The sequence below is a fragment of the Dyadobacter sp. HNCC25DJ184 genome (assembly GCF_056895215.1).
Window position 1 is genome coordinate 115344 of record NZ_JBXHAQ010000016.1, and the last position, 42170, is coordinate 157513.

Annotated in this window: 25 protein-coding genes (1 of these 25 only partly in view); 19 read left to right on the forward strand and 6 right to left on the reverse strand. The window is 43.2% G+C overall.

Annotated features, from left to right (window positions below):
* On the reverse strand, positions 1-641 hold the 5' portion of the coding sequence (locus AC1XUD_RS21710; RefSeq protein WP_483363123.1) for a cupin-like domain-containing protein. 211 nt of this gene lie to the left of the window's left edge; the window shows 641 of its 852 coding nt (coding positions 1-641); the start codon lies at positions 639-641; its stop codon lies off the left edge, out of view.
* A gap of 507 nt (positions 642-1148) precedes the next feature.
* Between AC1XUD_RS21710 and AC1XUD_RS21715 the strand changes: the two genes are divergently transcribed.
* The 5 genes from AC1XUD_RS21715 to AC1XUD_RS21735 all read left to right on the forward strand — a co-directional run bounded on the left by AC1XUD_RS21715 (position 1149) and on the right by AC1XUD_RS21735 (position 6721).
* Complete coding sequence (locus tag AC1XUD_RS21715) at positions 1149-1718, forward strand: DUF1003 domain-containing protein (RefSeq protein ID WP_483363124.1); 570 nt, start codon at positions 1149-1151, stop codon at positions 1716-1718.
* Between the two features lie 14 nt (positions 1719-1732).
* Positions 1733-2077 (forward strand): avidin-fold protein, encoded by a 345-nt coding sequence (locus AC1XUD_RS21720; protein ID WP_483363125.1) that lies wholly within the window; start codon positions 1733-1735, stop codon positions 2075-2077.
* Positions 2078-2343: 266 nt separating this feature from the next.
* Complete coding sequence (locus AC1XUD_RS21725; protein ID WP_483363126.1) at positions 2344-4605, forward strand: TonB-dependent receptor; 2262 nt, start codon at positions 2344-2346, stop codon at positions 4603-4605.
* A gap of 40 nt (positions 4606-4645) precedes the next feature.
* Entirely contained in the window at positions 4646-6043 is a 1398-nt protein-coding gene (locus AC1XUD_RS21730) for an HmuY family protein (RefSeq protein WP_483363127.1), read from the forward strand.
* 78 nt (positions 6044-6121) lie between these two features.
* Positions 6122-6721 carry an HmuY family protein gene (locus AC1XUD_RS21735; protein WP_483363128.1) on the forward strand — a complete coding sequence of 200 codons (600 nt, stop codon included), beginning with the start codon at positions 6122-6124 and terminating at the stop codon, positions 6719-6721.
* 60 nt (positions 6722-6781) lie between these two features.
* On the opposite strand, the gene AC1XUD_RS21740 is transcribed toward AC1XUD_RS21735, so the two are convergent.
* Complete coding sequence (locus tag AC1XUD_RS21740; RefSeq protein ID WP_483363129.1) at positions 6782-7825, reverse strand: GNAT family N-acetyltransferase; 1044 nt, start codon at positions 7823-7825, stop codon at positions 6782-6784.
* 409 nt (positions 7826-8234) lie between these two features.
* Between AC1XUD_RS21740 and AC1XUD_RS21745 the strand changes: the two genes are divergently transcribed.
* The 5 genes from AC1XUD_RS21745 (at position 8235) to AC1XUD_RS21765 (ending at position 15231) form a co-directional block, all read left to right on the forward strand.
* Positions 8235-8654 carry a hypothetical protein gene (locus tag AC1XUD_RS21745; protein ID WP_483363130.1) on the forward strand — a complete coding sequence of 140 codons (420 nt, stop codon included), beginning with the start codon at positions 8235-8237 and terminating at the stop codon, positions 8652-8654.
* 161 nt (positions 8655-8815) lie between these two features.
* Complete coding sequence (locus tag AC1XUD_RS21750; protein ID WP_483363131.1) at positions 8816-9970, forward strand: efflux RND transporter periplasmic adaptor subunit; 1155 nt, start codon at positions 8816-8818, stop codon at positions 9968-9970.
* A gap of 34 nt (positions 9971-10004) precedes the next feature.
* Complete coding sequence (locus tag AC1XUD_RS21755) at positions 10005-13157, forward strand: efflux RND transporter permease subunit (RefSeq protein WP_483363132.1); 3153 nt, start codon at positions 10005-10007, stop codon at positions 13155-13157.
* 65 nt (positions 13158-13222) lie between these two features.
* On the forward strand, positions 13223-14665 hold the full coding sequence (locus AC1XUD_RS21760; RefSeq protein ID WP_483363133.1) for a TolC family protein: 1443 nt from the start codon (positions 13223-13225) through the stop codon (positions 14663-14665).
* A 125-nt stretch (positions 14666-14790) separates the two neighbouring features.
* A complete protein-coding gene (locus AC1XUD_RS21765; protein WP_483363134.1) occupies positions 14791-15231 on the forward strand; it encodes a hypothetical protein in 441 nt (146 codons plus the stop codon).
* Positions 15232-15315: 84 nt separating this feature from the next.
* Here AC1XUD_RS21765 and AC1XUD_RS21770 read toward each other — a convergent pair whose 3' ends face one another.
* Both AC1XUD_RS21770 and bamJ read right to left on the reverse strand, forming a co-directional pair.
* On the reverse strand, positions 15316-17451 hold the full coding sequence (locus AC1XUD_RS21770) for a carboxy terminal-processing peptidase (RefSeq protein WP_483363135.1): 2136 nt from the start codon (positions 17449-17451) through the stop codon (positions 15316-15318).
* 183 nt (positions 17452-17634) lie between these two features.
* Complete coding sequence (gene bamJ / locus AC1XUD_RS21775; RefSeq protein WP_483363136.1) at positions 17635-18393, reverse strand: BamJ family beta-barrel-assembly machinery protein; 759 nt, start codon at positions 18391-18393, stop codon at positions 17635-17637.
* 286 nt (positions 18394-18679) lie between these two features.
* On the opposite strand from bamJ, the gene atpA reads away from it, so the two are divergent.
* Complete coding sequence (atpA, locus tag AC1XUD_RS21780) at positions 18680-20254, forward strand: F0F1 ATP synthase subunit alpha (protein ID WP_483363137.1); 1575 nt, start codon at positions 18680-18682, stop codon at positions 20252-20254.
* A gap of 82 nt (positions 20255-20336) precedes the next feature.
* Entirely contained in the window at positions 20337-21221 is an 885-nt protein-coding gene (gene atpG / locus AC1XUD_RS21785; protein WP_483363138.1) for an ATP synthase F1 subunit gamma, read from the forward strand.
* A gap of 772 nt (positions 21222-21993) precedes the next feature.
* Here the strand turns inward: atpG and AC1XUD_RS21790 are convergent.
* Entirely contained in the window at positions 21994-23337 is a 1344-nt protein-coding gene (locus AC1XUD_RS21790) for a vanadium-dependent haloperoxidase (protein ID WP_483363139.1), read from the reverse strand.
* Positions 23338-24409: 1072 nt separating this feature from the next.
* On the opposite strand from AC1XUD_RS21790, the gene AC1XUD_RS21795 reads away from it, so the two are divergent.
* From AC1XUD_RS21795 to AC1XUD_RS21825, 7 genes are all read left to right on the forward strand, one after another.
* Positions 24410-27562: a SusC/RagA family TonB-linked outer membrane protein gene (locus AC1XUD_RS21795; protein ID WP_483363147.1), complete on the forward strand. Its 3153-nt coding sequence runs from the start codon at positions 24410-24412 to the stop codon at positions 27560-27562.
* Positions 27563-27575: 13 nt separating this feature from the next.
* On the forward strand, positions 27576-29459 hold the full coding sequence (locus tag AC1XUD_RS21800) for a RagB/SusD family nutrient uptake outer membrane protein (RefSeq protein ID WP_483363140.1): 1884 nt from the start codon (positions 27576-27578) through the stop codon (positions 29457-29459).
* 645 nt (positions 29460-30104) lie between these two features.
* Positions 30105-33266, forward strand: a complete 3162-nt coding sequence (locus AC1XUD_RS21805; RefSeq protein ID WP_483363148.1) for a SusC/RagA family TonB-linked outer membrane protein — start codon at positions 30105-30107, stop codon at positions 33264-33266.
* Positions 33267-33277: 11 nt separating this feature from the next.
* Entirely contained in the window at positions 33278-35164 is a 1887-nt protein-coding gene (locus AC1XUD_RS21810) for a RagB/SusD family nutrient uptake outer membrane protein (protein ID WP_483363141.1), read from the forward strand.
* Positions 35165-35344: 180 nt separating this feature from the next.
* Positions 35345-36415, forward strand: coding sequence for a M57 family metalloprotease (locus tag AC1XUD_RS21815; protein WP_483363142.1), 1071 nt, complete (start codon positions 35345-35347; stop codon positions 36413-36415).
* A 147-nt stretch (positions 36416-36562) separates the two neighbouring features.
* Positions 36563-39949 (forward strand): VCBS repeat-containing protein, encoded by a 3387-nt coding sequence (locus AC1XUD_RS21820; protein ID WP_483363143.1) that lies wholly within the window; start codon positions 36563-36565, stop codon positions 39947-39949.
* 18 nt (positions 39950-39967) lie between these two features.
* Positions 39968-41284 carry a vanadium-dependent haloperoxidase gene (locus AC1XUD_RS21825; RefSeq protein ID WP_483363144.1) on the forward strand — a complete coding sequence of 439 codons (1317 nt, stop codon included), beginning with the start codon at positions 39968-39970 and terminating at the stop codon, positions 41282-41284.
* A gap of 2 nt (positions 41285-41286) precedes the next feature.
* Here AC1XUD_RS21825 and AC1XUD_RS21830 read toward each other — a convergent pair whose 3' ends face one another.
* The gene (locus tag AC1XUD_RS21830; protein WP_483363145.1) at positions 41287-42066 is read right to left on the reverse strand and encodes a patatin-like phospholipase family protein; all 780 of its coding nucleotides are present in this window, start codon (positions 42064-42066) and stop codon (positions 41287-41289) included.
* Between the last annotated feature and the right edge of the window lie 104 nt (positions 42067-42170).

Here is a 42170-nt window from a genome sequence, read left to right on the forward strand (position 1 = left end):
CAAAGTGAAGGGATAAAGATGGTTTCACCATGAAGTAAGGTGGTTTCGTAACCAGTGGCCCCTTTCAAAGCCGGAAATTTTTCGTAATCCGGGTTGATTGGGTCAACCTTACTCATCACAGTAAATGGGTGATGGTACAGGCGCGCACTTTCTTCGGGAGAAAATAAAATAACCTGCTTACGCGTGTGGAATTGCGTTAAAAATACATTTGAGCAGTCCATATCATAGTGTAAGTTGGTAATGGAGCCCTCTCCCCCAAAGAACACAAATTTGTAAGACTTCAAAAACCCATCCATAATATCCGGGAAAACGATATCGTCAGCCAGAGACGGAGCTTTTTTGAATATATCAAATAAGAAAAGACGCAGATCAGTGGGGCCTTTTTCGATGAGCGACAGATAGTCTCCAAACTTCATCGTTTTGGCAATCTGAAAGTATTTGTCGGCATCGTGCATATGGTTGTCTACCAACGGGACATCGATATTGCCGTGGTTTTCGCGCAGCCAATCGAAAGTCCATTTTTCAATTGCCGGCCATTTCATCAAATCTGTAAAAACAACGGGACGACTTGGTTTCAGATAGTTTTCGATGAACTCTTCACGCGTCAATCCTGATCGCTTTTCTATGGGCACTAACTTCATGATAGAACTGATATTTGTATTGTAATTAGCTGAATATTAACTAAGTAGTAAAAGATAAGGCGACAGCTGTTCGATTTTAAATCTGATTTGTCCCTTCTTAAACGAAACAAGAAAGGTTGGCTTACTGAACAAATCATTCTATCGAAATAGTTCTTATCAACTGCTTCTTTCTGTTTGAGGCAGTAAATGTATTAAAGAGAATTGTAAAATAATATAATGAGAATATTTATAAATAAGTTTTATCGCCTGATAAACAGTGCTTATATAGTCACAATTTTGTGCGGCTGACTAAGGAATAGAGGCGAAAAGGAAAATAATTTTCATTGTGTTTCCGAGGTCGGGCCGACTTCCATTTTCTGCGTTTTTAGTGCATTCTTTGGTTCAAATCAGAAAGTAGAGATTAGTTTTTAGATTTTAGTTTAAATACATTGAATATTCAATTTGGAATCTAGCTACTGCAAGCCATAGTTTTCGAAAGAATCCGCATATAACCTTTTTAAGCACATAATGGGAACAAATTCAAAAGACGCAAACAAATTACTGACCACCAGAGAGGATCAACTCAGAAAGCTGCATGATATCGTTGTAGAGTCGATTAAGGAGGAAGATTCTATTGTTCTGGGACTTGGCGAGAGCTCCAAAGAAAAACTGACTATCGGACAAAAGATTTCTGATAGAGTTGCCAGATTCGGCGGGAGCTGGACCTTTATTATAAGTTTCCTGATCCTGCTTTTTGGCTGGATCGTCTACAACGAGCTTTTGCCTAAAAATGAGCAATTTGATCCATACCCGTTTATATTAATGAATTTGATCCTGTCTTGTATTGCAGCAATGCAGGCGCCGATTATCATGATGAGCCAGAACAGGCAAGAGGAAAAAGACCGCGAGCGTGCGGAAAATGATTACATGGTCAATTTGAAAGCGGAGTTGGAATTGCGGGGCCTTCATCAAAAGGTTGATTTGTTACAGGAAGAACAGCTGAAAACACTTTTTGATATACAGGCAAAGCAGATGGAATTGCTGACCGCGCTAGACAAAAAGATCAGGAAAATCGAATCACATTTCCCTAAATCGTAACATCATTTTTATTCATGATTGATTATAACAACAAGACTTTCAGGGCGGTATCGAATTCAGAGAATGGTGAAGTGGATAGTCAGACGTACTTTAAATACCAACAGGCTGGAAATATTGTTACCTGCACATATTCAGCAAGTAGAATTCAGACAGGCCACTTAATCGCACTGGTTGATGAGGAAGGCCGGCTGGATATGCGGTATCATCAGGTCAACAATCTGGGCCAAATTGTAACCGGCTTATGTCACTCAACTCCCGAAATTCTGCCAGACGGAAGAATCAGATTACACGAGAAGTGGCAATGGACGAGCGGAGATCGATCATCAGGCGAGTCCTTGCTGGAAGAAGTACTTTATTGATTTTCCTGAAACGCAGCCCTAAAAAGTAATACCGGGTAAATTTTGTGTACTCCTCTGCTGAAGTGTTATAAAGCGAGGGGCGATTGACTGCGCGCGAAAAGAGCGCGACGCACGCTTTTCTAATATCCCAGCCTGGTAAGTTTGATCACCTAAGCAATACTAGGTTCAATTTCTGGGAGATAAAAGATTTTCTTGACTTATATTTTGTAATTAGTCTAAATAATATCTTTATTTGTGCTTTTAATTAGTCTAAATAATAACTAAGCATGCGTGCGCTCTCCATCCTCATCCTTTGGTCTGTAACTTTGTTTGCATACGGTCGGCAAAAGGGATATGTATCTGGGAAAATAATTGACAAGAATTCAGTGCCTATTTCGGAAGTGCATCTGGTGATGTCGAATGCGCGGACCGGTACTTTATCTGATCAGAATGGTTTGTTTGTGGTCAATTCAAATGCAGGACCTGCCAAATTGAAGATAAGCACCCTGTCGGAAGCAAGGACACTTGACGTGGATATTCCGCAAGGCGATACCCTAAAACTGGGCAATATTCGCCTGGATGGAAAAGCAATTGATCTCTTCGATGTTGTTATAACGGGCCAAAATGAGCCGCAGTCGTTGAAACAGTCTGTATATCAGGTTCGTACAATTGATAGTGAACGCATCAAAGCGCGCGGGGCGACTAGTCTGCAAAGTATTTTAAATACCGAACTGGGTATTCGGTTTTCCAACGATATGACATTGGGGACGTCAGATATTCAGCTAATGGGTATGAGCGGTCAGAATGTAAAGATATTACTGGACGGTATCCCGATGGTGGATCGGGGTAGTACTCGTGAGAGTTTAGGTCAAATTGACGTCAACACGATTGAACGTATAGAGATTGTCGAAGGCCCGATGTCGGTGATTTACGGTAGCGACGCGCTGGCTGGTGTAATTAATATCATTACCAAAAAAGGTACTCAAGGTGATAATCTGACTGTTTCAGCAAGGCTACAGGAAGAGACGGTCAACAACGAATATGATCCTTTTAAAGATAAAGGAATGCATAACGAAAGCGTTGGCGTAACCTGGCAACATAGCGGACTGCAGCTTTCAGGTAATGTTACCAGAAACAATTTTGGAGGCTGGACAGGAAATTCGACAGGAAGGTCTAAACAGTGGATGCCGAAAGATCAGATGCTGTACTCAGCTTCAACCGGATATCGCAACAATAAATTTAATATGTGGTACCGCTTCAACGGAACCGACGAAACGATCAAATACCTCGGTGACAGAAATGCCATCACGAATATAGCCAGCGACAAAGACTATATCACCAAGCGATGGTTTCATCAGATTCAATCGGAATACAAGGCTTCTGAAAAGCTGAATTTTACAGGAGTTTTATCATATACAGACTATTCCCGCAAAACACTTTCTACTAATGTCGACGCCGACGATCACCGGACTTTGTCACTCGATGCGGGTGCTCAGGACAAATCGATTTTTACTACTACATTTTTTAGAGGAACAGCATTTTACAAGTTCTCAACCAACTTTACGGTTTTGGGTGGAATTGATCTGACGAATAATCAGGCTTCCGGTGCAAGGATATCAGGTTCGCCTACCATTACAGAATCTGCCATTTTTCTTGCTCCCCAAATTTCGATCGGGGAGAGGATCAAGTTAAGTCCAGGACTGAGGTTCCTTCATAATTCAGTCTACGACGCGCCACCAGTAATTCCTTCGCTTAACGGGAAAGTTGTGTTGCTTAAAAATCTGGATCTGCGTTTCGGATATGCACGAGGCTTCCGTTCGCCTGCTTTACGGGAGTTATATTTTGATTTTCATGATGCATCGCACTCAATTAACGGTAATGTTAATCTTAAGGCCGAATACTCCAACAGCTTCAACTCGTTTCTGGTTTGGCAGTCGGTTAAAAAGGAGACGCTGCGAGTAAGTAACACTTTCGGAGGTTTTTACAACGTTTTCCACAACCTGATCGATACCGCAATCGACCCAAACAATACAAGCCAGACTACATATCTGAACGTTCATTTGTTTAAAACCACCGGCTTCATGCTTGACAATAAATTCAACCTGCCCAATATGCAGGCAAGTCTAGGCGGCTCATATATAGGCCGGTATAATGAATTTTCAGAAGAACCTGCAGAATATGGTTCGTTGCCTCAATTTGTCTGGTCACCGGAAATTAATGCCAATCTGCTTTATACTTTCAAGAAGCTGGGTGCCAGCTTCAACCTTTTTTACAAGTATACAGGTCAGCGGACAGCATATGAAACTCAGGGCCAGGTCAATATAAATCTGGCAAAAGTAGAAGCATATCATATGGCCGATTTGACGATATCGAAGACATTGGGACGATATGTAAATCTGCTGGCGGGTGTCAAAAATCTTTTTGACGTAACCAATCTCACAAATACTTCGCAGGATACAGGCGGCGCGCACAGCACTGGCGGCTCGGTGAGCACGATGTATGGCAGGTCCTACTTCGTGGGTCTGAATGTGCAATGGTCGAAAAATTAAACAATACCAATACCCATTTATTAAACAAATCAATTAAATCATGAAGAAAATAGGCAGACTTCTACTAGTTCTGATATTAATGATCAGTGTGAATGCATGCAACGATGACGAGCCACCACTTCCGGACAATTTGGCGTCGTTCGAATCAGCTGAAAAAGGTATTACAGACACAGAGGTCGAAATAAAAATCAATTTGTCGAGGGCGGCGGAAGCAGCAACGGCCATTTCGGTTTCCTTGACTCCGTCCTCGGTAGCATATGATACAGATTTTACAACTACACCTGCCGCAACAAATAATACAATCGCGTTGTCCGTGCCGGCGGGTCAGACTTCCGTTTCTTTCAAAGTGACTAAAAAGGCAGGCGTATTGTTTGATGGTGACGAAAATATTGTTTTCAAGTTGGCATCGGTAGCGACTCCGGTTTTGGTTGGAACTCCTGCTGAGCTAACGCTGAGTTTTGGCGCAATTATCTCAAGCGGAACCACGATCCAGTTGAATGGTATCGCAGCGGGAGAGGCAGGAAGCAGCGCGGCTAATTCGGTATTTTTGGATTTGAGCGCAAATACACAGACCCCTGTGTTGCGTGATAGCTGGGATTTGGGACTATATAGCGGGTCAGATTTCCGTGTAATTATCAACAATACCAATGCTGCTTCTGCATTTATGGTTGACAAAGCTGATATCAATGCTGTTTCAGATAAAGACTTGGATGTGGATACATTGGCGGTCGGTCAAGGTTCTGGCACGTTGGCGCTGGTTGATGACTATACGGGTGATCTAACGAAAACAGTAATTAAAGAGATCTCGGCTACCGACGGAGATAATAAGGTATATGTAGTCAACCGTAAAGGGGGTAACGCAAACGTGCTTCCGGTTGATCAGCTTTATAAAATCAGAGTGCTGAGAAAAGGAAGTGGATATACTTTGCAATATGCCAAGTTGAACGATACAACTTTCAAAACAATAGATATCACAAAGGATGCAACGGGTAACTTCAAATATTTTGCGTTTGAAAAAGAGGCCGAAGTGGTGGTTGAACCGTTGAAAGCAAGATGGGATATTGAATGGGGATACAGCATGTACTATACCAATTTTGGCACAGGCCTGATCCCTTACGGATTCTCTGATCTGGTATTCATTAACAAACATGGCAACGTTCAGGCAGCTGAAGTTTTGACAAGCGTTGTATCATACGATGCGTTTGCGGAAAGCAATATTGCTGCTCTTACTTTGAGTTCTGATCGGGATGTGATTGGTTCGAAATGGAGAACAACAAGCCCGACTGCTAGCGCTGCTGTGAAAACTGACCGTTTTTATGTGATTAAAGATGGCGCAGGAAATATATATAAACTACGTTTCGTAAGCTTCATCGCCGCAGACGGTGGTGAGCGTGGCAAACCGAAAATTGAATATGCGCTCGTAAAGAAAGGAGCTTAATCCATTCGTAAACTAAATGATCCGTTCGGGGGAGTGTTTTTCATTTGTCTGGGCGGGTTATTTTTTTAAATCTAAACCATGAACAGGAAGATATTAGCAATGCTCACGTTGACGTTGAGCTCAGTATATGTGGCCGAGGCAAACTATATTGCACAAAAATCTGAGGGAAACTCAAAAATTGAGCATTCGATGGCGCAGGAAATAAAAGTTGTGAAGGACCTGGACGCCAACACAAAACCATTTGTTTATTATAATCTCGTTAAAGGCGAAATTGTACCAGCAGAAAATGCGAAAACTGCAAAATGGGATATTGCTTTTAGTAAAACGACCATTGCGGTGAATGGCGGCACAAGTGGGCCGGGCCAAGGTGGTGCTACCGTTCTTGAACAACCTTTTGATAAGGTTTCTGAGGCTTCAAAAGGCGAATTTAAAACGGACGGCGAAGCTGGATTCGCCATCCCGGGAGGAAGTGGGAATTCCTGGTACAACTATGATATGCGCGTTCATGCGATAGTGCCAATTGCCGGGAGAACACTTCTGATCAGGACGGCTGAGGGAAAATTGGTGAAGATGCAAATTATAAGCTACTACAAGGGAGCTCCTGAAGATGTTCCAACTGAAGAATCAAGTTTTTTCACCTTCCGCTATTCGGTTGCTGATGCCGACGGAAAGTTTTGAAACGGCGAAGAGCCATATGCGATGATATCATATGGCTCTTCGTTTTTATATATGGATTCCCTATTTCGCCTCCAGCACTCTTTTAAGATTATCCAGACCTTCTTCGTAATCTTTTCCCACCGATTTCTTTAATCCCATGAGCGGAATCATAAGGTTCATCGGTATTGCCATTGTGCTGTTAAATCCCCATTTTACGAGCGTATGCGTGCTGTCCTGACTTTCAGTTACAAGAAATGCGTCGCTTTTAGATTCAAAAGGTTTGATAAACCGAACCTCGGTATCAATTCTTTCGCCTTCGATTATTCGTTTTATTTCCTGTTCTCCAACTCCCACCTCATCGTTTCCCTCCCAACGGTTCATTGACCCCACAGTGCCCGGTGTCCCGGAGTAAGTATTTTTCATATTCGGATCAAGTTTGGCCCATTTAGTCCATTGTGCCTGATTTTCCAATGATTTTAAAAAGTCGAAAACCTGTGTCTTGGGTTTGTTGATCACAATTTCCTTTTCCACAGACAGCTCCTTCGGAATTACGAGTGCCGCTATTAAAATAAGCGCCAACAGGCCAAAGATGAAATACAGTACTTTTTTCATAGGGGAAACGTTTTTGGGTGAATAGACGAATTTGTATTTAATTTCATCAATATCTTCGATGATTCCAACGTTCTGCATACCCACCTTTTCGAGTACGCGTACAGAGGCATGATTGTCGACATTTACATGGGCAATGACGCTGGATATTTTTAACTGTTTGATCGTAAATTGTATAAGCGTTTGGGCAATCTCCGTGGCAATACCTTGTCCCCAATACTCCTCCTGAACACGATATCCGATTTCAACATCCGGACCTTCCAGATCAAGCCTTGCCGCACCAACCAGCGATCGGTCATGTTTGTTTTCGACGAAATAGCGGCCATACCAGGTTTTGCCATTGTCATCCCTGACCATATCTGCGAGCATCAGATCGGACTCTGCACGGGTTAACGCGTGGCCTGTCACAAACCGCATTACATTTTCATTCGTACATAGTTTGTGGTATTTCTCACTGTCGTAAATCGTCATTTTTGTTAAAATGAACCGGTCAGAAGTGATTTTAAATGAATTCATTTGGTGAGTAGCAATGGTGTTCGAAGACATCCTCAAATTACTATGAAAATCGGAAAACCGCGTAATGTCTCAATTAGATCTCAAAATATTGATATAGCTATTATTTTGAGCCAGCTCGATCTCTCATTTCAGGAGCGTTGAAATTGTCATGACGGGTTATACTTTGCTTTCTGTATATCGAATATATATATTAATTTTCAGGTAGTTATACAGTATTGAGCGACGAATGGACTCACTCCTTTTTTTCTGTTAACAGTCATTAACAGGCAATAAAATTTGGTTTCATTATGGGAATTGTTATATTTGGATTGTCGCTACTCCGTAGTATTCGGTCTGCAGCAAATTAAGAGCAGCAATAAATTCATCATCAGACAAGTATTTTTTAACATACTGATAAAAAATCAGCGTCGTGGTAAAAAAAAGTTTTGTATGGTTTCTCATGCTATGCCTTCCAATGCTGGCATCCATTGTTTCCCGATCAGGAAGCATGGTTGTTGTGCAGGAGTGTGCTGAGCCGTGCGAACATCAGGAGACTTTCACGTCGGTTACAGACCTTATTCTTCATGAAATTTGTGAAGAGTCAGAAGGGGAGGCTTTACCCATTGTACGTGCTGATGAATTCGAGTGGCGTGAAAACCTTTCCGACCTTCTAAGGCATCGAGTTTCTTCTTACCGGTTCGTATTTTTTGAATGCGGAATTTCCAGCTACTTTCATTTTTCTCAAAAACAGGTAGTAATCATATGCACGGCAACGCTCAATCGCATGGCCAGCAAAATTTTAACCTTGCCTGATTACTATTGCTTTCTTCACCGGCTCTGCCCGTTTTGATTCTCCTGCCGGTTGGCGGCCACGGGTAAGTTCTTAAGCTTATTCGAATATCCTTTCTTTTCATAACTAATCATTACGACTCGTAAAAACTTGACGGAACACGTCCTATATACGTGTGATCGTCTGCGGAATTATATCATTTTAATTAACCCATTCAATCTATGAATACCTACTTCGGGCCGGTTTTTTCCCTGGCCATGGTCGCATTCTTGTCGGCCTGCTCAACTAAAAGTGAATCAATTTCGGACAGCAAGGACTCGGTACTCACGATTCCGGTGGCGTTGCTACAGCCGCAAAAAACCGAATTGCACAGGGAGTATGTGGGGGATATTCATGCCATGCGCAACGTAGAAATTTACGCAAGGGTGAAGGGATATCTTGAAGAAGTGTATGTGGATGAAGGGAAAGAAGTCAAAAAAGGACAAGTCCTGTTCAGGATAAATAACGAGGAATATTCCGTTGAATTGGCAAAGTCCAAGGCCTATCTTCAAAGTGCTATCGCCCAGGCTAAGGCAGCGGAGCTGGAAGTTAACCGGGTAAAAACGATGGTCGAGAAGAATATCATTTCTAAAACAGAGCTGGAAGTTGCCAAGGCGAACTACGCAGCAATGAAGGCGAAGATTGAAGAAGCCAATTCTGCGGTATCCAATGCCTCAATTCAATTGGCTCATACCCAGATCAAAGCGCCTTTCAGTGGCGTGATTAATCGTATTCCATATAAAATCGGGAGTTTAATCAACGAGGGAACGCTGCTTACTTCCATATCGGACAACAGCGATGTTTTCGTGTATTTCAATGTGTCGGAAAACGAATATCTGGAGTTTGTAAAATCGAGAAAACAATCTGGTCGCAAGGTAGATCTGGTAGAACTGGAATTGGCAGATGGTACTTATTTTCCTCAAAAAGGCAAGATAGAAACCATGGAAGGCGAGTTTGACGAGAGCACAGGTTCCATCGCCTTCAGAGCCAGATTCACGAATCCCAAAAAACTTTTGAAACACGGATCAACTGGTACAATCAGATTGACCAATACTGTTGAGAATGCGATCCTTATCCCGCAAAAGGCAGCTTTCGAAATTCAGGACAAGAACTTCGTATATGTTGTTCAGGCGGATAACAAAGTGAAAACCAGAAGTTTCGTTCCACAGTCCAGGACGTCGGATTACTATGTCGTTCGGTCGGGTCTTGTTGAAGGTGAGAAAATCGTATATGAAGGAATTCAGTCTTTAAAAGACGGCGTTTCCATAATTCCGAAGTTGATTTCGGTTGGAAAAACGAGCCTTGATTCAACGAAAATTGAATTGACCGCAAGGTAAGTACGAGTGTAGTTCCTCATTTTATTCTTTCATTATGTTTCAGACTTTCATTGAAAGGCCAGTGCTTTCTCTGGTCATTTCTATATTTATAACGTTGCTGGGTATATTGGCTTTCTTCGGATTGCCTGTCTCCCAATTTCCCGATATTGTCCCTCCCTCTGTTGTAGTAACAGCTACATATACAGGTGCTAACGCAGAAGTTTGCGCCGATGCGGTTGCCGTACCGCTTGAAAAAGCGATCAACGGTGTACCCGGAATGACATATATGTCAACCATTTCCGGAAACGACGGGGTAACGACTATTACCATATCATTTAATGTAGGAGTCGATCCTGATCTGGCTGCTGTAAACGTGCAAAACCGTGTTCAAACTGTAATTGACGAATTGCCGGAAGAGGTAATTAAAGCGGGTGTTACAACCGAAAAGGAAGTAAACAGTATGTTGATGTATCTGGATATTATGAGTTCGGATACGTCTGTTGCGGAGGATTTTGTTTACAATTTTGCTGATATCAATATCCTCAAGGAATTAAAAAGGATTGATGGAGTTGGTCGTGCCCAGATTATGGGTAGCAAGGATTATTCGATGCGGGTTTGGTTAAAACCTGACCGTATGAATGGATACGATGTGTCTGCTGACGATGTCGTGAAAGCCATTCGTGAATCGAATGTCGCGGCGGCTCCGGGGAAAACAGGTGTCAGTTCCGGGAAAAATGCGCAGGAACTACAATATGTATTGAAATATACAGGCAAGTTCTCAACGCCAGAGCAGTATGGAAACATCGTGCTCCGCGCAAACGCGGACGGCTCAATGCTTAAGCTGAAAGATGTTGCCGATATTGAATTTGGCTCGTTGGAATATGATATGACATCTTTGTCAAATGGTAAGCCCTCTGCATCGATTATGATAAAGCAGCGGCCTGGTTCAAACGCGCAGGATGTGATCGCCAACGTGAAGAAAAGAGTGGCTGAGTTAAAGGAAACCAGCTTCCCCGCTGGTATGGACTATTTTGTTTCCTATGATGTTTCCCGCTTTCTGGACGCATCTATCCATGAGGTAGTCAGAACGTTGATTGAGGCCTTTATACTGGTTATAATTATCGTCTATCTATTTCTTCAGGATTTCCGTTCTACATTGATCCCTGCCCTGGCTGTGCCAGTTGCGCTGGTTGGAACCTTCGCTTTTATGCAGCTTTTCGGGTTTTCGATAAACCTCCTGACTTTATTTGCGCTGGTTCTGGCCATTGGTATTGTGGTTGATAATGCCATTGTCGTCGTGGAGGCCGTGCACGCAAAAATGGCCGAGAAACACCTGGATGCCAAAGAGGCTACGATTGAGGCAATGAAGGAAATGAGCGGCGCGATTGTAGCGATTACTTTGGTAATGTCCGCGGTTTTTGTCCCTGTAGCATTTATGTCAGGGCCCGTAGGGATATTCTACCGACAGTTTTCGATCACGCTGGCCATATCAATCGTAATATCAGGTATCAATGCCTTGACTCTGACTCCGGCGTTGTGCGCACTTATGCTGAAAAACACGCACGGACAGCCGTCCAGGAATACGCCACTTGATCGTTTTTTCAGAGGTTTTAATAATGGATATGACGCGATCGCGGGTAAGTACAGAGTTCTATTGTCTAAAATTGCGAACAGAAGGGTCATTACTGTTGGGTTATTGATTTTCTTTTGCGTGTGTACCTGGGGTGTTAATTCGGTATTACCGACCGGTTTTATTCCAACTGAGGACCAAGGTGTTATCAACGTGAGCGTAACCACTCCGGTGGCTGCCACAGTGGAACGTACAGATAAAGTTCTGGACGAAATCCAGAAAGTTGCGAGAGGCATGGGACAGGTTGAATCCGTTTCCACATTGTCGGGATATAGCGTAATTACCGAATCTGCCGGGTCGTCCTACGGTATGGCGATGATCAACTTAAAGCCTTGGGACCAGCGAAGTGAATCTGTGGATGATATGATCCAGCTATTGCTGGAAAAGACCAAACACATTACCGATGCTGATATTCAATTCTTTTCTCCTCCAACAGTACCCGGCTTCGGTAATTCAAGCGGATTTGAGCTTCGGGTTCAGGATAAAACCGGGAGTGACGATCTTCAGAAAACGGCTAAAATAACAAACGAGTTTGTGGAGGAATTGGCCAAAGCGCCAGAGATAGGACAAGCATTCAGCAGTTTCGATGCAAGCTTTCCACAATATATGATCCATATGGATCCGGAAATTGCTGCCAAAAAGGGAGTGTCGGTGGACAACGCTATGAGTACTTTGCAAACACTCGTGGGAAGTTTATATGCCTCCAATTTTATCCGTTTCGGTCAAATGTATAAAGTAATGGTTCAGGCGCACCCTTCATTCCGGAAAAATCCGGAGGATATCCTGAAGTTATACGTTAAAAACAACCGCGGCGAGATGGTGCCTTTTTCAACTTTTATCAAAATGGAAAGGGTATATGGACCTGAATTGCTGACACGCTATAACATGTTCACGTCGGCGATGATTAACGGGGACGCAGCACCAGGATATAGTAGTGGGGACGCGATCAAGGCCGTGGAACGTGTTGCAAAGGAGAAGCTTCCCAAAGGATTTTCATACGACTGGTCCGGAATGACCCGCGAAGAAATTTTGTCCGGCGATCAGGCGGTCTTCATTTTTGCGGTTTGTCTTATATTCGTATATCTGTTACTGGCAGCTCAGTATGAAAGTTTCCTGCTCCCGCTGCCTGTAATCCTTTCGCTTCCCACTGGGATTTTCGGAGCTTTTCTTTTCCTAAAACTATTGGGATTGCAAAACAATATCTATGCGCAGGTGTCGCTCATTATGCTCATCGGTTTGCTGGGTAAAAACGCCATACTCATTGTTGAATATGCCATTATCCGGAATAAGGAGGGCAGGCCTGTTCTTGAAGCGGCATTGGAAGGAGCTACTGAACGTCTTCGTCCTATTCTGATGACTTCACTGGCATTCATTGCCGGTTTAATTCCATTATGCATTGCAAACGGCGCAGGTGCGATTGGCAACCGTTCAATCGGCACGGCGGCTGCCGGAGGTATGTTCATCGGGACAATTTTTGGAGTAATACTCATTCCCGGACTATATGTACTGTTCGCAGGATTTTCTGAGAAAAAGAAGAAGCAAGCGAGCAAGACTGAAATTCTGGTCGATCAGGAATAAGAAAAAATATAACATAGGTTGTCACCGGGATCGTATCCCGGTGGCGACATATCCCTTCGAGGTTAATGAAAACAAGAAATTATAAATTGGTTCTATTGATAGGAGCCCTAATTTTTACACAAAGCAGTTGTAATTTATTGAAACCGGTGGAAAGGACGCCATCCATATCAACGCCGGCGACTTTCGCTGATCAAAGTGATTCTGTAGGCGTAGGCAGCCAGTCGTGGAAAGTTTTTTTTACAGATAAAAAACTGACTGCATTAATTGATACCGCTTTGCAAAATAATCTGGATCTAAAAATGGCCATGCAACGTATTGAAATGGCCAAGACAAATATCATGTTAAGTAAAGGTGCGATGCTTCCGGTTGTGACTGGCGATGTATCCGGTGGTGGAAGAAAATTTGGAGATTATACAATGGACGGGGTTGGAAATTATGATACCAATTTCTCTGATAACCTTGATCCTGACCGCAAATTGCCTGCTCCCTTTATGCCGGATTACTATGTAGGCTTCCGAAGTGCATGGGAAGTGGATATATGGGGCAAGTTGAAGAGCAAGAAGAAGGCGGCATATGAAAGGTTTCTCGCCACTGAGAAAGCACGACTGGCCATTATGACGTCGCTTGTTGGCCAGGTTGCGAGTATGTATTATGATCTGGTATATCTGGATACCGAACTGGATATCATTCGAAAAAACATACGTTTACAGGAATCGGCAGTCACAACCATAACGATTCAGAAGGAGGGTGGGAGAGCGAATGAACTTGGCGTCCGTCAGTTCACAGCCCAGCTGCTGAATACCAGAGGATTGGAAGTTGAAATTTTGCAGCGAATCATTGAAACTGAAAATAGCCTGAATGCGCTCATAGGTCGTTTTCCACAGCATATTACGAGGAGTACCAGCATTGACCAAATATTACCCGGTGAATTGAATGCCGGGGTTCCAGCTCAAATGTTGAGACGGAGACCGGATATCCAGCAAGCGCAGTTGGAATTGGCGGCGAATTACTCGGATCAGCAAGCGGCGCAACTGGCATTTTTGCCTTCTTTAAATATAACGGCTCTCTTAGGATTTAACGCTTTCAGAGGAAGTCTGCTTTTCTCATCCGGCTCGCTGGCATATGGAGCGATGGGTGGGCTGACAGCTCCTTTGATCAACAGAAAGGCTTTAAAAGCAGATCAGAAGCGGGCTGAAGCTGCTAGCATGGAGGCGTTATTCGCATACAACAAAGCTGTTTTGACAGGCTTTCAGGAAGTAAGTACAAGTCTCAAACGGATCGGCAACAATCAGATAATCAGTGATTTTAAAAAGAATGAAGTAGAGGTTTTACAACAAGCCGTGGCCGCTTCGCAGGATCTGTTTTTGGGCGGTGCCGCTACCTATCTCGAGATCATTATGGCGCAAAAGAGCGTGCTTGAGGCGGAGCTGGCATTGGCTAATATTCAAAAGCAGCAGTTTTTGGCCACTATTGACCTTTACCACTCTTTAGGTGGAGGTTGGGAATAATCGTTGAGGTTGTTGCTGACAAATTGCAACCGATAAGTAACTCATTGTAAATATTTTGGTGCGTTAATTCTGGTCAAAATATTTTATATTAAATTGTCCTATCGTTGCACTACTCCCTAACAATCGTGAGAAAATTTGTTCCAATATTTCTGACAATACTTATTTTCACCCTCGAAGGATGCTCGGATAAAAGCGATGAAGTAAAAAACGATGATGCATATTTCGTTGGTGAATGGACAGCCAATTCGGGGCGCATTCTGGTTGCTACAGGTAGTCAGCTTCCCTCTGTTGGCGGAGAGATGGTATATTCCTTCAAAAAGGGAGGCAAGTTGAATTTGACCTCGCCCTGGTTACAACCGTCAAGCAATGGAGAAGTCAGCGGAGGTATAGAGGGAGCGATAGTATTGAACAGACCTGAGAGTTTGTGGTCGTACGTAGCCAGTAATAAGCAACTACTGTTGTTTATACCTCAAAAAATGGTTTATGATATCATTCAGGTTGACAAAAACAATTTCACCGCTATAGATTCTGAAACTAGTTATCAGCTCAAATTCACCAGAAAATAGATTTTTTAATTGATATAAAAGCAAAAGAGCTAACCGGTCAGGATTAGCTCTTTTGCTTTGATTCTTTTTCAAAAGGTGACTTTCTTACGGAGTCTTCTTCTTCGTTCCAGCCAAGCTTGGCTCTTTCGAAATCTGAATCAGATCGACCAGGATACGACCCGTTTCGGTAAGATATATATCCTTTTTCTTCTTGGCTTCTTTTGGAGCTTCGGCGGATTTGCCATCCAGAACATCGTCCTCTTCTTCGTCGTCCGAGTCTTCGCCCAGTTGCTTCATTGCCAAACGTTTCTTCTCGGCTTCGTCACGTTCCACTTTGCGTTTGCTTTCCTGAAGAGAAACAATTTTGTTTTCCCTAGCCTTCTTGAAATCATCCAGCGCCTTTGATAGCGCTTTCAGATCTGCATCATTATTTAAACGTTGCTTATGTTTGTCCTGAACCTGAGTCAATAGTTTTTCATTGATCATGTTCGTCGACTCATATCGCGACGCAGGAATTTGATCCCACGGCATTGCACTAGGTTGAGATGACTCTCCATACTCATCTTGTTTGAAGGCCGTCGGAAGATCCAGGTCAGGAGAAACACCTTTCATTTGCGTGCTGCTCCCGTTGATACGATAGAATTTCGCAACGGTCAGTTTCACCTCCCCAAGGTTGTCGGTTTCTTTTGGAACCCACTGATTCAGGCTGATCAGCGTCTGTACTGTACCTTTCCCGTACGTTTGTTCTCCTACAATAAGCCCTCTTTTATAATCCTGAATAGCAGCGGCGAAGATTTCTGATGCAGACGCACTGAAACGGTTCACCATGACAGCCATTGGGCCATTATAAGCGACATTCGCATCGTTATCCGATTGTACCTCAATCTCTCCCTGACTTTCTTTCACTTGAACCACCGGACCACGATTGATAAACAAACCTGTCAGCGAAACAGCTTCTGTCAAAGATCCCCCGCCATTGTTTCTCAGGTCTATCACAATACCGTCCACGTTTTTCGCCTGCAACTCTGTAATCAGCTTTTGCACGTCACGCGTGGTACTTGAAAACTCCTTTTCTTTTTGTTGCGCCCCTTCAAAGTCACGATAGAAAAGAGGGATATCAATTACGCCTATATTGTAATTCTTGGTGCCGGAACTGATCGAAACAACTTCACTTTTTGCTCTTTGTTCTTCCAGCTTAATTTTCTCACGAACCAGACGATATTCTTTTGGAGGAGTTCCCGCAAGCGCATCTGCCGATTGAATCTGGAGTCGGACAACGGTTCCTTTTGGACCTTTGATCAACTTCACCGCATCATCTACAAACCAGCCTACGATATCGACCATATTACCTTCATCGCCCTGAGCAACCGCCAGAATCTTATCTTCTTTCTTCAGTTGTTTTCCTTTGAATGCAGGGCCTCCCGGTATTACTTCAACAATTTTAATGTAATTGTCTTCTTCACGAAGTAACGCACCGATACCTTCCAACGACTGGCTCATTTCCTGTTTGAAACGATCAGCGGACGTCGGTGCCATATAGTTCGTATGCGGATCAAGCGACTCGGCATATGCATTCATAAACATCTGGAACACCTGCTCTGTTCTGATTCTGCTCAAAGCGCGATCGCGGTTTTTGTATCTATCTCTCAAAGTTGTGATCACCGCAGTGTCAGCTTTTCCGGAAAGTTTGAGATCCAATGCTTCACTCTTCAGATATTTCCTCCAGGTGTCGTTCAGCTCATCTACGCTCTTTGCCCAGGGTGCTTTATCGCGATCCGTGTTGATCGACTCGTCTTTGGAGAAATCGAATGGAGCTTTTTCAGAAAGAAGTGCCTGAATATATTCGCTTCTTTCCTTATACCTTTTCCGAAATACATTGTACATCGCGAAAGGAGGATCAAGCTCCCGTTTCAAAAGAAAATCATCAAACGAATTACGATACTTTTCGAAATCGGCGAGATCCGAAGCCAGATAATACAAATGGCTGTGGTCTATACCGTCAATAAAGCGGTCGAATATGGCTGATGAAAGCGAATCGTTCAGCGGTATTTTCCGGTAGTGATAATTAGAAAGAATACGCGTGGTAAGTTCTTCTGCCTTATACTGAGCCACCGTCGGCTTGATATCTTCATCGAGAGACGTGCTGGGATCAGACGGCATCAATACCCTGTTTTCCTGAATAGGACCACGTTGCCAGCCTAGCAGCACAACCGGAATGAGTGTAATCAAATACTTTTTCATCTGAATATATTTAATTTAAAGGCAGCTGGGCGTAGTAATAGAATGAGAGGTACTTACCAAACTGATGACGAATATTAATCACAACTTGAGAATCTTTTAAGCGGCAATGCAATGTCAACAAATTAAAAGGTACAATTGATTCAGTACCTTTCGATAACTTCTCGGATATCAGCGATTTTAAGATTATTTAACAATTTCCAGTAACTCAACATCGAAGACCAAAGCTGAATATGCAGGAATCTGAGGTCCTGCAGCTCGCTCTCCGTAGGCCAGATCGTAAGGGATAAACAATCTGAATTTCGATCCTACCGGCATTAACTGAAGAGCTTCTGTCCAGCCTTTAATTACCCCATTCACAGGAAATTCGACAGGTTCACCTCTTTGAACCGAACTATCAAAAACCGTACCATCGATCAAAGTTCCGTGGTAATGGGTTTTCACTTTGTCGGTCGCAGTCGGCATCGGGCCGGTGCCCATTTTGAGTACTTTATACTCTAATCCACTCGCAGTGGTTATCACACTATCTTTTTTCTTGTTTTCTTCCAAAAACTTTTCACCCTGAATTCTCACAGCAGACCCTTTTTCTTCCTGAATTTTTCTGAAATACTCAGATATGAATTTGTTGGCTTCTTCCGCGCCAAAAGCGGCCGGTTTGCCGTTCAGAACCTGGCTTACCGTTTTAGTAAGTATATCAGTGTTCAATCCTTCGATGCCTTGAGAAGTAAGAGAATTTGAAAAACTTACGCCGATTGCTGCAGACAGTGAATCGCCTTGGGTTTTTAATATGATTGGAGCTGGAGCCGCTTTAGGAGCCGCTGTGGCTGTTTTTTTTACTGCACTTGAAGTCGAAGGAGTCTTTTTTGCGGTTTGTGCGAAACTTTGAGAAGCTGCCAGAGAAACGATTGTCAGGGCAGTAAAAGCTAATTTTTTGGATTTGAACATTCTTATTTGAAATAAGCGGTAAATATGTTTGATATTGTGGTTTTAATAAACGAATTCAATTACAGCAAAAACATAATTACTACCTAAAAAAGTTTTTAAAACCTTTTTCAGGGCATTACCGCAAGTCAGTTCGGTATGAAAAAATGGCATAAACGGTAAACTGGGAAAAGTCTTATTTTTAAATCCCAGTTTTTCTTTAAATGCTATTTATTTTAAAAAATAATACCCTACCTTTGCGGCTGATTTCAAAATCTTACTACTATACTCTAAATTAGTCAATTATACTATGGTATCTGTTAGACCGGACGAAGTTTCGGCCATCCTGCGCGAACAACTTGCAGGCGCTAAATCTGAGGCAGAACTCGAAGAAGTAGGAACAGTCCTTCAGATCGGTGATGGTGTAGCCCGTATTTACGGACTTTCTCAAGTTCAGGCAGGAGAGTTGCTTGTATTTGAAAATGGCCTTAAAGCGCTAGCCTTAAACCTTGAAGAGGACAATGTGGGCGCCGTTTTGCTTGGTGATTCAAGCGGAATCAAAGAGGGAGCGACAGTAAAGCGATCGAAAGAGATCGCGTCTGTAAAAGTTGGAGAGGGAATTATTGGCCGTGTTGTCAATACCCTGGCTGAACCAGTCGACGGTAACGGCCCCATTCAAGGAGAGCTTTTTGAGATGCCTCTGGAACGTAAAGCACCCGGTGTAATCTATCGTCAGCCTGTAACTGAGCCTCTTCAAACGGGTATCAAGGCGATCGATGCGATGATTCCAATCGGACGCGGACAACGTGAGTTGATCATTGGTGACCGCCAGACAGGTAAAACTGCTGTGGCTATCGATACCATTATCAGCCAGAAGGAGTATTATGATAAAGGCGAACCTGTTTTCTGTATCTACGTAGCTTGCGGTCAGAAAGCCTCAACTATTAAAGGTATCGAAGGTACACTTCGTCGCTATGGAGCAATGGACTACACGGTAATCGTGGCAGCCGGTGCTTCTGATCCTTCACCAATGCAATTCTATGCGCCGTTCACAGGTGCAGCGATCGGAGAATATTTCCGCGATACTGGCCGTCCTGCTTTGGTTATCTACGATGACCTTTCAAAGCAAGCCGTTGCTTATCGTGAAGTATCACTTCTTCTTCGCCGTCCTCCGGGTCGTGAAGCATATCCAGGTGACGTTTTCTATCTGCATAGCCGTCTTTTGGAGCGTGCAGCGAAAATCATTGCTGATGATGGTATCGCAAAAACAATGAATGACCTTCCGCCATCATTGAAAGATAAAGTAAAAGGAGGCGGTTCTTTGACTGCACTTCCAATCATTGAAACTCAGGCAGGTGACGTTTCAGCTTATATCCCAACCAACGTAATTTCAATTACTGACGGGCAGATATTCCTTGAATCCAACTTGTTTAACTCTGGTATTCGTCCTGCTATCAACGTGGGTATCTCAGTATCCCGTGTGGGAGGTAATGCTCAGATCAAATCCATGAAGAAAGTTTCTGGTACACTTAAACTTGATCAGGCTCAATTCCGTGAACTGGAAGCATTTGCTAAGTTCGGTTCGGATTTGGATGCTGCTACCAAGCTGGCGATTGACCGCGGTCGTCGCAACCAGGAAGTTTTGAAGCAACCACAGTATGCGCCGGTTGCCGTTGAGCAACAAGTTGCAATTGTATATGCTTCTACAAAAGGTCTTTTGGATAAAGTGGACCTGACTCGCGTGAAGGAATTCGAAAAGGATTTCTTGAACGTTCTGAGCACTCAATATAGCGATGCTTTGGCAGGACTACGTGCTGGGAAACTTGACAGCAGCGTAACAGACGTTGTTGAAAGAGTAGCGAGAGAAGTTGCAGCTAAATACTAAGGATATTTAATAGTGTTATACGTTATCTGCAAGGTTCAAGCCTTGAATTTGTGGGTAACGTATAACTTTTAACTTACCAAAAATGGCAAGCTTAAAAGAAGTACGTGGCCGTATCGTATCGGTTAACTCGACACAGCAGATTACCAAAGCCATGAAAATGGTGGCGGCGGCGAAGTTGCGCAGAGCTCAGGATAACATCATGCAGATGCGTCCTTATGCTCAGAAGCTAAACGAAATGCTGGCGACTGTGTCGGCGGGTTCTGAAAATTCTTCAGATAGTCCGTTGAAGGCGGTAAGAGCTATTGAGAAAGTTTTAGTTGTTGTAGTTACTTCGGACCGTGGATTGTGTGGTGCTTTCAACACAAATGTGATTAAGGCGACTTTGCAATTGATCCAGACCAAATATGCACAGCAAGCGGCAAAAGGCAATGTTGAAATATTTGCGATTGGCAAGAAGGGTGCAGAAATGTTCACTCGTCGCGGATTCAAAGTGAATACTGCATATACTGATACATTCACAAGATTGAGTTTTGTAACAGTGAAAAGTGCGGCAGAAGAGATCATGAAACAGTTCTCGGAGGGACGCTACGATGCGGTGGATCTTGTTTTTAACGAGTTTAAAAACGTGGCCACCCAGATCATGCATACCGATCAGTATCTGCCGATTGCTTCTGAAGATTTTTCTAAGAAAGGAAAGAAAACAGAAGTCAATTACATTTTCGAACCAACTGAAGAAGAAATTCTTAAAGAGTTGATTCCGAAATCTCTGAAAATTCAGCTTTATCGGGCTGTGCTTGAATCTAACGCTTCCGAACAAGGAGCAAGGATGACCGCAATGGATAAAGCAACTGAAAATGCTCAGGAGCTTTTGAAAGCGTTGAAGTTGGTTTACAACAGAACCCGTCAGGCAGCTATTACTACCGAAATCCTCGAGATTGTTGGTGGAGCCGAAGCTTTGAAAAACTAAGATATACCAAACCCATTGCGAAAAGCTGTCTCGAAAGGACAGCTTTTTTTATATGGGTCCAAGAAAGAACCATTATCCTGACTGAATCGGCACCCCATTCCCATTCCTCGATGTATAGGTGTATTTGGTTCTCCAAAAAGATTTGCTTGAAATACATCCCATTGAAATTTCAGATAACGTCGGCAGAGGTTATTTGAAGAAGATTTTCTGCACTAGCAATGATGCAGTTAAATTAATTAGGGAGACCGAAAATGTTCTCCATTTAATTTCAAGACAAAATTTTAAAGGCTAATTGACTTTTAATGAGATAAGGTGTTGATATTTAGTAGTTTATGTATATCTTAGCGAAAGTTTACGTAGTAGTAGTTTATTGATTAATTATTTGCGTACAATAATAAGGTGGATTTTTGTCATAGAAATATATCTATATTGCGAAAGTTTATTAAAATGATTATTTGTTAACCACCACTTAATTCGATTTTTGTCAAACTCTACAAGTCTTTAACCTTCCATCGCAGGATAACACGCACTAACGGTCCCTGTTTCATACTGCATCCTGTTTTATACCCCCGAGAAGTGAATATGAGATACTGTACGAGTTTTTTTTAGATGAGCCTCATCCGTTAGAAGGGAGTTGATCGGATATTTAAAGCGGAAAATCGATTTGCCATGAAAACTGATTTTGAATTTAGGTTCTGAATCAAAAAGTACTGTGTTAAAAAAGAAAGGTGACCGTAATTGGCCACCTTTCTCTTTTTTGTCTGTATCCTCCTTAACGTGCGCTCACAGCTTGTTTACGTGTTGAAATTTTTTGAAGCACATACTGGCCAACTTTCTCGCCCAAATGGGTGCCTTCTTCCACTCCGTCACGATAGTGGATTCCGCCATATACACGGCTAATCGACGCATCCCAGTATGCATCTTTGAAAGACTTGAAGGATTTTACTCCGTGACCGTATTTTTTCTCAGTCGTATCGGTAAAAGCAACATTGTCTCCTATCAATTTGGAAAGGACGACTCCGCAGGCGGCTGAAATGGTACTATGACCACTCACATATTCAGGGAATGCCGGGGTTTCCAGAAACGGCCTCCAGGAAGGGTCCCAACCATTGTTAATGACAGTTTCCGGACGGATTCGTACGGAACGGTATTTCTCTTCCCAACAAGAAACAAAACCGTCGTAAAGAGCAAGCGCGCTCAACGTATATGCCTCCGTCGTATGCATGAGATCCAGCTTTTTGTCTTTTGAAACAATACTGACGATCGCCAGCCAGTGTCCTGGAGGTGTCATTTTTTTATTGGCAAACATAGCATGACCTACCACGTTGGTCACAAATGGGTTGTCGTCCCAAAAATATGCCGTTGCTTCCTGTTCCTTGGAGAGATTCTTCCCGATGTTATACACCTCCATAGTCAACTTCATGAACGGGCTGTCTTTGCTCAGGTCATATTTGGCTGGTGGCGGACAGCGGAATTGAGTAACAGAATCCAGAACAAACGTACGCACGGTATTCCATTTGGGTTCGCAGGCATCGGCGTAGGCAGGGGGAGTAGGTACCCAGGTGCCGGGTTCGTTGGTGACTGTGTAACGATATCCTCTGATTTCTTTATAATTATCCTTCCCGGCATATTTCATAATATGCTTCGCAACGGAATCGCCATAAGCGATGGAACGGTCATATACTTCGTCCGGGATCCCCATTTCCCTGTATTTCTTAAAAAGGCCCGGCTCGTATTTATCCCACATGTCGCCTGAAAACGTAAGGGTTCTCGCAACAACAGTAAACGCTTTTATACTCGCAAGCGGAAAGCAATAAGCTACTCCCGGTGTTGGCTGTGGCGGTTTTTGGAATTTCACGAGTTGTCCTCCCAGTGACTGGTATTCCGGTGAACCAGGAGCCAACGCCTCGTAAGCGGCCAGGAACGAATATGCGTAAATCCTGCTGGCAACGGGCGGTTTGAATATATCATGAATGATGACATCCGTAAGCTGCGTACTGGTTTGGTGAAAAAGCTCCGGATCGGAAGCTTTCATATTATATTCTTCAGGAGTTGCCGATTTCTTACAACTTATTATAAATGCAGATGCAACGATTACTAAAAGCGAAAATCTCATGAAACTTAAACGGATTGAGAATAGGATAATATACCGTGAAGATATAAAAAAGAAATGGTCGGTTAGCAAAAATAGCGGGTGACAATGGTCACATCCGAAATCTCAAGATTTACGCTTTATGCTGGACTATTCCTTTATTTTCTGTTACAGGTCATAGGTATAACGCCAGAAAACGTGGGGAAATGTACTTTTTGACAACAAATATGTATGTTTTGGCAACTTTAACAACGTTTTAATCAGGTTATTTGCAACACTGAATCAAGATAAAACTACTTGTCCTTTGGATAGTACCATTTGTCTTAGAGTCTATTCCTAAACCCGTTATATTTTTTTTAAATTAACTCTTAATGTTCAAAAGTTTAATTAAAGAAAATGCTGCTATGCCGGGCGCTCTCACAGCGCCCGGAAATTTTTTTAATCTTTCCCGCATCCCGCTACCGATATCAAAAGCGTGGGTCCGCCGACAGAATCCACTCGCTGAATCCGTGCTCGGGTGACACATGACGCCTTAGCACCAGGTATCCCATTTACCGCCGGATATCTGTACCTGGTTGGCTAAGACATCTCTGATTACCATATTTTCTTATCAAGAACATATTCCAGCTAAGCTGGAGCTTAGTGTGTAATCGACACAATTATTTTACTTTTCTAATATTTTTTATTTTTAATTAAAGAATATGGTCAAATCTTTAAAAAAAGGCATTTTTTAATCCTATTTAACCAAGTATAAATGAGGTATTACGTCTTATGGAAAGAGCTACCAGGTCATGTGACCGGAGGTAATTATACGTTTTAGCTCCATCCAAAGCCTTGTATCCAGTTTTATTATCCACCTAAAATTCAGTTCATGTAGATTACCCCTTCGAGAAGTAAAATCACAAATCCGATCCGGCGTTAGAAACGCCCGATCTCACAAAAATGGTTGCTCTACGGTCCGTTTTCGAACGGTTTTTTAGTCTTAGAACCATATTTCTATCTATTAATTTATTATCAACTTATGAACAATTTTATTTTTAAGAGTCGTGGCAATTTGTCGCGCTGCCTGTTCACCCTTTTACTGCTTGTCGCTTCTATGGCAGCGGTAATGGCTCAGGACGCGATAAAAGGTCATGTTAAGGACCAGCAGGGTGCTGGATTACCGGGCGTAAGTGTCGTTTTAAAAGGAACGACTTCCGGTACTGTTACCGACATTGATGGAGCTTACACGCTCAATGCACCGGCCAACGGAACACTCATATTCTCGTTCATTGGGTATGTTACCCAGGAACTTGCTATCTCCAACAAGACTACAATTGATATCGTTTTGGCTTCAGACGTGAAAGCGCTGAGCGAAGTGGTTGTTGTTGGTTATGGTACTGCAAAGAAGGCTACATTAACAGGAGCAGTAACGGCTGTAAAAGGAACAGAACTTGAAAAAGCGCCTGCTGCTAACCTTTCCAATACGCTTGGTGGTCGTCTTCCGGGTATCTCTACTGTTCAGGCAAGTGGTGAACCAGGTTATGACGGCTCAGCAATCCGTATCCGTGGTACTAACTCTTTGGGTAACAGCAATGCGCTAATCGTTGTGGATGGTGTTCCTAACCGTTCGGGTGGTTTGGATCGTATCAATCCTGCTGATATCGAAAGTATTTCTGTATTGAAAGATGCGGCTGCGGCCATTTACGGATCACGTGCTGGTAACGGGGTAATTTTGATCACTACCAAAAGAGGTAAATCAGGCAAACCAAAATTGTCTTATGACTTCAATATAGGTATGGGCCGCCCAACGTTCGTGCCAAAAATGTCTAATTCATCTGAGTATGCAACGATTCGTAACGAATTGCAGATTTATGACAATTTGAACGTTGGCGAGTGGGGTGCTGCTAATCAGGCATTCAACAGTGCTGGTGTATATACTAAAAATGACGGAGGCGTTATCAATGCGATCTACACGCCAGACGACATGAAGAAGTTTGCTGACGGATCAGATCCATTGCTTCACCCAAATACTGACTGGTATGGAGCCGTAATTCGTAACTGGTCTCCACAGCAGCGTCATAATGTTCAGCTGACAGGTGGCAGCGAAAATATTAAATATTTGGCTTCGCTTGGATACCTTAATCAGGATGGTAACTACGTAAACTCGGCAACAGGTTACAAGCAATATAACATGCGCGTAAATCTGGATACGAAAATCAACAAATATGTAAGCGCTAATTTGGGCGTTTCGATGCGTGAAGAATTCCGTCACTTCCCGAATGGTGGTGGAGCGGGAGATATCTTCCGTATGTTGATGCGTGGAAAACCAACTGAAATCGCTATCTGGCCAGACGGTCGTCCTGGTCCGGATATTGAAAATGGTCAAAATCCTGCCGTTATTACAACCAACCAAACTGGTTACAACAATGACAAGAGAGACTACGTGCAGACTAACGGTACTATTGAGATACTTATTCCTGGTGTAACAGGACTCAAAGTAACTGGTACTGCTGCGATCGATAAAATGATGCGTCGTCAGAAATCATGGGCGAAACCTTGGACTTTGTATTTCTGGGACAAGAAAACTTACGAAGCAGATGGAGTATCTCCCTACTTGACCGGAACTGTTAGATCTACCTTCAGTGATCCTCGTCTTACAGAAAGTGCTTCTCAGGAGCTATCAGTTTTGCTTACAGGACAGGTGTCATATGAAAAAACCGTCGGAGGCCACAGTTTCAACGTAATGGGTGGTGTTCAGAGAGAAAATGTGGATGCTGACGGATTTTATGCATATCGTCGTTACTTCATTTCTCCTGTGGTTGATCAACTTTTTGCAGGTGGTAACGCTGAGCAGAATATTGACAACTTCGATCTTTACAGAAGAGCTCGTTTGAGCTACTATGGTCGTGCGGGATACAACTTTAAAGAAAAATATCTTGCTGAATTCCTTTGGCGTGTGGATGGTTCCTATGTATTCCCTAAACAAGGGCGTTTCGGATTCTTCCCTGGGGTATCTGCCGGATGGCGTATATCAGAGGAGGATTTCTGGAAAAACAACGTGCATTTCATGAACAATGTTAAGATTCGTGGATCGTGGGGTCAAATGGGTGCTGAGCCTTATTTCCTTGGAACTGAGAACTTGGCGGAATACCAATACTTGTCTACCATGGGCTTTGGCAGCTACGTAATCAATGATCAGGTTGCAAAAACTTTGTCAGAAACTCGTGTTGCTAACCAAAGCTTTACTTGGGAGGTTGCCAATAACAGCAATTTTGGTATTGAAGGTACATTCCTTAACGACAAACTTTCTTTCGAGTTTGACTACTTTGTGAACAACCGTTCGAACATCCTGATTCCTAAGACGGGTACTACGCCTTCTTCGGCTGGTATGGACGGAAAACTTCCACCTCAAAACTTGGGTAAACTACAGAACAAGGGATGGGAATTTAAAGTTAGCTACGACAACAACATAGGCGATTTCACTTACTCTGTAAGCGTGAACGGTGGATATGCGAAAAACAAAATCAAATACTGGGATGAAGTTCCTGGTGCGCCATCTTACCAAAGAACAACTGGCAAACCATATGGAGCATATCTTTTGTATGAATATGACGGTGTTTTCAAAAACCAGGCGGAAATCGATGCTAATACACTGGACTACTCAGGAATTACCGGAACACTTCGTCCGGGTGATATGAAGTTCAAGGACATTGGCGGTGGAGCAAACGAACAACCAGATGGAAAAATCAATGGTGATGACCGTATCAGAAGTGATAAAGTTCAAAGACCATGGTTTACAGGAGGTGCTTCGATCAATCTGGGTTACAAGTCGTTTGATTTGTCCGTATTGTTCCAAGGTGCTTTGGGTGGTTTGCAATTAGTAGGTTTAACAGAATCGGGTGATATTGGTAACTACCTCAAATATGACTACGATCACCGTTGGACTATCGAGAACGAATCAAGCGTGTATCCTCGTCTGACGAACCGTAACAATGCCTACTATACTAACACTGGAACAGCAGGATTCAACAGCTACTTCCTGAAAAACAACGATTACCTACGCCTTAAGAACATCGAGCTAGGATATAACCTGCCTGCTGAGTTTGGATCGAAAGTTGGATTCGGAAGCTTCCGTGTGTATGTAAATGCATTGAACCTTGCAACTTTCAGCAAAATCAAAGTTTGGGATCCGGAATCCACCAGCACAAGCGGTCAGTACTACCCGCAATCGAAGATTATTAACGCGGGTGTTCGTGTGTCATTTTAACTAAGAAGAAATTATGAAATTCAATATAAAGAATCTAGTTGTTTTAGCGATGTTGGCAGGAGCCATTTCTTCCTGCGATACAGACTTTCTCGACGTAACTCCGCCAAGCGAAATCCCGGCAGATGCAGTATGGGGCGATGGCCCGCTATCTGAAGCGTTTGTCACTGGTATATATGCGGGTTTACAGCAAGGAGGTTTCAGCGAGCAAATGCTGGCATCTCTTACTGATGAGGCCGTATTTACTCACACAGGCCGGAACATCAATACTGTAAATGAAGGGAGTTTGAGTCCATCAAACCTTGGTTGGGTAGATGATACTTATGGCTGGAGTCCGATGTACACCAGAATCAGGGCTACTAACCTGGCTTTGACAAACCTGCCGACGGCAACTTTCACAGACGAAACCCTGAAGTCACGTCTGAGAGGAGAAGCTTACTTTTTGAGAGCATATTACTACCAGCAGTTGGTGAGATATTATGGTGGAGTACCTATTATCAAAAAAGTATATGCTTTGAACGAGGACTACTCGGTACCACGTAATACTTACGAGGAGTGCGTTAACCAGATCGTTAGTGACTGCGACAGTGCTGCCCTCTTGCTTGATGGCAAAGCTGAAACAAAAGGACGTGCCAGCAAACTGGCTGCTCTTGCACTAAAATCCAGAGTTTTGCTTTACGCAGCGAGTGACTTACACGACGTACCAACTGCAAAAGCTAAGTCTGCATTGCTTGCAGCATATGGTCACCCTGAATTTCTTGGGTACTTATCTGGAGACAGGAAGGCACGTTGGGAAGCAGCGCGTGTTGCAGCCAAAGCGGTGATAGATCAAAGTAACGGTGGTTACAAATTGAATCTGACTGCTCAGGCGACTCCTGCCGAAGGAACAGCTAACTACATTGCAATGTCAATGGGTGGTGCAAGTACGGATAAGTCCATCGATGCAGGAGGTGCGAGCGAGATTATCTTTGGTCGTTATTTTACTGCAAGTTTGAGCGAAGGCGCTCGTCAGACAGGTCTGAACAACGGTCCGAACGGATACCACAACTGGGCTGGAAATACACCGATCGGTTTGCTGGTTGATGATTATGAAATGATGGATGGTACTTCTTTCAGTTGGACTAACCCTGTTCACAAGGCAAGTCCATATGTAAATCGTGACCCGCGTTTCTATGCAACAGTTATGTATGATGGTGCTCCTTGGAAACCACGTCCTTCTGATGCAAAAGATCCCGCTAATCAAATACAGACTGGTGCTTACGATTTGCTTGATGGAGATGGGAAATTATTTAACCGTAAAGGTTTGGATACCCGCTCAAGCTCAATCGAAGACTGGAACGGTAGCCGTACCGGTTATTACATGCGTAAGTTCATCGATCCAAATCCTACGCTTTATGATAACACAGACCGTCAGAATATCCCATGGCCATTCTTCCGTGTCACTGAGGCAGTCTTTAATTTCATCGAAGCAAGTATCGAGGTTGGAAACGAAGCGGATGCGTTGCTTTGGTTAAACAAAATTCGCTTCCGTGCAGGTATGCCAGCTATTAAAGCAAGTGGAACCGCATTGAGAGATGCATATCGTCACGAAAAGAGAATTGAAATGGCATATGAAGAGCAACGTTACAGTGATGCAAGACGTTGGATGATCGCTAAAGAGACGCTTGGACGCTCTCTACAGTACATCAACGTATTGGGTAAGTTCAAGCCCGGCAAAACCATGTCTGAACCGTATCACTACGATCCAACTGTTTACGACTACACTTATACGCCTGTAGTTGAAACATCTCACGAAAACCGGACTTGGATCGACAAAATGTACTTCCGTCCATTTAGTCGTGACGAAGTTAACCGTAACGAGATGCTTAAAACAGCTCAAAATCCTGGATACGAAAACTAGTATCTGACTAAGTATTTTTATTAAAGGTGCCCGGCTATGGGCACCTTTTTTTTGTTTCTCAGTAGGAAGTTCTGCGTTTTAATACGGCTATTAAAACGCTATTAAAGCCAATTGTAACCGTTTTTGGATATTTGTGTACACATAGTTACAACCGTTAGCCTGACTATTAAATGCATGTTAAAGTTTATGTAACTGGAAGTTGCACTATATATATAAAAAACTTACTTATTGTTATTTTTTTATAAATAGTTGATCTTTGAAAAGAATATGAATTTTTAATAAATAAATTATAGTTTTTTGCCATTTCAATAAAGTAGAAAGGTCATCTTTGTACTTAATAGGTTTTAATCAATAAGATTAAAATTTTAAATGTGTTATAATTACACTTTAGAGAAAATTCCATTACTCATCCCTAACTTACGTAGCCCACTTATGACAAAAAAGATCTGCTAAACTTCCCAACTCACCCGTGCAGAGCCTTTTGAAAAAGCCTGCTGCACATTTGTGCGTCTTCTGTCCGTTGCAGAACGGTTGTTTCGTACAAGAATGCTAACAAAATTTAATCTCTAAATTTATTCTATGACAATTTTTACTCGATTGGCTAATCGCGTCCAAACGCGAATAGTTTTCAGTCTTGTCCTTTCCATGCTCCTGACGGCGAGCGCTTTTGCGCAGACGACCATTCACGGAGTTGTGAAGGATGAGCAAGGCGCTGGCCTCCCAGGTGTGAGCGTAGTTGTAAAGGGTACTACGGCCGGAACCGTTAGTGATATGGATGGAAAATACACTGTGAGTGTACCTTCATCAAATAGCTTCCTTGTTTTTTCTTTCATTGGTTATCTTACCTATGAGGTGCAAGTTGGCAGCAAATCCACTGTAGATGCAGTACTGAAAGTAGATACTAAAGCACTTGAAGAAGTGGTTGTGGTAGGTTACGGTACTGCTAAAAAAGCTACTCTGACAGGATCAGTTACAGCTGTAAAAGGTGCAGAGCTTCAAAAAGCACCGGCTGCTAACCTTTCTAACACGTTGGGCGGTCGTTTACCGGGTGTGTCTGCTGTGCAGTCAAGTGGAGAGCCAGGGTATGATGGTTCTGCTATCCGTATTCGTGGTACCAACTCTCTTGGTAACAGTAGTGCCTTGATCGTTGTGGATGGTGTGCCTAACCGCTCCGGAGGTTTGGATCGTATAAATCCGGCCGATATTGAAAGTATATCAGTTCTTAAAGATGCTGCAGCGGCAATTTACGGATCACGTGCTGGTAACGGGGTTATTCTGATCACGACGAAACGAGGAAAAACAGGCAAACCACAGATTTCATATGATATGAACCTGGGTATGTCTCAACCTACCAGAACTCCGAAAATGTCGAACGCTTCTGAGTACGCCACGATCCGTAACGAGTTGCAAATTTATGACAACCTGCCTGTTGGCGAATGGGACCCGGCACTCACTGCATTTAATACCACGGGATCATACAAACGTCAGGATAATGGCAACACAATCAATGCGGTATACAATCCGGATGATATGAAGAAATTTGGTGATGGATCGGATCCTTTAATTCATCCTAATACGGACTGGTATGGTTCGGTGCTTAGAAAGTGGGCACCTCAGCAACGCCATAATCTTCAGTTGACGGGTGGAAGTGAAAATATCAGATACCTGGCTTCTATCGGCCATATCAATCAGGACGGGATTTATGTCAATTCTGCAACTGGTTACAAGCAATATGATATGCGTATCAACCTTGATACAAAGATCAACAAATATGTGTCCGCCAATCTGGGGGTAACGCTTCGTGAGGAATTCCGTCATTTCCCAAGTGGTGGTAACAGTGCTGGTGCAATTTTCCGTATGCTGATGCGTGGAAAACCAACCGAGATCGCAATTTGGCCAGATGGACGTCCAGGTCCGGATATTGAAAACGGTCAGAATCCTGCTATCATTACCACAAACCAAACGGGATATAACAACGACAAAAGAGACTATATCCAAACCAACGGAGGTATAGAGATTTTGATTCCGGGTGTACCAGGACTGAAAGTAAATGCGATGGCTGCTTTGGATAAGCAGATGAGAAGAAATAAAAACTGGGAAACTCCATGGACACTTTATTTCTGGGACAAGAAGACCTATGAGGCGGATGGTAAAAGTCCATTCCTCACTGGGACGGTTCGTTCTACTTTCAAGGATCCGCGTCTGAACGAAGCTTCTTTCCAGGAATTGTCAATTCAGTTGACCAGCCAGGTTTCCTACGAGAAAACAATTGGTTCGCACAACTTCAATTTGATGGCTGGTATCCAGAAAGAAAAAGTAGAGGCTGATGGTTTTTTTGCATTTCGTCGCTATTTCATCTCTCCTGTTATCGACCAGCTTTTTGCGGGTGGAACTGCTGAACAAAACTTGGGTAATGGTGACCTGTACAAGAGGGCTCGTTTAAGTTATTTCGGACGTGCAGGATACAACTTTAAAGAAAAATATCTTGCTGAATTCCTTTGGCGCGTAGATGGTTCTTATGTGTTTCCAAAAGAAGGACGTTTTGGATTCTTTCCAGGGGTATCTGCGGGATGGCGTATTTCGGAGGAAGATTTCTGGAAAAACAACATCCATTTCATGGACAACGTGAAATTGCGTGGATCATGGGGGCAAATGGGTGCTGAACCGTACTTCCTTGGTTCGGAAACACTTGCTGAATACCAATATCTTTCAACAATGGGTTTTGGTAGCTTTGTGATCAATGACGGTGTAGCAAAAACATTGGCAGAATCACGTGTGGCAAATAAAAACTTCACATGGGAGGTTGCCAACAACAGTAACTTCGGTATTGAAGGTACGTTCCTGAACGACAGGCTTTCATTTGAATTTGATTACTTCGTAAACAATCGTTCTAATATCCTGATCCCAAAAACAGGTACTACGCCATCTACAGCAGGTATTGACGGAAAACTTCCCCCACAAAACCTAGGTAAACTACAAAACAAAGGGTGGGAATTTAAAGTAAGCTACGATGGTAATGCAGGTGACTTTACGTACTCTGCAAGCGTAAATGGTGGTTATGCCAAAAACCAGATCAAATACTGGGATGAAGTTCCAGGGGCTCCGTCTTACCAACGATCAACTGGTATGCCGTACGGTTCGTTTCTTGTGTATCAGTTTGATGGTGTGTTCAAAAGCCAGTCTGAAATCGATGGCAATAAATTGGACTACTCGCCAATCACCGGTAACCTTCGTCCAGGAGACATGAAGTTCAAAGATGTAGGCGGACCTAATGGAACACCAGACGGAAAAATCACAGCAGATGACCGTATCAGAACAGACAAAGTTGCCCGTCCTTGGTTCACTGGCGGTGTAACTGTCAACCTGGGTTATAAAGGCTTTGATTTGTCTATCCTGATGCAAGGAGCAATGGGCGGTCTTCAACTTGTTGGTCTTACTGAGTCAGGAGATATTGGTAACTACCTGAAGTATGATTTCGATCACAGATGGACAATCGACAATCCTACCGACCAGTACCCGCGCCTTACAAACAGAAATAACCGTTACTATACCAATTCCGCTGCAACTAACAGCTACTTCCTGAAGAGCAATAACTATTTGCGTATCAAGAATATCGAGCTGGGGTATAACTTCCCGTCGGAGTGGATATCGAAAATTGGTATGACGAATTTCAGACTATATGTAAATGGATTGAACATTGCAACGTTCGACAAGATCAAAGTGTGGGATCCTGAAGCTACTACTGGCAGTGGTCAGTACTACCCTCAGTCCAAGGTATTAAGCGCAGGTGTTCGTATAGCATTTTAAGGATAACAAATATGAAATTGAAATATAGGAATATACTATTTGCCGGCGTGATCGCCACGTTAGGCTTGTGGTCATGTGATACCGACTTTCTTGACGTACAGCCTCCTAGTGAGATACCTAGTGAAGCAGTTTGGGGAGATGGAGCCCTTTCAGAAGCTTTCGTTACAGGTATTTACAGTGGGCTGCAGCAAGGAGGTTTTAGCGAACAAATGCTTGCGTCTTTAACGGATGAGGCAGTTTTTACGCATACCGGCCGGAATATCAACACGGTGAACGAGGGAAGTTTGAGCCCTTCCAACCTTGGCTGGGTTGACGCAACTTACGGATGGAGCCAAATGTACATTCAGATCAGAGCGACTAACATCGCTCTTCAGAATCTGCCAGTGGCGACCTTTACGGATGATGCTCTCAAGAAAAGATTGAGAGGCGAAGCGTACTTTTTGAGGGCATATTACTACCAGCAGTTGCTGAGATATTACGGTGGTGTGCCAATTATCAAAAAAGTATATGCCTTGAATGAGGATTATTCGGTAGATCGTAACACTTGGGAAGAATGTGTGAATCAGATCGTTAGTGATTGCGACAGCTCGGCGTTGTTGTTGGATGGAGTTTCGATGGCAAAAGGCCGCGCCTCTAAACTGGCAGCTCTGGCTGTAAAATCAAGAGTATTGTTGTACGCAGCCAGCGATTTGCATGATATACCTACTGCCAAAGCGAAATCAGCTTTAATTGCCGCTTACGCAAAACCAGAGTTGTTAGGGTATCTGACTGGTGACAGACAAGACAGATGGGTGAAAGCTCAAGCTGCTGCGAAGGCCGTAATTGAAGCAAGCACAGGAGGTTATAAGTTAAATCTTACTGCTCCTGCAACTGCGAATGATGGGAAAAATAACTATATCGCGATGGCGATGGCAGGTGCGAGTGGTGACAAATCAATCGATCCTACAGGAGCTACAGATTTGATATTCGGTCGTTATTTTACTCCAAGTTTAAGTGAAGGTGCTCGTCAGACAGGTTTGAACAACGGTCCGAACGGATACCACAACTGGGCTGGAAACACGCCGATCGGTTTGCTGGTTGATGACTATGAAATGATGGATGGTACTGCTTTCAGCTGGACGAATCCTGCTCAGAAGGCAAGTCCTTACACGAATCGTGATCCTCGTTTCTATGCTACAGTTATGTATGATGGTGCTGGTTGGAAACCACGTCCTTCGGATGCAAAAGACCCGGCTAATCAGATCCAGACTGGTGCTTACGATTTGCTTGATAGCGATGGAAAATTGATCAACCGTAAAGGTTTGGATACCCGGTCGAGCTCAATAGAAGACTGGAACGGTAGCCGTACCGGTTACTACATGCGTAAATTCATCGATCCGAATCCTTCACTTTACGATAACACGGATCGTCAGAATATTCCATGGCCGTTCTTCCGCGTTACCGAGGCAGTTTTCAACTACATTGAGGCTAGTATTGAACTTGGTCAGGAAGGTGTAGCATTGGAGTGGCTTAATAAGATCCGTTTCCGTGCGGGTATGCCAGCGCTCAAAGCAGCCGGAACAGCGTTGAGAGATGCATATCGTCATGAGAGAAGAATCGAAATGGCATATGAAGAACAACGTTACCACGATGCAAGACGGTGGATGATTGCGAAGGAAACTTTGGGCCGTAAATTACAGTATATCAATGTGTTGGGTAAATTTAAGCCAGGTAAAACGATGTCTGAGCCTTATCACTACGATCCAACTGTTTACGACTACACTTACACTCCGGTAGAAGAAACTTCTCACGAAAACCGTACATGGGTTGATAAAATGTACTTCCGTCCTTTCAGTCGCGACGAAGTAAACCGTAATGAAAAGTTGAAAACAGCTCAAAATCCGGGATATGATAATTAATTGAATTAATACCGATAGAGCTGATTAATGATTAAGGGCCTTGATTTTTTGGATGTAAATTCAAAAGATCAAGGCCTTAATCATTAAGTTCTATAATTTTTTCGAAAAAAAATTATAGAATTATTTTTATAATAATGTACAAGTATTTTATATTTGATACTTAACCAAAACGTATTAAATATGAAAACTCAGTGCATTAAAGTATTAACTGTATTAGTTTTTTTGGTAGGAGTATTATCCTGCTCAGACCCAAATCATGATTTAGAAAAAGATTTAAGCGCACAAGAAAAATTAAATGCTCAGAAAAATGCCGAGGCAGTCTTGAAATATATAAAAACCCTTGGGTTCAAAGATGAAAATATAGTTGAAGGCGAAAACGAATTTATTGCAGAAGGTGACATAGTTTTTTCTAAGAATATGAAAGTGCCGTCGCTGGCTGATTCCTCTGCTAAGATCAATCAATACTATTACGGAGCCTTGGTAGGTTTTACTAAGCGACGTTCTCTGAAAGTCGCGATAGACCCGTCCATGTCAGCGCAGACAAATGAAATATTGTCGGCTATGCAGCTTTGGAATTTATCTGGTGCAGGCATATATCTTGATCAGCCAACTCAAATAGGTGTTTTTGATATTTTGGTTACAAAGGTCGATTTAGGTTCTGGTGTTTGTGGTCGGGGTGCCTGGCCGTCCTCTGGAAACCCGGGGAATTTGGTTGAAATAAATCAGGATTTGGTGCAATCGCATTCGCTAGGCCAACGGATTTCAAACATTGCTCATGAATTAGGACACTGCATTGGCTTTACGCATACAAATGAAGGAGGTTACGAGATTCCAGGATATGGCGGAGGTGACAACCAATCGATTATGCTAGGCGGAATGTGCAACCAACTCCCGACGTCATTATCTCAAAAGGATAAAGGTGCCACTATTGCGCTTTATCCCAATCTTGACCCTAAGAATTTGAATATCAGTACCTCATACCAATTTGATTTGTCCTGGCAGCTTACTCAGGTGGCTGAGTGTACAGGTCTCACTGTCTCATACGGCGGGGTTACAAGTAACAATTTTGGCGGCTCCGTTTCCCTCGCAGCTAATCAAAGATACTTTTCAATTCCAAATATTGATCCAGATGGGACAAATCCAAATGTATCCAACGCCTATATCTCATTTAGTGTGACCGCAAATTATAGCGACGGACACCAGTCGACCAGAAGCTTTTCTAAAACCAGGGTAAACGGTGTATGGCAATAAAATGTCCCTGCGGCAAGAAAATCAATAATCATCACAGCAACCTGAATATGACAAATAAGTAGTTATTTTTACATTATAATTGAGACTATGCCTCTTTTAAAAGGCATAGTCTTTTTTTTGTATATGAATCCGGCGTCAATCTCTCGTATGAATAACATTTTACTCTTAATAAGAAATATTAGCATCGCCTGCCTGCCTTTTGTTATACTTTCATGTAATTCTCCGGAAAAAACTGAAAGTGGGGCCAAAGACAATCAAAAGCATATTTTTACTTTATTGCCTGCCACTGAAACTGGCGTCGAATTTAGCAACACGCTGACGGAAGGGCTTAATACCAACGTATTAATGTATGAGTACTTCTATAATGGTGGAGGGGTAGCCGTTGGTGATTTAAATGGCGATGGTCTGGAAGATATATACTTCACCGGTAATATGGTTTCCAATAAGGTATATCTCAATAAGGGAAACCTGAAATTCGAGGATATCACAACTGCGTCTGGTGCCGCAGGAAGGGAAAAGCCGTGGAAAACCGGTGTCACCATGGCTGATGTGAATGGTGATGGAAAGCTTGATATATTTGTTTGCTATTCTGGTAATGTTTCTCCTGAAAGCCTTAAAAATCAGTTATTTATAAATACAGGAAACAACGCACAGGGAGTTCCGCAATTTCAGGACAAAGCCGGGGCGTATGGTCTGGTTGATCCAAATACAAGTACTCAGGCCAGCTTTTTTGACTTCGATCGCGATGGCGACCTGGATATGTTCTTATTAAATCATAACCCAAGATCTCTCCCGATTCTGGATGAGTCAAGCACTGCAGATATTCTCAAAAAAGACGATCCGATGGCGGGTGTGCGCCTCTATCGCCATGACGAAAAGGGTGGAGAGCCATCTTTTACAGATATCACCAAAGCCGCCGGAATTCGTAGCTCCCCTCTGACTTATGGCCTGGGAATTGGTATTGCAGATATCAATCAGGACGGCTGGCCGGATATGTATATTTCTAACGACTATTCCGTTCCTGATTTTCTATATATCAATAATAAAAACGGAACATTCACGGATGTCACGAATTCTGCCATCGGGCATACTTCCCACTCTTCAATGGGCAATGATATTGCCGATTTTAACAACGACGGTTTGCTTGATATTTTCACACTTGATATGCTCCCTGAAGACAACCGCCGTCAGAAACTTTTGGCTGGGCTTGACAATTATGAGCTCTTCGATTTCAACGTGAAGATGGGATATCACCATCAGTATATGCGCAATATGCTTCAGTTAAATACTGGCTTAGGGGTTGGAGCAAAGGGTAACGGAAGCAAATTGGCTTTTTCTGAAATCGGTCAGCTGGCCGGCGTTTCTAATACCGACTGGAGCTGGGCCTCGCTATTTGCTGACTTGGACAATGATGGCTGGAAGGATCTTTTCATCACCAATGGCAATCTCCGCGACTTTACAAATATGGATTTTGTGAAGTATATGGGCGATCATCTAAAACGGATTGAAGGACAGGTTCGCCGGGAAGACGTGTTGGAAATGGTGTATAAAATGCCATCTTCCAATATGAAAAATTACTTATTCCAAAATAAAGGAGATCAGACTTTTCAAAACGTTGCCGAGTCGTGGGGATTGGGTGAAATTTCGAATAGCGGCGGTGCAGCATATGCCGATCTGGACAATGACGGCGATCTGGATTTGGTTGTTAACAATATCAATATTCCTGCATTTATATATCGGAACGACGTAGGGAAGGAATCCGGGAAACATTATCTCGCACTAAAACTGGAAGGGCTTGACAAAAATACGCTTGGGTTAGGGGCAAAGGTTACGGTTTATCAGAATGGTAACCAGCAATATCTGGAGCAAATGCCGACACGTGGATACCAGTCGAGCGTCTCGCCAAAGCTGCATTTTGGTTTAGGAAAGGAAGGTAAAATTGACTCTCTTGTGGTTACCTGGTTGAGTGGTAAATCCGAGAAGATAATTGATCCAAAAGCTGACCGGCTTTTAGCACTATCAGAAAAGAATGCAAAGGAAAATGGTGCAAAAAGTGCAGTTCTAAAAACTGCCTTTTCCGAAGTTAGATCGCCAATAGCGTTTGGTAATGCTGTTATCAAAACGAATGATTTCAAACGACAGCCTTTGCTGGTAAATCCATTGTCATTTTCGGGCCCGTGTCTTGTAAAGGGCGATATTAACGGGGACGGAGTGGAAGACATATATGCTGGCGGAGGCTCAGGTGAGCCAGCGAAATTATTCATTGGCTCCAAGTCGGGTGCGTTTTCTGTTAAAAATATTCCTGCCTTTGATGCAGATAAGAAAAGTCAGGATACGGATGCGGCCTTTGTGGATGTGAATGGAGACGGGGCGCTTGATCTGTTTGTATGCAGCGGCGGATATGGCAGTTTTATGCCCGAAGACGTGCTGCTCCAAAGCAGGTTATATATCAACGACGGAAAGGGTAATTTTATCAAAAAAACAGACGGGCTTCCCAAAATGCTGACCAGCACGAGCTGTGTGCGTGTTTCTGATTTTAATTCAGACGGAAAACCGGATCTTTTTGTGGGCGGTCGTGTCATCCCGGGAAGATATCCGGAACCACCGCGAAGTTATGTTCTGATAAATGACGGTACTGGTAAATTCTCTGACCAGACGGCCTCAATCGCACCAGCTCTGGAACGGATCGGAATGGTAACCGATGCCGCCTTCGCAGATTTGAACGGTGATAAGCAAAATGAATTAGTGATAGTGGGAGAGTGGATGCCGGTGACCGTATTTAAAATAGCAGGAGGGAAACTGGAGGACGCAACAAGCACATATTTCGACAAATCCTACAAAGGTTGGTGGAATAAAATCCTGGCCGAAGACCTGAACGGAGATGGAAAAACGGATCTCGTGATCGGAAATATCGGTTTGAATACCCAGTGCAAAGCCAGCGATACCGAACCTGCGGAATTATTATATAAAGATTTTGACGACAATGGCGCGATCGATCCGATTCTGAGTTTCTATATTCAGGGGAAAAGCTATCCCTACATCACCAGAGACGAACTTTTGGATCAGATGAGCATCATGCGTCCACGTTTTAATGACTATAAAAGTTATGCGGAAGCCACTGTGAAAGATGTTTTCTCAGAAGAAGAATTGAAGGGAGCGACTTCGTTATCAGCCAATATACTTTCCACCACTTATTTTGAAGCCGGTGCAGGTAATAAGTTGACAATCAAGAAATTGCCTCTGGCGGTTCAGGATTCTCCGGTATTTACAATCACCTCGCTGGACTATAATCGCGACGGAAAGAAAGACCTGCTGTTGTGTGGAAATATCAGTAAAGCCAGATTGCGTTTCGGAAAATACGATGCCAATTATGGTATCTTGCTGAAGGGTGATGGAAAAGGTAATTTCAATTATGTACCTCAGAATCAATCAGGTTTTGCAGTTACGGGCGACGTGAGAAGTGTGGTTTCCGTTGGAGATAAATTGCTGTTTGGGATCAATCAGCGCGCGGTGAAAGCATATAAAATGAATTGATAAAAAGTAGCTTATATAATGAAGAATTGCATCATTTTAATGTTGGGAATCGTTTGCCTGTTGGCTGGTTGTAACCCAAAATCAAATCAAAATCAGGAGTTAGGAGGCGACATAATCGGGCAGATCACCTCGCAAATGACAGATGTCATGGTTCATGATGTCACGAACCCGCCATTGGGAAGCCGTTTTTTCGCTTATAGTTGTCTGGCCGGATATGAAGTTGTGGCAAAATTTGATACGAGCTATCATAGTATGCATCAGGTGTTAAACGGCTTTCCGGAAATAGAGAAACCTGCTGCGGGTGTAGAAATATCTTACCAGCTGAGTGCCGCATTGGCGATACTGGAAACTGCAAAAAAGATACAGCCAACCGGGAAGATGCTTTCCCAGTATGAAGACAAACTGGTGGATTCATGCCGCACGATTGGTATGTCCGACGAAGTGATTGCCGCTTCTCTGGAATATGCGCTTTCGGTCAGCAAGCAAATTATGAAGTATGCCAAGGGGGATAAATATAACCTGATCAGCAATTATCCAAGATATGAGCCAAAAGAAGGTAATGGAAACTGGTATCCGACGCCTCCGGGATATTTTCCGCCTGTTGAACCTTATTTCAATACCGTTCGACCTTTTATACTGGACTCTGCATCTCAGTTCAAGCCCATTCCACCAGTTGCTTTTTCAGAAAACAAAAACTCGGAATTCTTCAAATTATTGAAGCAGAATTATGAGATGAAACTTGACAGTAATAGCAAACTGATTGCAGCATTTTGGGACTGTAATCCATTTGCTTTGGACACAAAGGGGCATTTGTTAGTAGGGATGAAAAAGATATCCCCCGGTTCACACTGGATGGGTATCACTGATATCGCCTGTAAAAAAGCCAAATTGGATTTTGGTAAAACTTTGCAGATCACTACTTCAGTTGCCGTCGGGATGATGGACGCTTTTATGACCTGTTGGGATGAAAAATACCGCAGCAATCGCATCCGCCCGGAAACTGCAATAAGGAAATATATTGACCCGAAATGGACACCGTTTCTGCAAACACCTCCATTTCCGGAATATCTGAGTGGACACTCGGTAGTTTCAGGAGCTGTTTCAGTGATTTTGACGCATTATTTGGGTGAAAACTTTGCATATACCGATACAGTGGAAGAACGTTTTGGGCTGAAAGCCAGACCCTTTACTTCCTTCAAACAAGCAGCGGAAGAAGCAGCCATATCCCGTTTTTACGGCGGTATTCACTATATGGACGCGATCGACGTCGGCTTGGACCAGGGCCGGAAGGTGGGTGCCTTGGTTATTTCGAAGCTGGAAAAGGGCAAGTCGTAAGATCAGTTGGTTGATTTTCTGGGACTGTCTATTTCCACGTTTTGTCGCCCCAGCAGATTTTTGGTATACCGATATCCGATATCAAAAATCTGCTGCCCTTTCCGAAAATCAAATGGATTGAAGGCCGAAAGTTCGGGAGCTTCGATCAGTAAGTCGCACCGATCCAGGCTGGCCCGTGCTTTTCCACGCATCGCCAGTCGGAAACTTCGATATAGAATATTAGGCACATGCGAAGCGCCTTTGTTCATTTCGATCGGATTGCAGTGAATACCAATGATATAGTCAGCCTCTTTTTCGACAGCAGCAACTGGCAGGTTGTGGAATATTGCGCCGTCGATCAAATGCCTTCCCTCGAACTGAACAGGCTTGAATATACCCGGCAACGCGCAGGACGCAAGAACCGGTTTTGCCAGTTCGCCTTTTCGAAAATAGACTTCTTCACCAGCCACGATGTCTGTCGCCGTCACAACAAGCGGAATTTTTAATGACTCAAATGAATTTTCAGGAATATAAATTTTAAGCAAATTTTCCGCTTTTTCAAGGCTCAAAAATCCTGAGAGGGTATATGCCAGCCCCAGATATTTCCGTAAGCTCGTTTTAATAAAAATTGCCAGCATCTCATCCGGACTATATCCATAAGCAAGCATCGCCCCGATAAATGCCCCGGCACTTGTCCCGCTGATAATATCCGGACGAACTCCATACTCATAAAGTGCCTTCAAAGCGCCAATATGAGAAATCCCTCTCGCTCCTCCTCCTGACAGTACGAATGCAGTTTTCAATGGTTCTTGGCTTTTAGCAGTTAGAAATTATTTACACACAAGATTGCTAAGGATAACTGTGAAAGCATTCTCCGTTTTAACACAGCTCCCTTAAGCATTTCCCT

Excerpts from the sequence above, each read along its gene's own strand:
- AC1XUD_RS21810 (WP_483363141.1), top strand. The coding sequence starts at position 33,278 with ATGAAATTGAAATATAGGAATATACTATTTGCCGGCGTGATCGCCACG.
- bamJ (WP_483363136.1), bottom strand. The coding sequence starts at position 18,393 with ATGTTCAAATCCAAAAAATTAGCTTTTACTGCCCTGACAATCGTTTCT.
- AC1XUD_RS21740 (WP_483363129.1), bottom strand. The coding sequence starts at position 7,825 with ATGAATTCATTTAAAATCACTTCTGACCGGTTCATTTTAACAAAAATG.
- AC1XUD_RS21770 (WP_483363135.1), bottom strand. The coding sequence starts at position 17,451 with ATGAAAAAGTATTTGATTACACTCATTCCGGTTGTGCTGCTAGGCTGG.
- AC1XUD_RS21825 (WP_483363144.1), top strand. The coding sequence starts at position 39,968 with ATGAAGAATTGCATCATTTTAATGTTGGGAATCGTTTGCCTGTTGGCT.
- atpG (WP_483363138.1), top strand. The coding sequence starts at position 20,337 with ATGGCAAGCTTAAAAGAAGTACGTGGCCGTATCGTATCGGTTAACTCG.
- AC1XUD_RS21815 (WP_483363142.1), top strand. The coding sequence starts at position 35,345 with ATGAAAACTCAGTGCATTAAAGTATTAACTGTATTAGTTTTTTTGGTA.
- AC1XUD_RS21820 (WP_483363143.1), top strand. The coding sequence starts at position 36,563 with ATGAATAACATTTTACTCTTAATAAGAAATATTAGCATCGCCTGCCTG.
- AC1XUD_RS21760 (WP_483363133.1), top strand. The coding sequence starts at position 13,223 with ATGAAAACAAGAAATTATAAATTGGTTCTATTGATAGGAGCCCTAATT.
- AC1XUD_RS21715 (WP_483363124.1), top strand. The coding sequence starts at position 1,149 with ATGGGAACAAATTCAAAAGACGCAAACAAATTACTGACCACCAGAGAG.
- AC1XUD_RS21755 (WP_483363132.1), top strand. The coding sequence starts at position 10,005 with ATGTTTCAGACTTTCATTGAAAGGCCAGTGCTTTCTCTGGTCATTTCT.
- AC1XUD_RS21730 (WP_483363127.1), top strand. The coding sequence starts at position 4,646 with ATGAAGAAAATAGGCAGACTTCTACTAGTTCTGATATTAATGATCAGT.
- atpA (WP_483363137.1), top strand. The coding sequence starts at position 18,680 with ATGGTATCTGTTAGACCGGACGAAGTTTCGGCCATCCTGCGCGAACAA.
- AC1XUD_RS21805 (WP_483363148.1), top strand. The coding sequence starts at position 30,105 with ATGCTCCTGACGGCGAGCGCTTTTGCGCAGACGACCATTCACGGAGTT.
- AC1XUD_RS21750 (WP_483363131.1), top strand. The coding sequence starts at position 8,816 with ATGAATACCTACTTCGGGCCGGTTTTTTCCCTGGCCATGGTCGCATTC.
- AC1XUD_RS21790 (WP_483363139.1), bottom strand. The coding sequence starts at position 23,337 with ATGAGATTTTCGCTTTTAGTAATCGTTGCATCTGCATTTATAATAAGT.
- AC1XUD_RS21795 (WP_483363147.1), top strand. The coding sequence starts at position 24,410 with ATGGCAGCGGTAATGGCTCAGGACGCGATAAAAGGTCATGTTAAGGAC.
- AC1XUD_RS21735 (WP_483363128.1), top strand. The coding sequence starts at position 6,122 with ATGAACAGGAAGATATTAGCAATGCTCACGTTGACGTTGAGCTCAGTA.
- AC1XUD_RS21800 (WP_483363140.1), top strand. The coding sequence starts at position 27,576 with ATGAAATTCAATATAAAGAATCTAGTTGTTTTAGCGATGTTGGCAGGA.
- AC1XUD_RS21725 (WP_483363126.1), top strand. The coding sequence starts at position 2,344 with ATGCGTGCGCTCTCCATCCTCATCCTTTGGTCTGTAACTTTGTTTGCA.
- AC1XUD_RS21720 (WP_483363125.1), top strand. The coding sequence starts at position 1,733 with ATGATTGATTATAACAACAAGACTTTCAGGGCGGTATCGAATTCAGAG.